Below are 56,152 nucleotides of genomic sequence, written 5' to 3'. Positions count from 1 at the left end.
GTGCAGCGGCCGTAGGCCAGATAAGTACACGGGCCGCGTCAGCGGCCTTTCCGCTACGGAACGCGGAGGACCTGTCTGAGCAGCGAGGGTGGACACCAAGGTCTCCCCGCGAGACGCCCAAGTGTGAGGAGCGACGGCGAAGCCGAGCCGCCCAGCAAGGCCGAAAGTCGAGCCGCGAACAAGGCTTGCGATACGCGCGTTACTCCGCTTGACTCGGCCTCCTGCCACCACGGGATCACCAGCATGCTGCGCGCCCTCGCCTTCCTCACCGCCATGACCGCCATGAGCACCGTCTCCGCCGCACCCGCCCACTTCGTCGAACGCAGCGTCGACCTCCACGGCAAGACCTACCGTTATCAGGTCTTCGTGCCTGCCGATGTGGAGGGCAAGCATCCGGCCGTCGTTCTGTTTCTCCACGGTAGCGGCGAGCGCGGCGATGACAACCAGGCCCAGCTGTCGCAGGGTCTGCCGCCCTGGCTGAAACAGCACACGGATTTCCCCGCCGTGGTGGTGATTCCGCAAGCGCCTGACGACACCGAGTGGACCGACAAGGCCGATGCCGACATGGCGCTGGCGGCACTCGAAAAGAGCGTGAAGGAGTTCCACGGCGACCGTAAGCGCCTATACCTCACCGGCTTGTCGATGGGTGGTTTCGGCTCATGGCAGATCGCCGCCGACCACCCCGGTCTGTTCGCGGCAGCAGCCATCATCTGCGGCGGCGTCGAAGCCTTGCCGGACGACGGGCGCAATCTCTACGTGCACGGTGTGCCCAAGGGCGAGGATGCCTACGCGTGGACGGCGAAGACGATCGGCACGCTACCGGTGTGGATTTTCCACGGGGGTGACGACCACGTGGTGCCGACCGAGCAATCCCGCCGGATGAACGCTGCGCTGCTTGAGCGCAAGGCCGAAGTGAAATACACCGAGTTCCCCGGTGTGAATCACGGCTCGTGGGAGAAGGCGTATGCGACGCCCGACCTGTGGAACTGGATGTTTGCCCACAAAAGCTGACCGATGACCTGTGGGAGCCGATTCATCGGCGATCCCGCGGCAGCGGGCAAGGTTGTAGCAAGCGCCCAATCGCCGCTGAAGCGGCTCCCACACAAAGCGGCGGCACTACTGCGTCAGGGTGAGCGCATGCCGGCGAGGAGGCGCTTCAGGCCGCCGGAGAACAACACCCAACCGATGCAGGCACCGATCAGCGCACCGACGATGTCGAAGAACACGCGCAGGCCGATGGCGTCGGGATCGTGCACGGCGGCCAGCTTCAGCTGCAACAGTGTCAGTGACTGCAGGGGCGCCATGGTGAAGTAGAGCAGGTCCCACAGATCCTGGCCGCCGCCGATCGCCACGCTGAGGATGAAGGCGATGGAGATTTCCTTGCCGTCGCTCCAGCCGTTGCTCTTGCCTGCGAGGAAATGCAGCAGCGCGTAGACGACGATGCCGACCAGCAGCGCGATGCCGCCCGATTCCAGGGCACCGATGATGCCAAAGCCCATCCAGCTACGGTCGTACGGCATGAAGAGCACTCGTGAGGGATCAGACGGCCATTATGCCCGTGCATTGGCCCGCTGATCGCGCGGCGGTGCATCGCGACCGAAACGCAGGTACAGCGACACCGACAGGATCGCCGCCGCCAGCGCCGCGAAACCCGCTGCCAGGAAGATGGCGGGATAGTCGTACAAGCCTGCGATCCAGCCGCCAACCGGACCCGTCAGGCCCAAGGCGACATCGAGGAAGACCGAATAGGCACCCAGCGCCGCGCCGCGATTGTGCGTGCTGACCCGGCCGACGGCTTCGACGCCCAGCGCGGGAAAGACCAGGGCAAAGCCCGATCCGGTCAGCGCGGCACCGGCAAGTGCGGCGTGGGGGGTCGTGCCGAGCCAGAGCAGGATCAGCCCGAGGCATTCGACCACGAACGAGACGATGGCGACGCGATAGCCGCCGAAGCGGTCGATCGCATTGCCGAAAATCAGGCGAATGCCGATGAAGCAGCCGCCGAACACCGAGAGGGAAAGCGCCGCATCCGACCAGTCGCGGCTGGCGTAATACAAGGCCACGAAGGTCGACAGGGAACCGAAGCCGATCGAGCCCAGCGCCAGGCCCGCGCCATAGGGCATGACGCGCGTCAGCACGCTCTTGAACGGCAGACGCTCGCCATGACTCGGCGCGATGCGTGCCTTCATCAGCGCAAAGGGCAGCGCCACGAGTCCAAGAGCGAAGGTGAGGATACCCAGCGAAATGAGGCCATGATCCCGCGCCAGGGTCACACCCAGCGGCGCACCGACGGCGATGCCGCCGTAAGTGGCGATGCCGTTCCAGGAGATCACCCGCGCCGTGTGCTCGCCGCCTATGCCGCCGATACCCCAGGTGATCGCCCCGGTGCTGACCCAGCTTTCGGCAAATCCAAGGCCGAGGCGGCTCAGCAGGATCAGGGTGAGCGACAGCCCCGGCATCTTCGGCACGATGGCGCCGAGAGCGAGGAACAGGCCGGAAATCGCCAGCACGACCAAGCCGGCGACGACGGTCCGTTTCGGCCCCATCGCATCCGCCATGCGGCCGGCATGCGGCCGACTGAGCAGGGTCGCAAGATACTGCGCACTCACGGCCAGGCCGGCGATGATCGTGGAATAGCCCAGGTCGAGGTGTGCAAAGCCCGGCAACACGGCAAGCGGAATGCCGATGCACAGGTAGCAGACGAAGGAGAAGACGACCGAGGAGAGGATGCGCGCGGTCACGGCGAAGCGCCGGCCGCGGGTAGGAACGAGGGGAGGGAGAGACATGGCCGGAGGATTATACCTTGGCGTTGTTGCGGTGCGTCATTGAAGGTTTATGAAGGGATTTTCATGAGGGTTTCATGAGGGGTTCGGCTAGCACCCTATCGCCGATGAATCGGCTCCCACAGGGAGCAGGAGCTGCTTCCTGTGGGAGCCGCTTTCTGTGGGAGCCGATTCATCGGCGATGCTCTTGCACCTGAGCCTCGCAGAGGCTCTTGCACCTCAGTCCAGCAAAACCGGCTGCCCGCTCTGCAACGACTCCCGCAAGGCCACGGCGATCCGCGTCGCCTCGACCGCGTCGTCCATCGTCAGCTCGAACGGGGTGTCATCGAGCACCGCATCGACGAAATGCTTCGCCTGGGTCACGAAGGCCGGGGCGAAGCGCTCGTAGAACGACGGCACCACCGTATTCCGCACACCATGCGCATCGGCGATCTCCACGCGATCCGCGCGCGGATTACGGCCGACGCTCACACGCCCCGCCGTGCCCGTGACATCGGTGTGCGTGTCGTGCCCATGAGCCTGCGTGCGCGAGGCATAGAACATCGCCATGCGGCCGCCTTCGAACTCGACGATCGCGATCCCGTTATCCACATCGCCCATGGCCTCCAACGGCGGATACATCGCCACCGTGCCGGTCGAATAGACCTTCTTCGCCTTCGGGCGGCCGAGCAACCAGCGCGCCAGGTCCACGTCGTGCACGCTGCAATCGAGGAAGATCCCGCCGCTGGTCGGCGCGAACTTCAGGAAGGCACCGCTGGGGTCGGCAAGGTCGGTCGTCTGCGAATAGACCAGGAACGGGCTGCCGATGCCGCCGGCCTCGATGTGCTGGAACGCATGCCGGTAGCTCTCGTCGAAGCGCCGGACGAAACCGACCATCGCCCGCTTGCCGGCCTTTTCCGCATGCGCAGCGGCACGGCGGCAGTCTTCCAGCTCCAGCGACAACGGCTTCTCGCAGAATACGTGCTTGCCCGCATCGAGCGCCTGCTCGATCTGCGATGCATGCAACGAGGTCGGCGTGACCAGGAAGACGGCGTCGAGCGAGGGATCGGCGAGCATCTCCGCGTAGTCGGTGTAGATGGTCGAAATGCCAAGCGTGTCGCGCGCCCAGGCGCGCTCGCTCTCGACGGGACTGCATACGGCGGCCAGCTCGGCCCGCGGCACGGCCCGGGCGAGGTTCTCGGCATAGCGCTGGCCGAGCCGACCGAGGCCGGCGAGGCCGATACGAAGGGAAGTCATGGAAGGCGCTCCGGGTCAGATGTTCACGGCCACGGCCTGGCCTTCACGCCAGGAACGTGCCGCGGCTTCGGCCAGCTCCAGCGCCTTGATGCCATCGGCGATCGTGGTGCGCACCGGCGTACCCGCCACCAGCGCATCGAAGAAGTGGGCGATTTCCGCAGCATAGGCCTCGCGATAACGCTCGAGGAAAAAGTGCTCCGGGAGATCATGGGCGATGTGCTTAGACGTGTGCGACACCACCTGGGTCGGCGACACATTGCCGGCCTGGAGCATGCCCTTGCTGCCGAGCACCTCGAAGCGCTGGTCGTAACCGTAGGCCGCGCGGCGCGAGGTATTGATCTGGCAGAGCCTGCCGCTTTTCGTGCGAATGGTGACGGCCGTGGTATCGATGTCGCCGGCCGCCTCGATCGCCGGATCGGTCAGGCAGCTGCCGGTGGCGTGCACGCTCACGGCTTCGTCGTCGAGGATCCAGCGGAAGATGTCGAAGTCGTGGATCAGCATGTCCTTGAAGATGCCGCCCGAGCTCTTGATGTAGCTCACCGGCGGCGCGCCCGGATCGCGACTGGTGACGATGAGCAGTTCCGGCGTACCGATCTCGCCGTCGACCAGGCGCTTCTTCAACGCCGAGAAGGTCGGATCGAAACGACGCTGGAACGCGATCATGCAAACCACGCCGGCTTTTTCCACGGCAGCCTGACAGGAGCGCGCGCGCTCCACGTCGAGGTCGACCGGCTTCTCGCAGAAAATCGCCTTGCCCGCGGCGGCGGCACGATGAATCAGGTCGGCATGCGTATCCGTGCTGGAACCGATGACGACGGCGCCGACGGCCGGATCATTCAGGGCCTCGTCGACCGTGGCGACCTTCGCAGCATGCTTGTCCGCAAGTTCCTGCGCCGAGGGCGCGTGCACGTCCACCACATAGCGCAGGCGCGCTTCCGGGTGGCGGGCGACATTGCCCGCGTGAATCTTGCCGATGCGACCGGCACCGAGAACGGCAACTTCAATCATCGTATTCTCCTCGGGGAAGTGTTTCTTCAACTGTGAGTTCGAGCCGGTAGGCCAGCGCGACGAACAACGCCTGGCACAGGCACATGGTGCTGGTGAGGCCTCGGAACGCGAAGGCGCTCCCCTCCTTCACCTTGAGCAAAACGTCCGAATGGCGGGCGAGCGGGCCGAGATCGCTCTCGGTGATAGCCAGCACACTAGCCTTGTGCTGTTGCGCCACCCGCATCGCGTAAAGCGTTTCCTTGCCAAACGGCGGAAAACTGATGGCGATGAGTGCATCGCCCTTGCCCATGCTGCGCAACTGCTCGCGGAACATGCCACCCAGGCCACTGACCAGGTGCACGCGCTTCTGCGTGTGCTGCAGCGCATAGGCGATATACGTAGCGATGGCGAACGAGCGCCGCACGCCCATCACGTAGATGTTCTCGGCGGTGGCAAGCATGTCCACGGCCTTCTGGAAACGCGTCTCGTCGAGTTGCTCGGCAAGCTCGTCCAGGCCGGCACGGCTGGCATCGATGAAGCGCGAGGCGATCTCCACGGCCGGCATCGCCGACGCGCGGTTCTTGATCACGCTGCGGATGCGCTGCTGGTAGCTGCGCGAGGGCGACGCCTGCGCGGTGAATGCGTCGCGGAACACCGACTGCATCTCGGTGAAGCCGGAATAGCCGAAGCGCTGGGCGAAACGGACCACCGCCGAGGCATGCACGCCGCAGCCTTCGGCAATCTCACCGACGCGCTGGACCATGATCGAACTGCGATGTTCCTCAAGGTACCGCGCCACCCCCTGCAACTGGCGCGGGAGGGCCTCGAACTCCTCGGCGATGCGCTGCATGAGGGCATCGGCTTCGCTTCGTTTGGCCATCGGGCGCTCCAGTGGGGACCGGCCGCATTGAAGCACGCGATGGAATGAATTTTCCATTTATTTTTTTGCTGCAATGCAAATTGCAACGCTGGAACGGCGGGTCCATGCTCGGTCCGCTTTCGGCAAAAAAGCGGCCCGTACGGCCGCGTCGCGTTCGACACCCGTCCGGCCGGTAGACCCGGTCTCCTGTGGAGGCACTATGCGATCCAAACTGATTCAAGCCACCCTGGCTGCAGCCCTTGCCCTCGGCCTCGGCCTCGCCGCCCCCGCCTCCCAGGCGGCCCCCGGCGACCGTTACGTCCTGGTTACCCACGCCGCGGATTCGGATTCCTGGTGGAACACCATCAAGAACTCGATCAAGCAGGCCGGCGAAGATTTCGGCGTCGATGTCGACTATCGCGGTTCCGGTAACGGCGACCTGAGCGAAATGGCTCGCCAGCTGGAATCGGCAGCGGCCCGCAACTACCAGGGCGTCGCCTTCGATATCGCCAGCTTCGCGGTACTCAAGGCCCCCGCCGCCAAGGTCTCGGCCAAGGGCATCCCCATCGTCACGATCAACTCGGGCACGCCGGACGAGAGCAAGAAGCTCGGTGCGATCCTGCACGTGGGCCAGGGTGAGTACGACGCCGGCAAGGCTGCCGGTGACCGGGCCAAGGCCGCGGGCGTCACCAGCTTCGTCTGCGTGAACCACTACGCGACCAACAACGCCTCGTTCGAACGCTGCCAGGGCTTTGCCGACGCTATTGGTGTGAAGGACTGGCGCAAGACGTCCATGATCGATACCGGCATGGACCCGACCGTGGTCGCCAGCAAGGTCAGCGCTTACCTGCGCAGCAACCCGAAGACCCAGGCCATCCTGGCCCTCGGCCCGAATGCCGCCGAACCGACCATCAAGGTCGTCAACGACATGCACCTGGCCGGCAAGATCAACTTCGGCACCTTCGACCTCTCGCCCGCGATCATCGCCGGCATCAAGTCCGGAACCATCCAGTACGCGATCGACCAGCAGCCCTACCTGCAGGGCTACATGGGTATCGCCGCCCTGGTGATCGCGCATGACCAGAAGACCAACGACCCGGCAAAGATCATCGCCGCGCTGAAGGCCAACCCGAAGTTCCAGGCCCGCCTGACGCAGTACGACCTGCATCCGGTCTATACCGCCACGGGCGTCAGCTCGGGTCCCGCGTTCGTCACCAAGGACAACGTGGCGACGGTCGAAAAATACGCCGGCACGTACCGCTGAGCGACAGGTAAGGACCAAGAGCCATGAGTGCCATCAACCAGAGCGTTACCAACATGACTGATACGAAACCCACGGACGAACGCGTACGCAAGCTGTCACCGTGGCGCATCCTGCTCGACCGGCCCGAGCTCGGGTCCATCGCGGGCACGGTGCTCGTCTTCGCCTTCTTCGGCGTTTTCGCCGGCGGCTCGGGCATGTTCGCGCTCGATGGCATCATCAACTGGGCCCAGGTGGCGGGCTACCTCGGCATCATCGCCGTGGGCGCCTGCCTCCTCATGATTGCCGGCGAATTCGATCTGTCGATGGGTTCGATGATCGGCTTCGCCGGCGTCATGGTCGCCATTCCACCCATGTACCTCGGCTGGCCGCTGTGGGCCGCGGTGATCTTCGCCTTCGTCGGTTCCATGGCGCTGGGCGCGCTCAACGGCTACCTGGTCGTCCGCACGAAACTGCCGTCGTTCATCGTGACGCTGGCTTTCATGTTCATCCTGCGTGGCCTCACGCTGGTGCTTTCCACCAGCTTCGCCAACAGCACCATCGTCAGCGGCATCGGCGACAAGTTCACCGACGATCCGGTGATCTCCGCCGTGTTCCAGGGCACGACCTTCCACTGGCTGTTCAACGGCCTGGCCAGCATGGACCTGATCACCAAGCTGCCCAGCGGCGAGCCGGTGGTCGGTGGCCTGCCCAAGGTGCTCGTCTGGTGGATCGTCATGGCGCTCGCCGCCGGCTTCGTGCTTGCACGCACCCGCTTCGGCAACTGGATCTACACCGTCGGCGGCGATTCCAACGCCGCGAAGAATGTCGGCGTGCCGGTGCGTCGCGTGAAGATCTCGCTGTTCGTCCTCACCGCGTTCTGCGCCTGCCTGTTCGGCGTGCTCCAGGTCGCCGATGTGGGTTCCGCCGCGGCCGATCGCGGCCTGCAGAAGGAATTCGAAGCGATCATCGCCGTGGTCATCGGCGGCACCCTGCTCACCGGTGGCTTCGGTTCGGTCATCGGTGCCTGCTTCGGCGCGCTGATCTTCGGCGTCGTACAGATCGGCATCTCGTACACCAATATCGATTCCGACTGGTACCGCGTCTTCCTCGGCGGCATGTTGCTGCTGGCGGTGCTGTTCAACCATTACATCCGCAGCCGCGCTGCGGCGACGAAGTAGGAGCGCCACCATGGCCGACGATTACATCCTCGAACTCGACGACGTCAGCAAGTTCTTCGGCACCGTCATTGCGCTGCAGGGCGTCACCCTGCGCCTCAAGCGCGGCGAAGTGCATTGCCTGCTCGGCGATAACGGCGCGGGCAAGTCCACGCTGATCAAGACCCTGGCCGGCGTTCACCAGCCGAGCTCGGGCTCCTACCGCGTCGACGGCGAGGCCGTGCACTTCAACTCGCCGCGCGAAGCCCTCGACCGCGGCATCGCCACGGTCTACCAGGATCTCGCACTCGTGCCGCTGATGAGCGTGGCACGCAACTTCTTCGCCGGTCGCGAACCGCGCAAGAAGCTGTTCGGCGTCATTCCCGTCATCGACATGAACTATGCCAACGAGACCGCCCGGGACAAGCTGAGCGAGATGGGCATCCGCGTGCGCGATGCCAGCCAGCCGGTGGGCACGATGTCCGGCGGTGAACGCCAGTGCCTCGCCATTGCGCGCGCCATCCACTTCGGCGCCAAGGTGCTGATCCTCGACGAGCCCACCGCCGCTCTCGGCGTCAAGCAATCGTGCAACGTGCTCAAGCTCATCCACCAGGCGCGCGAGCGCGGCATCTCGGTGATCTTCATCACCCATAACGTGCACCACGCTTACCCGATCGCCGACAGCTTCACGCTGCTCAACCGCGGCCAGTCCATGGGCACCTTCTCCAAGAAGGACATCACCAAGGAAGCGGTGCTCGACATGATGGCCGGCGGCACGGAGATCCAGAGCCTGGTCGACGAACTGGAAGGCCGCAACGCGGCCTGATCACGGAACCCTTATGCGAAGCCCCCTGCCCCGTTCCTCCTCCCGCCCCATCGACGTCGCCTGCCTCGGCCGGCTCGCCGTGGATCTCTACGCCCAGCAGATCGGCGCCCGTCTCGAAGACGTGACAAGCTTCGCCAAGTACCTTGGCGGCTCCTCGGCCAACGTCGCCTTCGGCACGGCCCGCCTGGGCATGCACTCCGCCATGCTCGCTCGCGTCGGTGACGACCACATGGGTCGCTTCCTCACCGAGACGCTCGCCGCCGAAGGCAGCGATATCAGCCAGATCCGGATCGATCACGAGCGCCTCACCGCGCTGGCGATCCTCGGCATCAAGGATCGCGAAACCTTCCCGCTGCTGTTCTATCGCGAAAACTGCGCCGATATGGCACTGACCGCGGACGACATCGACGAAGCGTTCATCGCGACCTGTCGCGCGCTCGCCATCACCGGCACGCACTTCTCCGAACCCGGCGTTCACGCCGCGAGCTCGCGGGCGATCGAGCTGGCACGCAAGCACGACGTGCGCACCGTGCTCGATATCGACTACCGCCCGGTGCTCTGGGGCCTGACCGGTCGTGGCGAAGGCGAACAGCGCTTCGTCGCCGCCGATCACGTCACGCGCCATTTGCAGGCGATCCTTCCCGGCTTCGACCTCATCGTCGGTACCGAGGAAGAGTTCCACATCGCCGGTGGCAGCGAAGACCTCATGGCCGCCCTGCGCGCCGTTCGCGGAATCACCGCGGCGACCCTGGTGGTCAAGCGCGGCGCCATCGGCTGCAGCGTCATCGACGGCGTCATTCCCGCCACGATCGAGGAGGCGCCCACGTATCGCGGCAGCCGGGTCGAAGTACTCAACGTGCTCGGCGCTGGCGATGCCTTCCTTTCCGGCTTTCTCACCGGCTGGCTGAGCGGCGAGTCGGTCGAACGGTCCTGCGCCTTCGCCAACGCCTGCGGCGCGATCGTCGTATCGCGCCACGGTTGCGCACCGGCGATGCCGAGTCCTGCCGAGCTGGATGCCTTCCTTGCCCGCGAGGGCGGTATTCCGCGTCCGGACCTGGACAAGGAGCTTTCCCACCTGCACCGCACCTCGGTGCCGCGCAAGGCATGGGATGACCTGTATGTGTTCGCCTTCGACCACCGCACGCCGTTCTTCGAACTCAGCCGCGAGGTCGGCGGCGACGAAGCAAAGATCCCGCGCCTGAAGGAGTTGCTCGTCGAGGCGGTCGCTGCCACCGAGCGTGCCGGCCAGTTACATGGCCACATCGGCCTGCTCGCCGACGATCGCTACGGCCAGGACGCACTCAATGCGGCCAGCGGCCGTGGCTGGTGGATCGGTCGTCCGGTGGAAGTCCCCGGCTCCAACCCGCTGGAGTTCGAACGCGGCCGCTCCATCGGCACCCAGCTGGTCAGCTGGCCGAAAGAGCACGTGATCAAGTGCCTGGTCGCCTTCGACCCGGACGCCGACCCCATGCATCGCGTGGAGCAGGAGACCCAGCTGCTCGCGCTTTATGACGCGGCGAAGGTCAGCGGCCACGAGTTGCTGCTCGAGGTCATCCCGCCGGGCTGCAAGGACGCCGCGCACCGCGACGACCAGGTCCTGCGGTCGATGAAGCGCATCTACAACCTCGGCATCCGTCCGGACTGGTGGAAGCTTTGCCCGCCCCGTCGTGACGCCTGGGCGGCGATCGACGCGCTCATCCATGAGCGGGATCCGTATTGCCGCGGTGTCCTCCTGCTCGGCCTCAATGCGCCCGTGGATACGTTGGCCGCCGGCTTCGCCGACGCCCAGGAGAGCGCCACCGTTCGCGGCTTCGCCGTCGGCCGTACGCTCTTCATCGAGCCGGCCTCCGCCTGGCTGGCAGGCAAGATCGACGATGCCACCCTGGTCGCGCAGGCCCGGGCCGCGTTCGAGCGGATGATCGCGCTATGGCGCGACGGACGGCGCACGCCGGACCAGCGGATAAAGGAAGGCGCTGCCGCATGAGCGCAACCATCCGTCTTACCGCCGCCCAGGCGTTGATCCGTTACCTGGCCGCCCTGCGCGGCCGCGACGCGGATTCCGACGAGTCCACGCCGTTGTTCGGCGGCGTCTTCGCCATTTTCGGCCACGGCAACGTGGCCGGTATCGGCGAGGCGTTGTACGAATCGCGCCACGTGCTGCCGACCTACCGCGCACATAACGAACAGGCGATGGCGCATGCCGCGATCGCGTACGCGAAGACCAACATGCGGCGTCGCATGATGGCCGTGACGACGTCGATCGGCCCCGGTGCGACCAACCTGGTGACCGCCGCCGCGCTCGCCCACGTCAACCGCCTGCCGGTGTTGTTGTTGCCGGGCGATATTTTCGTGTCACGCGCGCCGGATCCCGTGCTCCAGCAGCTCGAGGATTTCTCGGACGGCACGGTGTCGGTCAACGACACGCTGCGTCCGGTCTCGCGTTACTTCGACCGCATCGTGCGTCCCGAACAGCTCCTGGTCGCCCTGCCCCGGGCGATTCGTGCCTTGACCGATCCCGCGCTCTGCGGACCGGTTACGCTGGCTCTCCCTCAGGACGTGCAGGCCGAAGCCTGGGATTTTCCCCTCGCCTTCTTCGAGCCGCGTGAGATCGTCTTCCGCGCACCGCAGCCGACCGATGACGAGCTGATGTATGCGCTCGACGCCATCGAGGCCTCGGAACGTCCGGTGATCATCGCCGGCGGCGGCGTGCTCTACGCCAAGGCCTCGCACGCGCTGCTCGACTTCGCCGACAAGCATGGCGTGCCGGTGTGCGAGACCCAGGCCGGTAAGGGTGCCCTGCCCTGGAACCATCCCCTGCACCTCGGTCCGGCTGGCGTCTCCGGCTCCTCGTCGGCCAATGCCCTGCTTCGCGACGCCGACCTGATCATCGCCGTGGGTACGCGGCTGCAGGACTTCACCACGGGCTCGAACGCCTTGTTCTCGCACGTGCCGATCCTCTCGGTGAACGTGAACGCGTTCGACGCACTCAAGGGCGAAGGCCTCGAAGTGATCGGCGACGCCCGGCAGGTGCTCGACGACCTCAGCTTCGGTCTCGAGGACTGGGCCGCACCCGATGACTGGACCACACGGGCGCGCGATGCCGCCAGTGAATGGGTGCATGTGGTCTCGCGCATCACCGAACAGCGCAGCGCACCGCCGGGCCGCCTTCCCTACGACGGCGAAGTGATCGGCGCGGTGCAGCGCTCGTCGTCGCAGTCGACGATCAACGACATCGTGCTCTGCGCCGCCGGCACCCTGCCCGCCGAGCTGGAAAAGCTCTGGCGGACGGAAACGCCGGGCGGCTACCACATGGAGTACGGCTACTCGTGCATGGGTTACGAGATCGCCGGCGGCCTCGGCGCCAAGATGGCCTCGCCGGAACGCGAGGTCATCGTCATGGTCGGCGACGGCAGCTACCTGATGATGAACTCGGAAATCGCCACGTCGGTGATGCTCGACGCCAAGCTGATCATCGTGCTGCTCGACAACCGTGGCTACGGTTGCATCAACCGCCTGCAGCAGGCCACGGGCAGCGCACCGTTCAACAATATGTTCGACGACTGCGTGCAGGGCAGCCACGGCATGCCGATGATCGACTTCGCCGCGCACGCCCGCTCGCTGGGCGCCATCGCGGAGCACGTTGCCGATATCGCCGGCCTCGAAGCGGCCATGGAACGCGCACGCGACGCCGACCGTACCTATCTCATCAGCATCGATACCGACCACACGCGCACGACCGAAGAAGGCGGCGTATGGTGGGAAGTGGCGGTGCCGGAAGTTTCCACGCGGGAAGCCGTGCGCGACGCGCGCGCGGGCTATGAATCCGCCACCGTGGGCCGCAAGGCCAGGAACACGCCAGCATGAAGAACGACCCCATCCGCATCGGCATCAACCCGATCTCCTGGAGCAACGACGACCTCCCGTCGCTCGGTGGCGAGACACCGCTTTCCACCGCGCTCAGTGAAGGCAAGGCGATCGGTTACGAAGGCTTCGAACTCGGCAACAAATTCCCGAAGGATCCCGCCGCGCTGCGCGAGCTGATGGCCGGCTACGGCCTCGACGTGGTCTCCGGCTGGTACAGCGGTCGCGTCGCCGGCCGTTCGGCGAAAGAGGAGATCGTCGCGGTCGAGACGCACCTGCGCCTGCTAGCCGAGAACGGCTGCAAGGTGATGGTCTACGGCGAAGTCGCCGACGCGATTCAGGGCGAACCGCATCCGCTGTACAAGCGTCCGCGTTTCCGCAGCGCGGATGCGTGGAAGCGCTACGGCGAGAACCTCACGGAATTCGCGAAGTTCACGCTCTCCCGCGGCGTACGCCTCGCGTATCACCATCACATGGGTGCCTACGTGGAATCGCCCGACGATGTCGACCAGCTCATGGCCAACACCGGTGACGAGGTCGGCCTGCTCTTCGACAGCGGCCACACGTATTTCGGCGGTGGCGATCCGCTCACCGTGTTGAACAAGCACATCGACCGCATCTGCCACGTCCATTGCAAGGACGTGCGCCCGGGCGTGGTGCGCATGGCACGCAACCGCCACTGGACCTTCCTCGAATCCGTGCTCAATGGCGCCTTCACCGTGCCGGGCGACGGCTGCATCGACTTCGCCGGCATCATCGACCGGCTCAAGACGCACGGTTACAAGGGCTGGCTGGTGGTCGAGGCCGAGCAGGATCCGTCGGTCGCGCCCAGTTACGAATTTGCCGAAAAGGGCTACAACACGCTGCGCTCGCTGCTCGATGGCGTACCGGTGCGGGAGGTCGCATGAGTCTGCTGGTCAAGGCCGCCGCTCAAGGCGAGGCCATCGTTCGCGTAACCCCCGAGTCCGCCCACTGGAAACACGTGGGCTTCGAAGCACGCCGTCTCGCCAAGGGCGAGACCACCACGATCACCCTGCCCGCCGACCGTGAAGGCTGCCTGGTGATCCTCACCGGCACCGTGGATGTCCTCGTCGCCGGTCACGACTGGAAGGGCCTGGGTGGCCGCGAAAGCGTGTTCGAAGATCGCTCCACCCACGCCATCTACGCACCGCCGTCGTCCGTCTATGAGGTCACCGCGCAGACCGACGCGGAGCTCGCCATCGCCTCGGCACCGGCCAGCGGTCGCCTGGATGCCCGCCTGATCGAGCCCGGCTCGATGAAGCGCTCGGTACGCGGCACCGGCGCCAACACACGCTACGTATGCGACGTGCTGCCGGAAACCGAGCAGGCGGAATCGCTGCTCGTCGTCGAAGTGCTCACGCCTGCCGGACACTCGTCCAGCTATCCGCCGCACAAGCACGACACCGATGCGCTGCCGGAAGAGAGCGTGCTCGAAGAAACCTACTACCACCGCATCGACCCGCCGCAGGGCTTCGCCTTCCAGCGCGTGTACACCGACGATCGCGATATCGACGAGTCCATGGCCGTCGGTGACCACGATGTCGTGATGGTCCCTCGCGGCTACCACCCCGTCGTGATGCCTCATGGCTACCGCGGCTATTACCTCAATGTCATGGCCGGTCCCCGCCGCGAATGGCATTTCCGCAACGATCCCGCCCACGAATGGATGATCGCGCGCTGACGCGCCGCGATCGGAGTAACCACGTCATGTCCGCCCAGCCCTCCAGCAACACCCTCCCCCGCATCGGTCATTTCATCGCCGGCAAGCCGTACACCGGTACGCCGTCGGGCTCGTCGCCGGTTTACGATCCGGCTCGCGGTGTCGTCGCCTCGGAAGTCGATCTGGCCTCCGTCGCCGACGTCGATCACGCCGTACGCGCGGCGCATGCCGCCTTCCCCGCCTGGTCGCAGCTGCCGCCGCTGAAGCGCGCACGCGTCATGTTCAAGCTGAAGGAACTGATCGAGCGCGACATGGATCGCCTCTCGCGCATCATCGTTGCCGAGCACGGCAAGGTACTTTCCGATGCGAAGGGCGAAGTGGTGCGTGGCCTCGAAGTGGTCGAATACGCCTGCGGTATTCCCGAACTGCTCAAGGGCGAGTACACCGAGCAGATCGCCAACGGCATCGATGCGTGGACCATGCGCCAGGCCATCGGCGTCTGCGTCGGCATCACGCCGTTCAACTTCCCGGCGATGGTACCCATGTGGATGTTCCCCATGGCGATCGCCTGCGGCAACACCTTCGTGCTGAAGCCCTCCGAACGCGATCCCTCGCTCGCGCTCGAATTGGCCAAGCTGCTGAAAGAAGCCGGTCTTCCCGACGGCGTCTTCAACGTGGTCAACGGTGACAAGACCGCGGTCGATGCGCTACTCGATCACGAACTCGTGCGCGCCGTGAGCTTCGTCGGTTCCACGCCGATCGCCGAGTATATCTACGCGCGCGGCACGTCGCAGGGCAAGCGTGTGCAGGCGCTTGGCGGTGCAAAGAACCACATGGTGATCATGCCGGACGCGGATCTGGACAAGACCGCCGACGCGCTGATCGGCGCCGGATACGGTGCCGCTGGCGAACGCTGCATGGCGATCTCGGTCGCCGTGGCCGTTGGTGAAGCGACGGCAGATGCGTTGGTGGCCAAGCTCGCGCCACGCGTGAAGGCATTGCGCATCGGCAACGGCATGGATGACAGCGTGGAGATGGGCCCGGTCGTCACCGGCGTTCACAAGGACCGCATCACCGGCTACATCGATGATGGCGTCGCCTCCGGTGCGGAGCTCGTCGTCGATGGTCGTGGCTACCAGGTCGCAGGTTGCGAACAGGGCTTCTTCGTCGGCGGCACGCTGTTCGATCGCGTCACGCCGGCCATGCGTATCTATAAGGAAGAGATCTTCGGACCGGTGCTCTGCGTGGTTCGCGTACCCGATTTCGCCAGCGCGTTGAAACTCGTTGATGAACATGAATATGGCAACGGCACCGCGATCTTCACGCGGGACGGACAGGTTGCGCGAGAATTTGCGCATCGCGTTCAGGTAGGAATGATTGGCGTCAATGTTCCGATTCCCGTGCCGATGGCCTTCCATAGCTTCGGTGGATGGAAAAAGAGCCTCATGGGTGATCATCACGCTCACGGCCCTGAATCCGTGCGTTTCTACACAAAACAGAAAGCCGTTACACAGCGTTGGCTGAACCACGATGAAAGCGCTGGCGCAGAATTCGCGATGCCTACGCATTAGTAAGACAAAAACACTAGAATGCGGCGGTTGATCGCACGGGGAGTATTGTGCGTTGCAACTTTAATAATCAAAAGCCATAAACGAAAAAGCTTAAATTTTTTCAGGGAGAAGGGTAAATGCTCAATAAATTTTCTAAGCGCCCCCTCGCCGGTCTGATGCTCGCTTGCCTCGGTCTCGGCGCTACCGCCGCTCACGCTGACGACACGATGAAGTCCGACTTCAGCGACATGTCGACCAGCAAATATCTGTTCGGCGACTGGGGCGGCAATCGCTCGCGCCTCGCCGATGAAGGCGTCACCTTCGATCTGGGCTACGGCTCGGAGCTCGCGCACAACTATTCCGGTGGTGATCGCGAGATCACGCGTTACACCGACCAGTGGAAGCTCGGTGCCTCGTTCGATCTCCAGAAGCTCTGGGGTTGGCAGGGTGCGAAGTTCACCGTCGTCGTGACCGATCGTAACGGCCGCAACCTCGGTGCCGATGCGAACATCGGCAACAACCAGCTCATTCAGGAAGTCTACGGTCGCGGCCAGACCTGGCATCTGACGATCTTCGCCCTCGAGCAGAAGTTCCTGGACGATCGCCTGACCTTGAAACTGGGTCGTCTGCCGGTAGGCGAAGACGTCAACCAGTTCTCGTGCGACTTCCAGAACCTGACGTTCTGCGGTGCCCAGCCGGGTAACATCGTGGGCGACTACTGGATCAACTGGCCGACCAGCCAGTGGGCCGCTGTCGTGAAGTACGCGACGACGGAGAACACCTGGGTGCAGATCGCTGGCTACCAGGTGAACCCGAAGTACGCCGACGACTCGTACGCGTCGCACAACGGTCTCGTGCCTGGCTTCCCGAGCGGCACCACCGGCGCACTGATCCCGCTGGAGTTCGGCTGGAAGCCGACCGTCAACGGTCTGCCGGGTTCGTACCGCGCAGGCGTCTGGTACAACACCTCGAAGGGTAACGATCTCTACCTCGACGTGAACCACCAGCCGATCGCCCTCACCGGCAACACGGCCCTGCAGCACGACGGCCGCAAGGGTGCGTGGATCACGTTCTCGCAGCAGGTCACGGGTACGGCAGGCGGCGAAGGTGCGACGGTGTTCCTGAACATCACGTCCGCCGACCACGCTACCTCGGCCACGAACAACCAGTTCGCGCTCGGCATGGAGTACAAGGGCATCTTCGGTCGCCCGAACGACTTCATCGGCGCCGCCTTCGGTGGTTCGTACGCCAGTGGTTACGCCGCGAAGAACCAGCGCCTGATCAACGAACTCACGGGTTCGGACGTCATCGTCAACCGTGGTTACGAGCGTGTCTCTGAAGTGTTCTACAGCTGGTCGCCGATTCCCTCGATCGCGATCCGCCCGAACCTCCAGTACATCCAGGATCCGGGTGGCAGCAGCCAGCGCAACAACGCGTTCGTCCTTGGTCTGAAGACGAGCGTCGCGTTCTAATAAGAAAGTATCGACTTTTTTTGATCGAAGGCCTGGGGAAACCCAGGCCTTTTTTTATCCACAGAAAGCAGCCTTGCCCTGTGTGGGAGCCGCTTCAGCGGCGATGCTCTCACCCATCATTCTCCGCAGACGCCGTCAGATCGAACGAATCATCCCCTTCGTCGACGATCAGCCGCATCACGATCGGCCTGCAGCACACCTGGCAATCCTCGATATACGTCTGGCTGCCGCCCGAGGTATCGACAGCAACCTCGATAGTCTCGCCGCAGTAGGGGCAGGCAATGTCGGTGAATTCGTAGCCGGGCATGATGGGTTCTCGCTTGCTAGGGATCGCCGCTGAAGCGGCTCCCACATAAGCTAAGCCCTGCGCAGGTCTTCTGTGGGAGCCGATTCATCGGCGATAGGTGCTCGCGCTATCCTACCCCACCGCTTAAACACGGATCTTGTACCCATGATCGACCTGGTCGGCTTCGACGGTGACGACACGCTCTGGCACAGCCAGGAGTTCTACGACCGGGCACAGGACGTCTTCGAGGCCATCCTGGGGCGTTATATCGATCTGGAGCGGGACGGCCTGCGCGACGCCCTGCTCAACACCGAACGCGCCAACATCAAGCTCTTCGGCTACGGCGCCAAGGGCATGACGTTGTCGATGATCGAATCGGCCATCGAGCTGACCGAAGGCCGTGTCGAGGCCCAGGACATCCACCGCATCGTGCGCCTGGGTAAGGACGTCCTTGCCCACCCGGTGGAGTTGCTGCCGGGCATCCGCGAAGCGGTCGAGGCCGTCGCGCGCGAGCATCGCGTGGTGCTGATCACCAAGGGCGACCTCTTCCATCAGGAGTACAAGGTCGCCCGCTGCGGCCTCGCCGACGTATTCCACCGCATCGAGATCGTCTCCGAGAAGGATCCCGCCGCGTACGCCCGGTTGTTCCGCGAGTTCGACGTCACGCCCGACCGTTTCGCCATGGTCGGCAATTCGCTGCGCTCCGACATCGCGCCCGTGGTGGAACTCGGCGGTTGGGGCGTGTACATGCCGTACCACAGCACCTGGTCGTACGAGACGGACACCGATTTCGCCTTGAACGAGCGCGTGATCGAGGTGAAGGGTGCCGAGGGCATACCGGCTGCCATCGACCGCATGCACATGCTGGGCTCCCGCTCCTTGTAGGAGCCGATTCATCGGCGATAGGGTGCTTGCCGCCACCTTGCCCGCTGCCGCGGGATCGCCGCTGAAGCGGCTCCCACAATCGCCGATGAATCGGCTCCCACCTTGGGAAGCGTTGCTCCACGCCAGCTTCGCGCGCGGCCGGCGATCCTGCCTTTGCCAGAGAACCAGGGAGATCGACTCGTGCATTCAAGGCTCAAACTGGGCATCACCGTCGTCCGCACCACCGCCAAGGGCTTCAGCGATGACGAGCTGATGACCCGCGCCGCTGCCCTGGCCTTCTACTCGGCCTTGTCGTTCGCACCGCTGCTGGTCCTCCTGCTCTGGGTGGTCGCCTCGCTCCGCCCCGAATGGCAGGCGCAGCTGATCGACAGCCTCAACGGGCTCGTCGGCGAGCGGGCATCCGAAGCCGTGCGCCTGGTCATCGAGAATGCCAAGCAAAAGCCCAGCGTCGGCAGCATGGCCGGGGTGATCGGCCTGGGCGTGACCCTGATCGGCGCGTCGGCCGTGTTCGCCCAGCTCCAGGGCGCCCTGAATCGTGTCTGGAGCCTGCAGCCACGCCCGGGCAAGGCCACCCACGCGATCCTCGGCTGGCTGCGCGCCCGCCTCCATGCGCTCGGCCTCCTTCTCTCGCTGGCCTTCCTGCTGGTCATCTCGTTCTCGGCCAGCGCCATGATCGCCGTGTTCGTCCGGGGCGGCACCACCGGCTGGAACGTGCTCGAAATGGTGATCTCGTTCGGGGTGTTCGTGCTGATCTTCGGCGCCATCTACAAGGTGCTGCCGGACGCCGTGATCGAGTGGCGCGACGCCATGATCGGCGCCAGCCTCACCGCCCTGCTCTTCGCTATCGGCAAGTTCGCCATCGGCATCTATCTGGAACGCAGCAATGTCGGCGGCCCGTACGGCCCCGCCGGCGGCGTCGTGGTGCTGCTGGTCTGGGTCTACTACTCCGCCCTCATCCTGCTGCTCGGCGCCGAACTGACCGAGGCCGTTGCCGAGGCCCGCGGGACGCCAATTAAACCGCGGCCATACGCGATGTCGACCAAATACCCGGACAGGCCCCCTGTTGACCCACCCGTCACGGCGGCGGCGGTATCCCTGAAGGCCACCGAAAAGGAGGACCTGCCATGAAGACCCATCTGCTCGCCGCTGCGGCGTTCGTACTTGCCACCGGCGCTGCCGTGACGGCCCCGACGGCCCAGGCCCAGTCGCACCGTAGCCAGCACCAGGTGTGCCGCGACGTCGAAACCAAGCAGATCAACTCCAGCGACGACCATCGGGTGGCCGGCACGGCCATTGGCGCGGTCGCTGGCGGTCTGCTCGGTAACCAGGTCGGCCATGGCAAGGGCAAGACGGTCGCCACCGTAGGCGGCGCAGTCGCCGGCGGCGTGGTCGGCAACCAGGTCCAGAAGGCCCACCAGAACAACAACGCCACCTATGAGACCCACCGCGAGTGCCATTGGGTCGACGATTGATCGATGAACGACTGAGGCCGCTGTAAGGCTTCCCCCGGAACCCCGGTCTCTGATGGAAGGGCGCGATCTCGCGCCCTTCCCTGCTTACGGAGGCTCCATGCGCAGCACCGATCCCGACCGCCGCCGCTTCCTGGGTGTCTTCGCCGCGACTGCGGTCGCGTCGATCTCCCTGCCCTTCATCCTCCGCGGCATGCGGCCCGCCATGGCCGCCGATGCCCCGAAGCCGGTCAAGACCGGCAACGTCACCCTGGATGAGTTCGGCGCCAACAAGAAGCTGATCGACACCCGCTCCCTGCCTCGCGTCGTGATGACCGAGAAGCAGTGGAAGGAGAAGCTCAGCACGCAGTCCTATTACGTCACGCGCGAGGCGGGCACCGAGGCGCCGTACAGCGGCGGCGAGGTTTACAAGACCCACGCCAGCGGACTGTACCGCTGCATTTGCTGCGATACCGCGCTGTACGACTCGGCAACGAAATTCGAATCGGGCACAGGATGGCCGAGCTTCTACCAGGCGATTTCAAAGCGGAACGTCGCGGAGGTCGTGGATCGCAGCCTGATCGAAGAACGCACGGAAGTGCGTTGCGCGCGCTGCGATGCTCACCTGGGTCACGTCTTCGATGACGGTCCTGACCCGACCGGATTGCGGTACTGCATGAACGCTGTGGCGATGCGGTTCGTGCCCTACGCGGCGTAGTCGCTGGCACAGATCAGCTCTGTGTGGGAGCCGATTCATCGGCGATTGGCGTTGCAGCGTCTCCGCTTCGTTGGCTTTTCGCCGCTGAAGCGGCTCCCACATTACTTTGGCGAAAAAAAAGGCCTCGCTTCGCAGCGGGGCCTTTGTATTTCAACAATCCACAGGATCGATCAGCCGCCGGGCGGCGTCATCGGCGTGAGCTGGTATTCCTTCGGCGGGGTGCCGCCGGCGAGGTTGCGCACGAAGTAATCCCAGCGGCGACGCGTCATATACGTGGTCGCTGCACCATAGCCGTGGTGGGCGTTCGGGATCAAGACCAAGTCGAAGTCCTTGTTCGCCTTGATCAGCGCGTCGACGACGAGCAGGGACTCGTACGGCGGCACGTTATCGTCGAAGGTGCCGTGGGCGATCATCAGGTGGCCCTTGAGGCCGTCGGCCCACTTCTGGTTGGCCTGGTCGTCGTAGTTGGACTTGCCGTCCTTGTCCGTGACGAGCAGGCCCTGCCACTTCTCGGCCCAGTCGTCTTCGTAGTTGCGGTTGTCGTGGTTGCCCGACTCCGAGATGCCGACCTTGAACGTATCCGCATAGCGGAACATCGCGGTGGCCGTGGCGTTGCCGCCGCCGGAGTGACCCCAGATACCGACCTTGTCGGCGTCGAGCCAGCTGTACTTCTTCGTCAGTTCCTTCACGGCCGCGACCTGGTCGGGCAGCGTGTTGTCGCCGATGTTCTGGAAGTAGGCATCGTGGAACGCCTTGGAACGTAGCGGCGTGCCCATGCCATCGACCGCGATCACCACGAAGCCGAGTTCGGCCAGCGCCTGGTTGTCGCCGTGCGACGGAATGAAGCTACGCGTACGCACCGAGCCGACCTGCGGACCCGGATAGATGTAGACGATCAGCGGGTACTTCTTCGACGGATCGAACTTCGTCGGCTTGAACATCTGGCCGTAGAGGTCGGTCTTGCCGTCACGCGCCTTCACCGTGAACGCGGTGGGCGGGATCCAGCCCGTCGCCTTCAGCCGCGAGATGTCGGCGTGCGCGATTTCCTTCACCGTCGCCCCGGTATCGGCGCGACGAACGACGGAAACCGGTGGCGTATCGATGGTCGAGTACGCGTCGAAGAAATACGTACCGTCCTTCGACATCGAGACCGTATGGTCCATCTTCTCCGGGGTAAGCAGGGTCAGGCCCTTGCCGTCGAAGCCGACCTTGTAGAACGACTGGTAGTAGGGATCGACGCCCTTCTCGCGACCGACGCCGCGGAACCAGATCGTCTTCGTCTTCGCATCGATATGCAGCACCTGGGTGACGTTCCAATCGCCGCTGGTGATCTGGTGCTCGAGCTTGCCGGTCTTCAGGCTATACATGTAGAGATGGCCCCAGTTGCTCCGCTCGGAGAACCAGATCACCTCGTCGGTCTCGGGCACGTACTGCCAGTTGACCATCTCGTTGCCGCTTTCGAAGTACGTCTTCGCTTTCTCGCCGAAGACCTCACGCACGTCACCCGTTTCCGGGTTGGCCACGCGGAACCACTCCTGCTTGTGGTCGCGCGAGGTCGAGACAAAGGCGATGCTCTTGCCATCGGCGGACCAGCGCACGTCGTCCCACAGGCCCGGGCTGCACGACACGTCGTCGCAGATCGTCGAGCGATGCTGGTCGGCCGGCATCTTGAAACGCACGGTCTTCTTCGTCGGCACGTCGATGACGACGCGCTCGATCATGGTCACGTCCTTGTCGCCCGGCAGCGGGTACTTCCAGGTCTCGACCTTGGGGTGACCGACGTTGGTGCTGACCAGGGTCATTTCACCGGTCTTGCGCTGGTCCTGCTGGAACGTGGCGAACTTCGACGAATCCGGCGACCAGACGCCGATGGCCTCGTCGGTGTGCTTCCAGCCGGCGTTGTCGGTGGCGTAGCCATAATCCTTGACGCCGTTGGTGGTCAGCTGCGTTTCCGCACCCGTGGCCACGTCGCGCACCCAGAGGTTCCAGTCGCGGACGAAGGCTTCGGACTTGCCGTCCGGCGAGGCGAGGCCCGGCTCTTCGCCGTAGGCCTTGCCGTTGGCGTCTTTCTTCACGGCAGCCAGCTCGCATTTGCTCGCCGCGCTGTCGCAGAGGTAATGCTTGCCGTGCGATGTGATGTCCAGGCTGCCGTCCGGGCGGACGACGAAGGCGGTCACCGGCAGCTTGGCCGCATCGACCTTCTTGCCCGTCGCGGTCGCCAGCGCCGTGGCGACCTTGTCGCGATCGAAGGCGCGCGTGGCCTGGCCGGTCGAGGCGTCGACCGTGATGAACTGGTCGCCGTCCTTGTCGTGGTCGCGATACCAGAAGTGGGAATCGTCGATCCAGGTGACCTTGGCGACCGAATGGTCGACCAGGGGCGCCGTGTTGGTGGCCAGGAACGAGTCCGCGCGGCGGTAATCGTCGGTGGTGACGGTCTGGGCCGAGGCGTTAGCCCCGATCAGGCCGAGGAGAACAGCGCCGGAAAGCGCCGCAGTGCGTGAAATCGACATCGATGGTCCCCGTGACGGCAGGGCGGCGCGGAAAGCGCCGCAAACCGGACGAGGCTAGCCCCCGGCGCGTCCCGGGGCCTATGCCAGAGGTCACGGGTGGCCCGGACCCCAACTGTGTCTTGGTGGAGGCTGCTCTATGTGGGAGCCGCGTCAGCGGCGATGGGGTGCTGGCGGCAAACGGGCCCGCTGCCGCGGGATCGCCGATCAATCGGCTCCCACGATTAGCCGGCATGGGGGCCGGAGCGGTAGCGCTTGCCTTGGCGCTCGATCATTTTCAGGGCCAGGCCGTCCGGCAGGAGCTTGAACATGGCCTTGATCGCCTGGTTCACCCGGCCGTTCACATAAACCGCCTTGCCGGCGTCCACTGCGTCCATGCCCTGCCTCGCCACGGTGGGCGCGTCCATCCACATGAAACCGGGCATTTTCGAGACGAGATCGCGCGAGCCGGTGACATCATGGAACTCGGAATAGGTGAAGCCCGGGCACACGGCGGTGGTGTGCACGCCACTGGCCTTGCCCTCCAGCGCCAGCGACTGCGAGAACTTGATCAGGTAGGCCTTCGACGCCGCATACAGCGTGTGACCGGCCGAACCCGGCACGTGGCCGGCCAGCGAAGCGACGTTGACGATGCGACCGTAGCCACGCGCCTTCATGCCGGGAATCAGGCGGTAGGCCAGCTCGGTGGGCGCCGTCATCAAAACCTGGATGAAGGCGGCATGGGTGGCCCAGGGCTGCTCTTCGAGGTAACCGGTCACGCCGTAGCCAGCATTGTTGATCAGCACGTCGATCGCCAGACCCTGCGCTTCCAGTGCGCCGACCAGCGCCTCTGGGCCATCGGTGCGCGACAGATCGAGCGGCGCGACGATCGCCTCGATGCCGTGGCGATCGCGCAACTCCGTCGCGAGCGCTTCGAGACGCTCGGCGCGACGTGCGGTGAGAACGAGGTCATGGCCGCGACGAGCCAGTTCGCGGGCAAACGCTTCGCCGATGCCGGCAGAGGCGCCAGTGACGAGGGCGCGACGACGATTCGATGCCATGAACGGGATTCCGTATGTGTCGTGAACGCCGAGTATGCACCGCATGAGCATGAACGGTATCCACGTGTGTTGATGCGCGCGACGCTTATTTCACGAATCCGTGCACCCCTGCGCAGCGAAGCTTGGCATCCCCGAACGACTCAACGCGAGTCACCCAAGGAGCCACCACCATGACCAGCACCGACCACGACATCAAGGTTCTCAACGGCCTCATCGAGACCACGATCGACAGCGCCGAAGGCTATGGCGAAGCGGCGAAGGACGCTGACAACACCCGCTATGCTGCATCGTTCCAGAGCCGTGCTGCCGAGCGTCGCCAGGTCGCCCAGCGCCTGCAGCAGCAGGTCAGCTCGCTCGGCGGCACGCCGGAAGACGACGGCACCGTTCTCGCCAAGGCGCACCGCATGTTCGTCGAGCTGCGCGCCAAGATGAGCTCGAAGGACGATACCGCCATCGTGGATGAAGTCGAGCGTGGCGAAGATCACATCAAGGCGAAGTACGAAGACGCCCTGAAGGATACCGACGTCACCGCTGGCACGCGGTCGCTGATCAACGAGGCGTATGTCTCGGTGAAGAGCGGTCACGACCAGATGCGCGATCTCAAGCACGCGCTGCACGGTACGCACTAAAACTACCGGTTGCGGCTCTTGGGAGCCGCATGGGTATTCATGCAAATGGAAAAGGCGAGACTGGGAAGTCTCGCCTTTTCTTTTGCGCCTTTCGCCGGCGTAGCCGGCTCCCACAGGAAAGCCGGCTTCCGCAAAGATCCCGGTCAGTTGCCGGGAGCGTCCTCGTTCATGAGGGCGTTGATCTGCGACTTGTGCGATTCGTAGAAGGCCACGTTCTTCTGGTTGACCTTCGACTGGTCCACGTACGCTGCCATCTGCGGATTGTTCTTCGCTTCCGAGGCGATCGCCGCATTGGTCACCGCCAGGTTGGCGAGCAGGAACTCACGCGGGGTGAAGCCGTATTTCTTGATCAGCGGCTCGATGCGCGGATCGGCAGCGGTGATTTGCGCGGCGAGATCGTCGAGCGAGTGGATCTTCGAGAAATCGGTCTTGGCATCCTTCGGCTTGATGCCGTTCTTCGTCGCTTCCTGCGAGACCTTGACGATGCGATTGAACACGTCGTCGTTGAGGTTGTAGTTCTGGATGGCCTGCTTGTCCGCGGCAGGAATCTGCGAGGCCGGATTGGCGGCCGGCGCGGACTGGTCCGCCGGGGCGGCCTGCTGGGCGAACACGGCAGCCGGGGCGACGGCGGCGGTAGCGAGCAATGCGGCAAGGATGTAACGAGACTTCACGGGCATCTCCTGGGGTTCGCTGTCCGTGTTGGACGGTGAGGCAGCATAAAGCGCCAATTGTTACGTATGTGTCTGCGTGGTCACGCTTTCTTCAGGAATCTTCGGCACGTTCCAGCCCATGGCGTTATAGAAGTGGTATCGGACGATGCCCACGTACTCATGAATGGCGAAGTCGGCGTACGAAAGATTGTCCGAGCCCGGCAGCCAGTCGTAGCGCGCCGTGACGTAGTCGCCGCGCACCGGTTCGCCGTGGATGGCGAAGTGCGCGAAGTACAGGACGGCCCGCTTCAGGTGCACCGCGGACGACACCAGTACGACCTTGTCGGCGCCGTAGCTCATCAGCAAGGGCTTGGTGAACTGCGCATTCTGGAAGGTGTTCATGCTCTGCGCTTCGAGGATCATGTCCGCGCGCGGCACACCGAGCCGATCCAGCGAAATCGCGTACACATCCGCCTCGGCCTGCTTGAGCTTCATGGCATCGCCACCGCTCACTTCCACCTTGCAGTCGCCGCCCGTGGCCTTGCACGAACGATAGAGTTCGGCGGCGCGGAGGATGCGTCCGTTGGCGTACAGGCTGGGCTCGATCGCTCCCGCGCCGCTGCGCACGGTGCCCGCGCCCAGCAGGATGATGACGTTGCGCTGACCCCAGTGCGCGACATCCGGCGCGAAGCCGGACTGCAGGTGACTTAGCAGCGTGCCGGTGAGCGGACCGCAGCCGGCGAAGAACAACCAGGCCACGGCGATGACCAGCCAGGCCGATCCAGCCCGTGGGCGACGGGTCCAGAGCAGCGCGAGGGCGACGAGAACCAGCAGGAGAAACAGGATGAGTGTCATGCCGCGGAGCGTAACCGCGCGCCACCGCTTTGTGTAGGAGCCGATTCATCGGCGATCTCTTCCTCCGATGGGGGGCCGAGGCCAGCAACCTGGGAGGAGCGCTGCTGCGCAGCGCGGTTTATTTATGATTCGCCGATGAATCGGCTCCTACATTTATCTATTAGGAGCGGGACAGGGCTCGCTCCAGGCAGGTCACCAGGGTATCTCCCTGGAACGGCTTGCCGAGATAGCAGAAGGCGCCGGCGGCCATGACGCTCTCGCGTACGGCATCGTCGAGGAACCCGGAGACGAAAACGATGGGATAGGTGCGCCCACGCTCGATCAGGCGACGCTGAAGATCGGTGCCGTCGATACCTGGCATGTGGACGTCGGTGACGAGGCAATCGACCCCCTCGTCGCCACCGGGGCGGAGGAAGTCTTCAGCGGAAGCAAAGCCTCGCACCTCATGTCCCAGCGATCGCACGAGGCTGGCGGTCGCCTGCCGGACCGCTTCGTCGTCGTCAACGATCGCCACAATCCTGTTCGCGGCCAAGCTGTCGTCCTCATCCAGCACTATCGTGCGGGCCTACAGTGCGCCGCCTGCCCCGCGATGGGAATCATACGGAGGTGTGCGGTCGGTGACCCCTTGGGGTCACGAATGGGCGGCGAGGGCCTCGGCCTGGCGCACCAGCTCGGCCAGCGAGCGGGCGGCCATCTTGCGCATCACGTTGCCACGATGGATCTTCACGGTGATCTCGGACAGGCCCAGCAGGCCGCCGACCTGCTTGTTCATCAACCCGGCCGTGACGTGGTGCATGACCTCACGCTCCCGGGGGGTGAGCGAGGCATAGGCCAGGCGCAGCGCGCCGATGGCGTCGGCATCACGGCGACCGATCGCGTCGCGCTCGATCGCCATGCTCACCGCGTCGAGCATGTCCTGGTCGCGGAAAGGCTTCGACAGGAAGTCGAGCGCGCCCGCCTTCATGGCCCGCACCGACATGGGAATGTCCCCGTGTCCGGTCATGAAGACGATCGGCAGGTGGTTGTCCATCGCCGCCAGCTGGGCCTGGAAATCCAGCCCGTTGACCCCGGGCAGGCGCACGTCCAGCACGAGGCAGCCGGGCGCATCGGCATTGTCGCGAGCCAGGAAGTCGGCGGCGCTGCCAAAGGCGGCCACATTGAGGCCGACCGAGCGGAACAGGGAATCGAGGGCTTCGCGAACGGCGGCATCGTCGTCGACGATGCAGACGACGGGTGCCTGTGCCGGCGTCATCGGGGGAGGCATCCGGGTCACGCGTCAGCCTCCTCGGCTACCGTCACGGGCAGCGTGAAATGAAAGGTCGCCCCGCCTTCGGGTCGGTTCGTCGCCCAGAGGCGTCCGCCATGAGATTCCACGGTGGAACGACAAATGGCAAGACCCATGCCCATGCCGCCGCCCCGCGTTGTCACAAAGGCGTCGAAGAGATGGACGGCGATATCTTCGGGAATGCCGGTACCGCTGTCTTCGACCTCGACCAGGATGCTTTCCTCACCATCGGGAAGGGCCCGCAGGACGAGGGCGCGCGCGCCGGGCACGCAGGACATCGCACGGATCGCGTTAGCCATCAGGTTCAGCACCACCTGCTGTAATTGCACGCGATCGCCGCGGGGCAAGGGAGCTTCCGGGGCGATGTCGACACTCAGCATGACGTGATGCTGGGCCATCTCACCCTCCAGCAGCAACGCGCATTCGGCAACGAGGGTGGCCAGGTCGAAACGCACATGTTGCCTTGGCTCCTTGCTGGCCAGGCTACGCACGCGGTGGACCACCTCGCTCGCCCGGCGCGCATCGCGCACCACGCGTTCGATCGCATCGCAGGCCTCCTGCAGGTCCGGCGTCGGGCGGCGCAGCCAGCGCAGGCTGGCTTCGCCATGGGTCACGATGGCGGCCAGTGGCTGGTTCACTTCATGCGCGATCGAGGCGCTCATCTCGCCCAGTGCCGTGATGCGGGCGGCCTGGGCCAGTTCCGACTGGACGGCCATCAGGGCGCGTTCGGCGCGCTTGCGGTCGGTGATGTCGACCACGCTGACCAGCACGCGGTCGAAGCGTGTCGGCCCCAGCGGCATGTTCAGCGCGAACAGCACGGTGAGCCGCTCGCCCTTGAAGTTGATGAGATGGGTCTCACCCTCCGCCACGCCGCCGCCCAGTGCGATGGTCAGGATCACCCGGCCGAAGGTCGTGTCCGTGGCAGGCAGGAAACGATCCAGCGGGCCGACCAGGTCCTCGCGGGAGTGACCACCCAGCATGCGCACGGTGGCATCGTTGACGTCGGTGACCAGGGTCAACCCGCAGCATTCGCGGACGAAGGCCGGATGGGCCTGGAGGTAAGCAGCGAGGTCGGTGACGCCCTCCTCGCGCAACAGGGCGATACGGGCCATGACCCGGGTCCAGTCTTCTTCCCAGAAAGAAAAGCGGGCCTTTTCGAACATGCTGCGGTAACGGCGTTCGCTATCGCCGAGGGCCGCATCGGCGGCGCGGCGTGCCGTCACGTCGGTGCCGGCCTCGAGGATCACCCTCGCCTTGCCGCGATCGTCACGCAATAGCGCGCAACGGGCGGCAACGATCACGAGGCGGCCGTCGCGGTGACGTTGGGTCACCTCGCCCTCCCAGCGCCCGGTGCTGAACAGCGCAGCGTCCACGCAGGTGTGATGACCGGGCAGCGCGGTGCCGAGCAGGTCGGTGGCGCGGTGCCCCATGGCTTCGCTCGCGGTCCAGCCATAGAGCTGTTCGGCGCCGGTGTTCCACAGGACGATGACATCGTCCATGTCGCGCACGAAGATCGAGTCGTGCGTGAGTTCGATCAGGCGGGCCTGGCCGGCGATGGTCGCCATGCGGTCGCGCGCGCGCAGCGACAGCACCGCCGTGATCGCGATCGCGGAGAGGCTGACCAGGCAGCGCAGCATGGCCGCGTCCAGCCCCGGCCAACCATGCCCACGGACGAAGGAGACGAGAGTCAGGCCCATGCAACCGAAGGCGGCACCACCGATGGCGCGGCGACTGCCGCTGGCCGCCACCAACAGGACGACGACCAGGTACACCACGGCCACGGCGCCCTGTAGCTGGGTGAAGGTGTCGACCAGGAAAACGGCGAGCGCAAGCAGCCCTCCCGCGGTCATCAGCAGGCCAGCCACGGCCCGACGTGGCCCGATGAAGGAGCCGCCGGAAGTGGCTTGCAAGGGTCGGTAAGGTGGCATCGCTTTGACTCGGCCCGTTCGTCTTGTGCAGATTCGGCCTGAAGCGTGTCCGAATGACGTCAGACCGTCTTGCACGCCGGTGATGGTTTTTGACCGTTACGGCACGACCGCTACAAGAAATTCCCAAAGCAGCCGGTTTAACCCTTTGGTATGGGCTTTACAGTCCCTTTGTAGAATTCAGTACACCCCCGCATCGCGGCTAGGCTGCAACCGTGGGCAGACCGCCCACGCCCGCTGCCGTGGAGCTCACGCTGATGCGATACGAAACCCATACTTTCGCCGGGACCGGTGGTGCGCGCACCGCCGAGGCCATGCATGCCCTTGCTCCCTTCGCCATCGATGCCCCCGCCGCCGAGCAGGAACCGACCGTCGCCCGCCTGCTCGAGCAGGCGCTGACCGCCGTCGAGACCGACCTGGCTACCACCCGCGCGTGTGTCGCCCGGGTCGCCGCCCTGCTGGACCGCGAAGAAAGTCACACGGAAACCGCTGCGTCGGCACGTCGCCGCGTCGGTGCCGGCCTGGCTCCGTGGCAGGCACGCCGGGTCGCCAGCCATGTCGAGGAAAACCTCGGCTTCGCGATCACCATCGATCACCTGGCCACGATCGCCGGGCTTTCCAGCAGCTATTTCTGTCGCGCCTTCAAGGATACGTTCGGCGATCCGCCGCACGCGTACATCATGCGTCGCCGCGTCGAGCGGGCGCAGACCCTGATGTTGCAGACCCGCGAACCGCTTAGCCAGATCGCCCTCGCCTGCGGCCTCTCGGACCAGGCCCATCTGTGCAACCTGTTCCGCCGCCTGGTCGGGCAGAGCCCGAGCCATTGGCGGCGTTCGCAGTGGCAGGAAGCGTAATCGCTAACCGAACAGCTTCGTGGCGACCTCGGCAATGTGCTTGCCCTGGAAGCGTGCGCCAGCGAGTTCATTTTCGGTGACCTGACGGGAACCGTCGCTCGCCGCGATGGTCGTAGCTCCGTAAGGCGAACCACCCGTCACTTCGTCCAGCTTCATCTGGCCCTGGAAACTGTAGGGCAGCCCTACCGGGATCAGACCCAGATGGAACAGGTTGGTAATGATCGAGAACAGGGTCGTTTCCTGACCACCGTGCTGCGTCGCCGTCGACGCGAAGGCGCCGCCGACCTTGCCGTTGAGTGCACCACGCGCCCACAGCGGGCCGGTCTGGTCGAGAAAGCTGGCCATCTGCGAGGTCATGCGGCCGTAGCGGGTACCGGTGCCGATGACGATCGCGTCGTAGGTTTCCAGTTCGTCGACGCGCGCGATCGGAGCAGCTTGATCGAGTTTGTAATGTGAGCTTTTTGCAACATCGTCGGGAACGGTTTCGGGTACGCGCCTGATATCGACATGTGCACCGGCTTCGCGAGCACCTTCAGCCACGGCATGGGCCATTTTTTCGATATGTCCGTAGGCCGAGTAGTAGAGAACGAGGACTTTTGCCATCGGGATAACTCCTGTACGAAAGAATCGGGAAGGGATAGATAGGCACGCTGGTCGTCGAGGTCGCGTGTGAGCGATGGTTCGACGCCGCAACGAGGTTATGGGTATGTCGTACGCACAGATTGTCGATATCCGTTCCGCCGCCGATAGTCCGGCGCGGAAGTCCCACGCCTGGCAGGTGCTGCGCGAAGCCGCGCGCGTCGAGCCGGACGAAGCCCGCCGCATCGCCTGGTACCGCGACGATCCCATCGAGCATCTGGACCTGCAGACCGCCGAAGTCCTGGTCGAGTCCGGCCGCTACGAGGAAGTGCTGGCCTTCCTTCGCGGCGTGAAAGTGGACCTCGGCCTGGAGATCCCCGCCGGCTTCGTCGCCTTCTGAGCTCCCCTGTGGGAGCCGATTCATCGGCGATCCCGCGGCAGCGGGCCCGGTTCCGGCAAGCACCCGATCGCCGCTGAAGCGCCTCCCACAAGAAGCACTACCGGTTAGAGTGGTCGCCCATTCAGGGAAGTCCGGAACCCGCCGACGTGTCGATCGAAGAAGCGCTCAACGCCGAACGCAACGAACGCCTCACGGCCGAGCGTGCCTACGAGCTTCACTGGGCCGATCTGCTCGGCGCGACACCCCGGTTCACCTGCATCGGCCACGACTGCAGCGCGCCGCTCATCTGCGCCTGCCTCGACAAACCTGAGCAAAACCTTCGCATCCGGCCCTATTTTCGTTCCCGCCGCATCGAAGACCACGCGGCGACCTGCGAGATCGCCCACGGCAAGGGCGAGACGAAAGCGGAAAAGCGGCCGGACGTCTTCGAAGCCGAACGGCCCGCCGGTCACTTCCGGTCGGTGCCTGCGGGGTCGGAGCCCGAACCTGCCGCCCCCAATCCCTTGTGGGAGCCGCTTCAGCGGCGATCCCGCGGCAGCGGGCCGGGTTCCGGCGAGCACCCTATCGCCGATGAATCGGCTCCCACAGAGAGGGGGACCGGGAGCAGGCCAGGGGCCGGGGCCGGGCTGCGGGCACGGTCGAGGAACTACTACCGTCTCTCGTCGCTGGTGCAGAAATTTCTCGAGCATCGTCGTGACAAGGACCTTGCCGAGGCGCTCGTGGAGATCGGTGGGGAAACCAGTACGTACGAGGCGCTATTCCGAAATGTCTATCGGCAGAAAGCGGCCGACCAGCTCACCACGCGGGCCATCTGGTGGGGCACGGCGTCCCTGCGTGCGACAAAGGAAGGTGGCTATTACCTGCGCTTCTCGCGCCCCTTCCGTCATGACGACATCGAGCTGAAGCCGACCATCACGCTCACCGCGAAAGAGATCGACGCCTATCCCGTGCGCAAGCTGTTGCGCGCACGCCTCGACAAGATTATCGCGGAGGCGGATGGCTACTGTGTCGTCTTCGTCTGGGCCAAGCCCTGGATGCCGAAGGACGCCGAGAAGCCCTTCGTGCGTTTCTACGTCAACAATCTCGACCATATCGACGTCCGCGGGCCCGAAATCCTCGAGGAACTGAAGAACACATCCCGCGTGGGCGAGTGAGTCTTGACCGCGCCGACACATCCCGAGCACGAGCATTGTCGCCATGCCCCGTAGACGCCGCCTGCGCCTGCCCTTCGTCCGCCATCCTCGCGATGCATCGCACGATTACGACGATGCCAGCTACGATGGCGGCGCGACCGGTGGCCCTTACCTGCGCCACATCGTGCTGGGCGCCACGATCCTGATCGTCATCATCGCTATCCTTCGCTGGATGCTCTGATCAGGCCCGGTAGATCCGTGCCTCACCCGCGCGAAGCAGGGCCAGTGAGAGGCCGGGTATCGTCGATAGCACCAGCGTTCCCGGGCACGACACGGGCAACTTGCGCTCGGTATCGGTGAAGTTGAGCGCGACGACATAGCGATCGTCACCGTCGCTGCGCTCGTACACCATCACCGCGTCATCGACGGCCAGCAGCTGGAAGCGGCCGACGTTGAGGGCGCGACTGTCACGACGCAGGCGAAGCAGCGTCTTGTAGAGCGACAACAAGGAGGCGTGATCTTCCGCCTCGCTCGCGACATTGCAGGTGGCGAGATGATCGCCGATCGGCAACCACGGGATGCCACGTGTGAAGCCCGCGCCTTCGCGAGGAAACCAACGCATCGGCGTGCGCTGCGGATCGCGACCGAGGCCTTTGCCGGGCTCGTTGAGCTCGAAGGGATCACGCACCTGATCCGCCGCGATCAGACCGTCGCGCATGCCGATTTCATCGCCGTAATACATCGTCGGTGTGCCGCGTAAGGTCAGCAACAGCACGGCGGCGACCCGCGCCTGCAGATCGCCCACCCGTGAGGCGATGCGCGGCTTGTCATGATTACCGAGGACCCAGTTGGGCCAGCCACCGTGCGGCAACGCCGCCTCGTAGCGCTCGACCAGGCTGGCAATATAGCGCGCCTCCCACGGCGCACCGATCAGCAGGAAATTGAACGGCAGGTTCGCCCCGTCGAGGTTCTCACCGTAATAAGCGACGATCCGCTCGAGTGGCAGGTAAAGCTCGCCGATCAACACACGCTCGGGGAACTCGTCGATCACCTCGCGCATGGCGGTGACGATGCCAAGCACCTCCGGCAGGTCGGCCGTGTGGACGGGCAGGAAGCGATTCGCTTCGGAGTCGATGCCATCGCGGTAGGCGGGATTGATCGGGTTGTCGCGAAACTGCGCGTCCTTCATAACGTGGTAGAGCACGTCCACGCGGAAGCCATCCACGCCGCGACGGAGCCAGAAACGAATGGCGTCGTACATCGCTTCGCGGACGACGGGATTGCGCCAGTTCAGATCGGGCTGCCTGTCGAGGAAGAGATGCAGGTAGTACTGGCCCGTTACCGGATCGAACGCCCATGCGCTCCCGCCGAAATTGGATAGCCAGTTGTTCGGCGGACCACCGCCCGGTGCGGGATCGCGCCAGAGGTACCAGTCGCGGAAGGCGCTGTCGCGCGAGCGGCGGCTTTCGCGAAACCACGGGTGTTCATCCGAGGTGTGGTTCGGTACGAAGTCGAGGATGACCTTGAGACCGAGGGCATGGGCGTCAGCGATCAGACCGTCCATGCTCTCGATGTCACCGAACAGGGGGTCGATGCCCCGATAGTCGCTGACGTCGTAGCCGAAATCGGCCATCGGCGAGGGAAAGACGGGCGAGATCCACAACGCGCGGATACCCAGTTCGGCGAGGTAGCCGAGCTTGGCGCGGATGCCTTCGAGATCCCCGATGCCGTCGCCGTTGGCGTCAGCGAAGGAGCGGGGGTAAATCTGGTAGATGACGCCGTCTTGCCACCACAGCGGTTGTGTCATGCCCGTACCTTTCGAACCTGTGCGCGTCCCGTTACAGAAGCAGGGCGGATGTGTAGGGAACGCCTTCACGCGCTACCTCGTAGGCTCTTGCTCCACCCTTGCGCACCGGCTGCCGTCATGATCAACGACCTCTGGTACAAGAACGCGATCATCTACTGCCTGTCCGTCGGGAGTTTCCAGGACTCCAACGGCGACGGCATCGGCGATTTCCAGGGACTCGGCCGCCGGCTCGACTATCTGCAGGGCCTGGGTGTCACCGCGGTCTGGCTCATGCCGTTCCAAACCTCGCCCTGCAAGGATGGCGGCTACGACATCAGCGACTACTACAACGTGGACCCCCGCTACGGCACGCTCGGCGACTTCGTCGAGTTCACGCACGCGGCGCATCAACGTGGCATGCGCGTGCTCATCGACCTGGTGGTGAACCATACCTCGGACCAGCACCCCTGGTTCCGCGAAGCCTGCCGCGATCCCGCCTCGAAATACCGCGACTGGTACGTGTGGTCGAAGACGCGGCCAGCCAACGCAAACGAAGGCATGGTGTTTCCCGGCGTGCAGAAAAGCACCTGGAATTACCAGAAGAAAGCCAAGGCCTGGTACTTCCACCGCTTCTACGACTTCCAGCCCGATCTCGACACCTCCAATCCGTATGTGCAGGCCGAGATCCTGAAGATCATGGGTTTCTGGACCCAGCTTGGCGTCTCCGGCTTCCGCATGGATGCCGTGCCCTTCGTCATCTCGACCAAGGGTGCCGATGTCAGGAAGCCGAAGGAACAGTTCGACATGCTGCGCTCGTTCCGTGAGTTGCTGCAGTGGCGACAAGGCGACGCGATCATCCTGGGCGAAGCGAACGTGTTGCCGAAGGATGACCTGGAGTACTTCGGTGACGATGGTGACCGGCTGCAGATGATGTTCAACTTTCAGGTCAACCAGAACCTGTTCTATGCCCTGGCCGCTGCCGACGTACGCCCCCTGGCCGGTGCGCTCGAGAAGACCAAGCCGCGGCCGGCCACCGCGCAATGGGCGATGTTCCTGCGCAACCACGACGAGCTCGACCTGGGCCGGCTGACCCAGCGCCAGCGTGACCGCGTCTTTGCCGAATTTGGTCCCGACAAGGACATGCAGCTCTACGACCGCGGCATCCGTCGGCGACTGGCGCCGATGCTGCGCAACGATCGTCGCCGCCTCGAGCTTGCCTACAGCCTCATGCTGACCCTGCCGGGCACGCCGGTGATCCGCTATGGCGATGAGATCGGCATGGGTGACGACCTCTCCTTGCCCGAGCGCGAGTGCGCGCGCACGCCCATGCAGTGGTCCACCGAGCGCCACGCCGGATTCACCGATGCGCGGCGCCCGGTCAGCAAGGTCATCGCCGAGGGTCCTTTCGGCTTCGCCCATGTCAACGTGGCCGAGCAACGTCGCGATCCCGGCTCCCTGCTCAACTGGATGGAGCGGGTCATACGCATGCGCAAGGAAATCCTCGAGGTGTCCTGGGGCGACTTCGAGGTACTGCCGCTGGACGACAACGCCATCCTCATGCTGCGCTACACCTGGCGCGGGAACTCGGTGCTGTTCCTGCACAATCTTTCCGACGCGCCGTGCGAGGCGGTGTTCACCCTCGCCGACAACCTGGTCAACCTATTGTCGGACGATCACAGCGAAGCGGAGGGTAAGGGCAAGCACCGGATCCTGCTGGAACCGTACGGCTACCGCTGGTTCCGTGAGGGCGGCCTGGGCTACATCCTCAAGCGAAAAGAAGTCGACGGGGTGTGACATAAACGTGACATACCCCATTAGGGGGTAGGCGCCGATCCTTGCGTGCGCAATGCTTCGATCCACATCCGATTTCCCACGAGGATCGGCCCATGTATCGCGCCGAAGCAGCCTGTATCGCCACGTCACCGCATACAGCCACGGTCATCGTCGACCTGGCGCAGCGTTCCGCCGCCCTGGATCGCGGCAGCGGACCCAAAGGTCGGCATAGCCTGCTTCAGGAGCTGCGCCAACGCGACGAAGTCACCGAGATCCTGCTCGATGCGGTGGACGGGCTCGAGGACGAGCTACTCCTGGTCTACCGGGCTACTCGCGCCGCGGACGAAGGTTCGGGTGCGATCCTGTTCCGGCGCCAGTACGCCACCGGCAGCGTGGCCACGCACCCGCCGGCCGTGCATACCCTGGCCCAGGTGCTTTTCGACACGCTTCGTGCCGACGCACCGAATACCCCCTTGCTCGCCCATGTCGCGCTGGCTCTCCGGGCCATCCTTCCATGTACCGCCGGCCGCGACGATCCCGGCGCCCCGCGCGGTGGCCTGGCCGGCTGGCAGGAACGTCGTGCGATCGCTTATATGGAAGAGCGGCTCGACCAGTCGTTCCCGGTCTCGGACGTGGCCGACGCCTGCGGCCTCTCGGTCAACCATTTCTCGCGGGCGTTCCGCCGCAGCATCGGCAAGCCGCCGCACCGCTGGCTGCTCGACCGACGCATCCAGCGTGCCCAGGACATGCTTCGCATCAACCACCTCTCGCTGGCGGATATCGCGCTGGCCTGTGGTTTTGCCGAGCAAAGCCACTTCACCCGGGTGTTCACCCGCACGGTCGGCATGCCGCCCGGGGCATGGCGCCGTTCCGCCGACTGAATTGCACAAACGCGGGCCGGAAACGCCAAACGATTGTGCTTTCAGTCAATCCATCATTCCATCCGCTGCGTATCCTTGACCCGACATCACGCGGCAGGAAATCCCCGTATGACCGCGGCACCGGCAGGCTCATGAGCGGCGACGACGAAGACAACAGCGGTACCGCGCTCGACCTCGGCCGCGACCTCATGCTGGCCGGCTCGCGATTACGCGATGCTGTCGGCCGCCGCGCCCAGCGCGAGTTCGGCATCACGGCCTTGCAGAGCGACATGCTCCTGCTGCTCGCCACGCGCGGCAGCATGATTTCCACCGAACTGGCCTCCGCCTGCGGCGTCAACGCCAGCACGGTGACGCATGCCGTGGACGCGGGCATCGAGCGCGGACTGATGCGCCGGGTGCGCAACGAGGCGGATCGCCGCCTGGTCGACATCGGCCTGACCGTGGCCGGCAAGCGCATGGCCGAGCGCGTTCGCGCCCTGGTCGCCGACCTCGCACGCAGCGCGCTCGAGGGCCTCGGCACACCGGACCTGGCCGTCCTTGCGGAAAGCCTCGCCCAGGTGACCCGGAACCTCGAGAAAGACTAGGCCGCGCGGCGGCCGAAGATCAGGTAAAGGCCGAACAACGAGAAGATCGCCCCTGCCCCACCGTCGATCCAGCGGCTCGCCCGGACATAGCCGCGGCGCATGGCCGGCAAGGCGAAGATGCCTGCCACCACGGCGAACCACAGCATCGTCTCCACGGTGATCATGGCCCACAGGCCCCAGCGCGCGCCCGCGGTCATCTCGTCGCCGACGAAGGCCGAGAAGATCGACGCGAAGTAGATCGCCGCCTTCGGATTGGCCAGGTTGGTCGCCAGTCCGCGGACCAGGGCCTTCCAGGGGCTGGAACCACGGACATCGACCGAGGGCGCCTCGGCGTCCGGCTTGGCCCGCCAGGCCGCGCGGAGCATCTGGAAACCCATCCAGCACAGGTAGGCGCCGCCGAGGATGGCGATGCCTCGCTCCAGCCAGGCCAGGCGTTGCAGGAGCACATGCAGGCCGAGCAGGGCCAGGGCGGCCCAGGCGGCCACGCCCAGCCCGATGCCGACGACACCGGCCAGGGCCTCGCGCCGCGAACGGCTGGCGGCCAGCTGGGAAACGAAGAAGAAATCAGGCCCCGGGGTGATCAGGGCGACGATATGGACGAGGGCGATGGTCAGGAAGAGGCTCATGGGCCAAGCGTAGCCCAGGGCCGCCCCGGCGCCAATTTCGCGGGCTACCTTGCCCGATAAGTCCACCTCCCGTAACCTCCCGTCTTTGCTGAAATTCTCAATAGCGGTCACGGGGCTACCCCCGGCCTTCATAGGGGTACGTCACGATGCTCGGTCTGTTGGGCCACGTAGGTTTTGGCCTGTTCGGTTTGGCGATGCTTCTCGCCATCGCCTTCTGTTTCTCGAACAACAAGCGTGTGGTCGACTGGAAACTCGTCGCCACCGGTATCGCCCTGCAGATCGGCTTCGCGGCGGTGGTGCTCAAGGTGCCCCTGGGCCGTGACGTCTTCGACGCCATCGCCACCGGTTTCGTGCACCTGCTCGACTATGTCGACGTCGGTTCGCGCTTCATCTTCGGCAGCCTGCTCGACAGCTCCAAGTTCGGCGTGATCTTCGCCGTGAAGGTCCTGCCGACCATCGTCTTCTTCGCCTCGCTCACCGGCGTGCTGTATCACATCGGCGTCATGCAGCAGATCGTCAAGGGCATGGCCTGGGTCATCACCAAGGTGATGCGCGTCTCCGGCGCGGAGACCACCAGCGTCTGCGCCAGCGTGTTCATCGGCCAGACCGAAGCGCCGCTGACCATCAAGCCTTACATCGAGCGCATGACCCAGGCCGAGCTCATGACCGTCATGATCGGCGGCATGGCGCACATCGCCGGCTCGGTGATGGCCGCCTATGTGGCGATGCTCGGCGGCGACGATCCGGCGATGCGCATGTTCTATGCGAAGCACCTGCTCACCGCGTCGGTCATGGCCGCGCCGGCCACGATGGTGCTGGCCAAGATCCTCGTGCCTGAAACGCAGGAGCCGCTCACCCGCGGCACCGTGAAGATCGAAGTCGAGAAGACCACCGCCAACGTCATCGACGCCGCTGCCACGGGTGCGGGCGACGGCCTCAAGCTGGCCATGAACGTCGGCGCCATGCTGCTCGCCTTCATCGCGCTCATCGCGCTGGTGAACGGACCGGTGCAGTGGCTCGGCACGCTCGGCGGCGACCACAGCCTCAATACCTGGCTCACCAACCTCAACGGCCACGAAGTGAAGCTCAGCCTCGAGACGATCTTCGGCTGGGTGCTTTCGCCCATCGCCTGGCTGATCGGCGTGCCCTGGCAGGATGCGACCCTGGTCGGCAGCTTCATCGGCGAGAAGGTCGTCATCAACGAGTTCGTCGCCTATGCGGACCTCGCCAAACACCTCGACCAGCTGCTGCCGCACAGCCGCCTCATCGCGACATATGCCCTTTGTGGCTTCGCCAACTTCTCGTCCATCGCGATCCAGATCGGCGGCATCGGCGGTCTCGCCCCGAACCGTCGCGGCGACCTCGCCCGTCTCGGCCTGCGCGCCGTGCTCGGCGGCTCCATCGCCACGTTCATGACGGCGACCATTGCCGGCGTGCTCGAGCAGTTCTGAGGCATGACCGCCGTACGTCTTATCGTCATCGGCGGTTACAGCGAAGAAGAACGCTGGCAGACACCGCAACTGCCGCGTAACGGCGAGCCTGCCTATGCCGACGCTTTCGAGCGTCGGCCCGGTGGGAAGGCCTTTCATCAGGCGGTCGCGGCCTCGCATGCGGGCGTCGCGGTCGGCTTGATTGCCGCCATCGGCGATGACGTCATCGACCCATCCGGCTTGCCACCGCTGGTCGACGCGCGCTGGCAGGTGACGACCGGTGTACGTACCGGACGCACCGCACTGATCGTCGATGCGAAGGGGCAGACGATTTCCGCGCTGTCCTCCGGCGCCAACGCCTTTCTCGAAGCGGACTTCGTCGCCACGCAGTCGGATCTTTTCGACAGCGCGAAGGTGTTGCTGATTTCCGCCGAAGCGAACATCGACACCGTCGCCGCCACCCTGGAGCTGGCGGGTGAGAAGCGCTTGCTGCGCATTCTCGATCCGGGTCCGTTGCCACCGGATCTGTCCGTGCGCGAGTTCGCCAGCACGGATGTCTTGTTGCTCAGCCTGCACGAGTTCGCACGCTGCTGCGGACGCTTCCTCTCCATCGACATCACCGCCAGCACGGTGACCGGCATGGACGACACCACGATCAACGCCCTCGCCCGCCGGCTCTGCGCCGGCACCGTCGTCGTGTCACTCGACAAGACCTGCCTGGTCTCCCACGGCACCGATCGCCACGGCGACTCGGCCGACGTCTACCGCGCCGGCACCTGCGGCCTGGGCGACGCCTTCAAAGGCACGCTAGCCGCCAAGCTAGTCGACGCCGCTTGCTTCCGCGATGCCCTCATGGACGCCTGCGAAGCCTGACGGCCCCCTGTGGGAGCCGATTCATCGGCGATGCTCTCCCCACACCAACACCCCCTACTTCCCAACCTTAACCTCATAAACAGACCGCCACCGCTTCCCCGTAACAAACAACCGATCCCGCCCCGCGTCATAAGCAATCCCGTTGAGAACATCATTCTCCGGATCGCCCACTGTCTGCGCCTGCACCAGCTTCGTCATGTCGATCCACCCCACGACATGCCCCGTCGCCGGATCGATCTCCGCAATCCGCGCCGTCTGCCAGACATTCGCGTAGATCTTCCCCTTCACCCACTCCAGCTCGTTGATCTGCTGCAACGGCTCGCCATTCGCCGTGACCGCGATCGACCCGGTTTGTGCAAAGGTTTGCGGATCGAGAATGCGGATGACCGGCGTGCCATCGCTCATATAGATGTGATTGGCATCGCGTGTCATAGCCCAGCCCTCGCCGGGATAGCGGATCTGGTCGATCAGCTTGAAGCTGGCCTTGTCGTAGATGAAGCCGACGCCCTGCTGCCATGAGAGCTGCAGGATGCGCTGGCCTGACGCGATGATGCCTTCGCCGAAGTAGCCAGCCGGCGTGTCGCGTCGCTGCACGATCTCGCCCGTTTCCAGCTTCACCTTGCGCACGCCGGCACCGACGAATTCACCGGTGCTCTCGTAGAGGTAGCCGTCCTCGTAGAAGAGGCCCTCGGTGAAAGCGGTGGGATCGTGGGGATAGGTATGGACGATGCGGTAGGGGTGGACGGGGATGGTGTCGCCTTGGGCGCAGGCGGTGGGGGCAAGCGCGGCGGTGAGGCAGGCCCACAGGATATTGCGGGCAACGCGATGATTCATTGCGGAGGGTCCGGCGTTCGGTGGTGGGCAGTTTAGACGGATCGGGTGGCGACCGATGAATCGGCTCCTGCGGCGAGTGGGGCACCCATAAAAAAGCCGCCGACCCGAAGGCCGGCGGCTAAACACTCATGACGACTTATCAGCCGTTCTTTTTCAACCAGGCATCGACGGCCGGCAGGCGTTGCGTGCGCACCATGTTGCGGTAGCGGATGGTGGCCACGGCGGTTTCGGCATCGCGGCGCGAGGTCGGCGCGATGTTCTTTTCGGCGAAGGCCTGCAGCTTGTCGATCGTCGACAGCTCCAGCGAACCCATCGCAAGGCGCGGGTAGTAACGCGAGGACGAGGTCGAGTCGACGAAGCCGTCGACCTTGTCCTTGTGTGCCACGGCGAAGTCGAAGGCCAGTTCCGGATGACGGCGGGACACGCCCGAGATCAGCGCGGCGCTGTTGGTTTCGCCGGCCTCACCCGTCAGGGAAAGGTCGAGTGCACGCTTGGCCAGTGCCTCGTCTTCGGTCTGCGCAAGCAGCGCGTACAGGCGGTCCTTCACCAGCGGGGACTTCTCGGCCTTGGCGGCTTCGTGCATCTTGTCCCACGTCGCCGCATCGGCGTGCGCGGCGACGGCGGCAAGGATCACCTTGCGCAGCTCGGCCGGCATCTGGTTGCTCTCGTAGCGATGACGCGCTTCGGCGATGACCTTGGCATCACCCAGGTTGCTCAGGGACGAGATGAGCGACGAGCGCAGGATCGCGACCGGCGCCTCTTCACCCGGCTTCGCGTCCCAACCCACCTGCGCGAACTTCGGTGCCAGGCGTGCGATGGCGTACTTGCGCAGCACCGCCTGGCGCTTCGCATCTCCCTGGTAATACGCGTCGAGCGCGGTGAAGTCGCTGGCGATGCTGTCCCACAGCTGCGGCGGGGCATCCAGCGGCGCGACCTTGATCAGGTCGAGCACATCGGAGGCCGGCTCGAGGCCGCCCATGCCGAGCGCCCAGACGTCGGCGAACACACCGAGCTGGTCGATCGGCTCGAGCTTGGCGAACGTGCCGGTCAGCGCCTTGACCTGCGCCGGCTGGTACAGCGTGCGGAAGTAACCGGTCTGGCCGGCATTGACGACCACCGGTGCGCAACCGGCCACCGTGAGCGTACCCGAGCCATTCTCGAGCAGCGTCGTGGACGCGGCGCCACCGACGGTCTTCGCGATCACCGGCACGTGCCAGGCAAGCGCCTTCTTGTCCGGGCGGTCGCGGGTGAACTCACCCTGCGAGAGCTTCAGCGTGGTCGACCCATTGGTGCAGGTCACCGAGTCCACGCGCACCAGCGGAATGCCGGGCTGCAGCGTGAAGTCGTGGGCGATCGTGCTGACCGGCTTGCCGGCGGCCGCATCGATCTCCTTCCAGAGATCGTTCGACACCGTGTTCGAATACGCGTGTGCCTTGATGTACGCCTGCACGCCCTTCTGCCACGCATCGGGGCCGACATAGGCTTCGAGCATGCGGATAACGGATTCGCCCTTCGAGTAGGTGATTTCGTCGAAGGCCTGGCTGGCCTGCTCCACCGTATCGATCTTCTGCACCACCGGATGGGTGGTGGCCACGGCGTCGCGCGTCATCGCCTGTTCGCGAATCGACACGGCCTCGAGATTGGTATGCCATTCCGGGTGCAGGCGCTCGGTGGTGCGCGATGCCAGCCACGAGGCGAAGCCTTCGTTGAGCCAGAGATCGTCCCACCAGCGCATGGTGACAAGGTCGCCGAACCACTGGTGCGCCATTTCGTGCGCGGCGGTGTTGAACACTTCCTGCTTGTCGGCCTGCGTCGAGATGGACGGATCGAGCAGCAGCGCGTATTCGAAGGTGTAGATCGCACCCCAGTTTTCCATCGCCGCGAAGAACTGGCTCTGGCCCGGCGAAGCGATGTTGTCGAGCTTCGGCAGCGGGTACGGCACGCCGAAATACGCGTTGTATTCCTTCAGCACGTCCCTGCCCGAGTCGAGCGTGAACTTCGCCTGCGAGGTGAGGCCCTTCTGCGTGATCACACCGATCTCGACGCCATCGGACATCGTCGTCGCGCGGTCGAATTCACCCACGCCGAAGAACAGCAGGTAGGTCGACATCTTCGGCGTCTGCGCGAAGGTTACCTTCTTCAGCCCGTTGCCGAGATCCTTGCTCGAGGCGACCGGCATGTTGTTCACCGCCATGTCGGCGGCCGGTACGGTGGCGTCGACAGTGAAGGTGGCCTTGTACGCCGGCTCGTCCCACGACGGGATGAAGCGGCGGGCGTCGGAGTTCTCGAACTGGGTGTAGAGCGCGCGCTTCTTGCCGTCGCTCTTGGTGTCGTAGTCGATCGCGAACAGGCCGTTGGCCTGCGTGCCGATCTTGCCCGTGTAATCCATGGCCAGGCGATAGCTGCCTGCCGGAATCGCATGATCGAAGATGAAGGTCACCGTCTGCGCTTCGGCGTCGATGGCCACCTTCGGCGCGGCGAACTTCGCCTTGCCCGTGGTCGGCATCAGGGTCACGTTGGCGAAGGTCATGTCCTCCGCATTCAAGGTGATCGACGGCGTCGAGTCGAGCACGTCCACGGCGATCGTGACCTTGCCATCGAAGACCAGCTTGTCGGCGTGCGGCACGACCGAGACGTCGTAATGCGTCGGGCGGACGCCGCGCGGAAGCTGGGTGGTGGCGAGCTGTTCGCTGGCGTCGGCGGCCGGGGCGGCAAACGCCGCGGTGGTCAGGCCGGCGAGCGCGAAGGCAATCGCGGTGACGAGAGGTGTACGCATGGCGGGGATCCCTGGGAGTACGTCGCCCGGCCGGCAGCTCCGGCGGAGTCGATTACCCTGATGCTGGGACACCCGGCGGGGCCGGAGAAGCGCCGGAAGTCATGGGCGCAGGTTCTTGCGAATCGCTTTTATTGTGGGAGCCGATTCATCGGCGATCCCGCGGCAGCGGGCCGGGTCATCGCGAGCACCCAATCGCCGATGAATCGGCTCCCACAAAGGCAGGGGATCGCCGCTGAAGCGGCTCCCACAGGGTTACCAGAAGCGCCACCAAGTGCGCTTTTCGAGGCGGCGCATGGCTTTCAGGTGGCCGCGTTTGGCCGCCTTGCGGTACCAGGCGCGGGCGATGGCGGCGTTGCGGGGGACTCCCTCGCCGCGCTCGTGCAGCAGGCCAAGCTCGAACTGGGCGTCCGCGTGGTCGGCACCGGCGGCGGCGCGGTACAGACGCACCACCTCGCCGAGGTTGCGGGGCACGCCGCGGCCGTTATCGATCATCTGGGCCAGGGCGTACTGGGCCGGGACGTGACCGCGGTCCGCGGCCAGGGCCAGCCAGCGCACGGCCTCGGGTTCGTTACGCGCCACACCGTCGCCCGAGGCGAGGCGCTGACCGAGAAGAAACTGGGCCGGCGCATCCTGCGGGCCGATCTGACTGAGGCGCTCGGTGCCGTCGGGCACGGCATCCGCCTCGGCGTCCAGCTCGACCATGCGCTGCTTCGCTTCACTGTCGCCCTGCTCGGCCGCGCGGCCCAGCCATAGCCTGGCCTGCTCGCGGTCGCCGGGCAGATCGCTGGCGTCGAGGTACATCTTACCCAGGGTGAACTGGGCGATGCTGTTGCCCAGCTCGGCGGCGCGACGGAAGTGATGCGCTCCCATGGCGGTATCGCGCGCCACGCCGATGCCGTCCACATACATGCGGCCGAGGCTGCAGAGCGCATCGCTGAAACCACGCGATTCAGGCTGTCCGCGCTCCACGGCCTTGCTGTAGAAGGCGAAGGCGAGCTCCGCATCGCGCGGGACGCCGCGACCGAAATAGTGCGACACGCCCAGGTTTACACAGGCCTGCACGTGGCCCTGGTCGGCGGCCAGACCCCACCAGTGCAGGGCCTGCACACGGTCCGCGTTGACCCCATGGCCACGGGCGTAAAGGGTGCCCAGGGCACATTGCGCCTCGGCGAAGCCGGTCTCCGCGGCACGGCGAAACCACCCGGCCGCCTCGAACGGGTCGCGCGGCACACCCGTGCCCTCGGCGTAGTGCGTGGCGAGCCGATACTGGCTTTCCAGGTGGCCCTGCTCGGCCGCGCGACGAAACCAATGGACGGAGCGTGAGCGGTCCTGGGTGATGTGCTCACCCTCGTAATACATGGTGGCCACGCGGAACTGCGCCTGCGCGTCGCCGAGCTGGGCGTCCCTTTCCAGCGATCCGAATCGCTGCAAGGCATCCATTTCCGCGGCGAACCGACGGTCGCCCAACAGCGTACCTGCCTTCGCTTCCGACATCCCGTTCCCCTGAAAACGCCTGCCGATCGTGGCCGCATCATAGGGGGATAAGCGACGGAAAGATATCGGCTTTTTGGGCAGGTCCCTAGTCGAACATCGCGTGGACACTGGCCAGCAGGCCGTCGATCTCGAAGGGCTTGGTGATCATGTCCATGCCGGTGCCGAGAAAGCGCGAGCGCTGCATGGCGTTCTCGGTGTAGCCGGTCATGAACAGGACCGGCAAGGTCGGCCGCCAGGCCCGCGCCACCTCGGCCAGGTCACGACCGTTCATGCCAGGCATGCCGACGTCCGTGAGCAGGAGATCCAGACCCTCGTCGCCGCGCAACACACGCAGCGCATGCTCGATGTCGCCCGTGGCGATGCATTCGTAGCCGGCACGGATCAGGATTTCCTCGGTCATCATGCGCAGGGAATCGGTGTCCTCGACGACGAGGATCCGCTCACCGCGACCGCCGCCGATCGGCAAGGCGCGCTGCATCAGCGGCACCACCTCGCCCTGGCCCACGGGCAGCAGCAGCGAGACATCGGTGCCCTTGCCCACGGTGCTGACGATGCGTGCCTGGCCGCCCGACTGGCGGGCGAAGCCGTAGATCATCGACAACCCCAGGCCCGTGCCCTGCCCCAGCGGCTTGGTGGTGAAGAACGGTTCGAAGACCTTGTCGAGGATCTCCGGCGGGATACCGCCGCCGTTGTCGGAGACGGTCAGCATGATGTAATCGCCATCGGCCACCTCCGCATCGCGTTCGATCCGCACCTGGTCCGTGGTCACCCGGATCACGCCCTGGCCGTCCATCGCATCGCGTGCGTTGATGACCAGGTTGATCACCGCATTTTCCAGCTGGTTGGCATCCACGTTGGCGATCGCCGCCGACGCATCAAGGTCGAGCGCCAGCGAGATGTGCTCGCCGATCGTCCGGCGCAACATGTCTTCCAGCGAACGCACGCGATCGTTCACGTCGGTCGCCTGGGCGTCCAGCGGCTGCTGGCGCGCAAAGGCGAGCAGGCGATGGGTGAGTGCCGATGCGCGTCGCGCGGAACCCAGCGCGGCATCGGCAAAGCGCTGCACACCCTGGGTCTTGCCGGCCTCGACCGAACGGTTGATCAGGTCGATACCGGTGATGATGCTGGTGAGCAGGTTGTTGAAGTCGTGGGCGATGCCGCCGGTGAGCTTGCCGAGGGCGTCCATCTTCTGCGCCTGCAGAAGTTGAGATTCGCTGCGTTCGCGCTCGGCGATCTCGATCGCCAACTGGGTCGTCGCCGTGTCGATCTGCTCCAGCTGCGTGCGCTCGCGCAAGCGCTGTTCGGTCACATCGTCGATGAAGACGAGGCCGGCGTCGTCACGATACGGCGTGACGCGCCACTCCGTCTCGCGTGTGCCCAGCGCACTATGCATGGACAAGTCACCGCGCCAGCGTTGCCGCGTGGCAAGGGTCTGGCGCATTTCCTCGAGCAAGGCCTCCTGGCCAGGCACGAAGCACGCCTCCAACGCACCGTCGCACCCCGCGTCGCCAGCCAGGCGACGAAAGGCATCGTTGGCCTCGATCACATTGAGCCGGGCATCGACCACGCCGATGGGCGCGCCGATGTTGATGAAGATCTCGCGGAAGCGCGCCTCGGATTCACGCAGCGCATCTTCCGTTTCGCGCACGCGCAACAGCGTACGGATGGTCGCCAGCAAGACATCCGGATCCACGGGATGGATCAGGTAGGCGTCTGCACCGTTATCCAGGCCGGTGATCATGTCGCCGGTCTCGATCGAGGCGGCGGAGACATGGATCACCGGCAGAAGCAGGGTCTCGGGCGCCTCGCGCAACTGGCGCACGATATCGAAGCCGCTCATGTCGGGCAGGTTGACGTCGAGGATCAGGCCGGCGAAGTCGTTCGCCGCGATCATCGCCAGGCCTTCGGACCCGGTACCCGCTTCGAGCACGGTGTAGCCGTGGCGCTCGACGGTGCGCCGCATCGCATAGCGCGTCGCGGCGTTGTCGTCGACGATAAGCAGTCGGTTATTCGGCGGCATCGGCCGTATCCTCCGCCAGCTTCAGCGGCAAGACCACATGAAACACCGAACCCACGCCGGCCGCGCTCTCCAGGCCCACCTCGCCACCGAGCAGGTGGGCGAACTGGCGGCACAGCGACAGGCCCAGGCCCGTGCCACGCAGGCGTTTCTGCAGCGGCGAATCGATCTGGGCGAAGTCCTCGAACAACACGTTCTGCAACTCTTCCGGAATGCCGATCCCGGTATCGCTCACCGCAAAGCGCACGCGATCGGCGCCTTCCATCTGCGCCGTGACGCGCACTTCGCCGCGCGGCGTGAACTTCAGCGCGTTGGAAATGAAGTTGCGCAGGATCTGCGCGAGCTTCTTGTCATCGGTATAGAGCCTGGGCATGCCTTCCGGCGCCTCGAAGATCAGGTCCGCCTCGGTCGTGTCCACGATTGGACGGAACATGCCGCGCAGGGCCGAGAAAAGGTCCATCAGCTCGAACCAGGCCGGCGAGATCGTGATCCGCCCGGCCTCGATCTTGGCCAGATCGAGCAGGTCGTCGACCATGTCGCTGAGGTCGCGCGCCGCCGTGCTGACGAAGGCCAGCTGCTTGTGTTGTTCCGTGGTCAGCGGGCCGTCGAGTTCGTCGTCGAGCAGGCGCGTCATGCTCAGGATGGAACCCAACGGCGTGCGGAACTCGTGGCTCATGTACGACAGGAACCGGCTCTTCAGCTCGGAGGCCTGGCGCAGCTGCTCGGCCTGGTTGTCCAGTTCGGCATACAGCGCCAGCACGCCCTGGTTCGTCTCGTCCAGTTCGGCACGCAGCGCGTCGTTCTCGGCGCGAAGTTTATCGCTGTCGTCGGCGCCATTCATGCGGAAGTCTCCAATCGAATCGCAAGCACGGTCGCATCGTCGCGGCCACGAGAGAAGTCCCGGTGCAGCAGCGCGGTCACCACCGCCGGGTGGCGTGTCACCAGTCCGGGGTAATCGAGCAGGTTCCAGCGCGACTGCAGGCCGTCACTGTGCAGGATAAGCAAACGGCCGTGCACCGGCGAGAACTCGAAAGGACGGCTGCGCCGGGCCTGCACGCCCACGATACCGGGGTGCGAGGCCAGGCCGCGCGATCCGTCGACGGTCTGCAGGCTGCCGGCGATGTTACCGATGCCGGCATAGCGCAGCGTATCGGAAGTGCGATCGTAACGGGCGATGGCGACCGCTCCGCCCCGCGTGCCGCGCATCGAGGCATCCATGTTGCCGATGCCGTCGAGCGGGTCGGCCAGCGCATCGGCCAGCCAGGCGTCGGTGCCCGCCTTCGCGGCGTCATGCGCCTGCGGACCGTGGCCGAGCCCATCCACCATCATCGCAGCGACGACCTCGTCGCCCAGGCTCATCGCCCAGCCGTCGCCACTCACCGCCTCGCTGTGCAAGGCATGATGGCTGGCGCCGAAATGCAGATCGGCGCCGGAGAAACCCTTCGGATACATGCGCGCCATCACCACGGATCCGCGATGGTCGGCATACATGTCGAGCACATCGGCCACGCGCTTCACCGCGCCCAGCCCTTCGCCGCGCGTGCCGCCGGTGGAATAGCCGTCCGGCAGGCAGTCGCTGAGATTGAAGCCGGGACCCCGGTCGACGGCAATGACTTCGACGCCGCCTGTCGCGACCCCGGGAACGAGGGCGATGTGGATCTCGCCGGTACGCGCATGCTTGAGTACGTTGGTCGCCAGCTCCGTGGCGATCAACGCCACGCGGGCCGCATCCGTCTCGTCGAAGCCGGCGCGCGCGGCTTCCTTCAGCGCCACGCGGCGCGCGTGTCCGATCTGGCTGGTGTCTTCCAGCGGCAGCACCAGGGTCGGCGCCCCGGCAAAGGTCAGGTCCATTTGCAGATCATTACCCGGGTGCCTTCCCCGGGTGCACTCTGCACCGAAAAGTCGTCGACGAGACGCTTTGCGCCGGTAAGGCCGAGGCCGAGGCCACTGCCCGAGGTCCAACCGTCGGTCATCGCCAGCTTCATATCGGCGATGCCCGGGCCCTGGTCGCGGAAGGTGAGGCGCAGGCCCTTGCGGCGCTCGTCCTCGAGGATTTCCCAATCCATGTCGCCACCGCGGCCGTAGACCACGGTGTTGCGCGCCAGCTCGCTGGCCGCCGTCACCAGCTTGGTCTGGTCGACCAGGCGCAGGCCGGCTTCCACCGCGAGCTTGCGCGCGGTCTGTCGCGCCATCACCACGTCCTGTTCGATGCGAACCGCCTGGCTGCCGCTCTTGAGGACGTTCATTCGGCTTGCACGCGCTCACGCAACAGCTTCATGCCACGCTCCACGTTCAGTGCGGTGATCACGCCGGGGAGGGTCAGACCCAACTCCACCAGGGTGATCGCCACCGCCGGTTGCATGCCGACCAGCACGGTTTCGGCATCCATGATCTTGGACAGGCCGGAAATCGTGCCGATCATGCGGCCGATGAAGGAGTCCACCATGTCCAGCGCGGAGATGTCGATGAGGACGCCGCGTGCGGAGGTCTTGCTGATCCGCTCGGAGAGGTCGTCCTGCAGCGTGATGGCGAGTTCGTCGTGCATGTCCACCTGGATGGTGACCAGCAGGAAGTCGCCCATGCGCAAGATGGGGATGCGTTCCACGTCAGCTCGCCTTGGTGACGGTAAGACCCGAACGCTTCAGTGCCAATGCCAGGGCGTCGGCGAGGTTGGCCTTGGTCACGATGCCCTGCAGGTCCAGGCCCAGGTGCACGATGGTCTGCGCGATCTGGGGGCGGACACCGCTGATGATGGCATCGGCGCCCATGAGGCGGATGGCCGTGACCGTCTTCAGCAGGTGCTGCGCGACAAGCGTGTCCACGGTGGGTACGCCGGTGATATCGATGATGGCGATTTCCGAACCGGTTTCCACGATGCGCTGGAGCAGGGATTCCATCACCACCTGGGTACGCTGCGAATCCAGCGTGCCGATCATCGGCAGCGCGAGCACGCCGTCCCACAGCTTCACCACCGGTGTCGACAGCTCGAGCAGTTCTTCCTGCTGGCGGGCGATCACTTCTTCGCGCGACTTCTGGAACGCGCGCACGGTGTACATGCCGAGCGTGTCGAGCAGCTCGGTCACCGCCCAGAGCTGCGCGGCAAGTTCGCTCGCATCGCTCGCATACTGCGCCTGCAGAAGTTCGAACAGTGGGCGCTTCAGCGAGAAGATGAAACTCGCCGTGGTTTGCGAATCGAAGCCCTGCAGCGCACGACTGCGTGACAGGCCATCGAGGAAGCCACGGACGTCGGCCCATTCGCTACCGGTGATGTTGGCGGTGTCGCTACCGTTCGCGCTGGCAAGGAACAGGCGGAGGAACTCGCGGGTCTGTCCCTCGAACTCGGCCTGCTTGATCCGGGAATCGCGTGACGCACCGCTCGCATCCAAGTTGGCCTGCCAGCTGGCCAGGAGGTGGCCTTCGTTCTTGCGGGTCGCATCGATGGTCTGCTGGCTCAGTACGCTCATGGTCATCCCCCTAAAAGCTCTATGATGCGGCCCAGCCGGGGCCAAGGGAATAGCGCCCGGCCCCTCAGGTGCGTTGACGCGAGGTTCACACCGAACCCGCTATCTGCGTCGCCGATATCCTCGTCGCCTAGCCCATGAAGTGCCCTCCATGACCACTGATCATCCCCTGTTCGTCCTGCTCGTCGAGGACGACCCGTCCATCCGCGAGATCTCCGCGATGATCCTGGAGGATGCCGGCATGACGGTGCATACCGTCTCCAGCGGCGACGAAGCAGAGGAGTGGCTCAAAACCGGCAGGGCCGATGTACTGTTCACCGACGTGCGCATGCCGGGCAAGATTTCCGGCCAGGACCTCGCCACCCGCCACACCGACATGCGCGTACTGGTGACCTCGGGTGAAGCGAAGGAGCAGCACGATTGGCTGCAGGCATCGATGGCCTACCTGGCCAAGCCGTACGACCGGAAGTCGCTGCTGGCGGCGGTCAAGGGTATTGCGGCCTGAACGGTATCGCTGACTGATCGAAGAGCATCGCCGATGAATCGGCTCCCACAGGTAGGAGCCGATGCATCGGCGATGCCCTCAGCCCCCTGTGAGAGCCGATGCATCGGCGATGCCCTCAGCCCCCCTGTGGGAGCCGATTCATCGGCGATGGGTGCTGGCGAACACCTCGCCTACTTGCCCTTCGAAGCCCGAACACTCTCCACCCCGGCCTTCGCCTTGGCATCGTTCGGCGCGATCTTCAGGCAGTTCTGGTAGGCCTTGTCCGCCTCGTCATACCGCTTCAACTGCAGCAGATCGAACCCCTGCCCGCCATACGCCCGGCACAGGAAGTCGTTCTTCTCCGGGTCCTTCCAGGTATCCATCAGGTCGATGTTCCTGATCGCCGCGCGATACAGCTTGAACGAGTCGTCATAGCGGTTTTCCCGCTGGGCGACGAAGGCAAGCTCACCGAGAAACTGCGAATCTTTCGGCGATAGCTGCAGCGCCTTGTTCAATTCGACTTCGGCCTCCGCGTAACGACCCAGGTCGCTATACCCGTAGCCGCGCGCCCAATAGGCCATCGCCCAGGCCGGGCCAATGTTGACGATGCGCTTGCCGTGGCCCGGGTGCTTCTTGTCGCCCACTTCCAACGCGGCGTAATCGGCCCGCAGTGCCGGCCCTCGCGGCGAATAGACCTGGTCGGGGCTGTTCGCGTACTGCTTCTCGAGGCGCGTGACGACGTCCGTCAACGGACCATCGATCGCCTCCTGTATCTTCCCGGCGTGGATCATGCTGATGGCGTCGGCAACTTCCTTGTCGTCACTACTCTGCTTGACGACTTTCTCCGACTGCGGCGTTTCCCTCGGCGGCAGCGCTGCTGCACACGCTGCCAGCGACATCACCACGCACACGGTCGCGGCGTTTCTCCATACCCTGACCATCGCAGGCACCCTCATTTTCGATGAGGCGAAGCTTGGGAAACCCACCTGTCGAGAAGCTTTCAGCAAGAAATCGCGGCTCATCCGCGGTCGATGATGCGGTTGATCTTGCCGTTGTGGAAGCCGAATTCCGAGGTGCCTTGCATCTCGATGATGCTGCCCGCACCCGGGCCGTCGGGAATGTCCTCGGCGATCTCGCCGTGGAAGTCGATCGTCGCAATCACCACCGTGCCCTCCTCGTGCATCTTCAACAGCTTCTGGTGGCGCGAGGCGAACAACGCCGCGCCCACGCGCGCCAGCTTCTCCAGCTCGGCCTTGCCGTTCGTCGCCACGCTCAGCTCGTCGCCGGTGTGGTGCTCGAAGCGCACGTCGTCCGTGACCAGGGCCAGCATGCGCTCGATGTCGAAGTGGTTGTATGCGTCGATGTAGGCATCGATGAGGGCGTGGCGTGCGGCGTCGATCATGATCGCGGGTCCCTGGGTAGTGATGGGGCGAGGCGTTCGCGGAAAAAGTCGATGAACACGCGCAGCTTGCGCGGCACGTGTACACGACTGGGATAGTACAGATGGAAGGCGCCAAAGGTGGGCCAGAAATCTTCCAGCACGGGCTGCAGGCGTCCGCTGTCGAGATCCGCCCGCACCAGCGCCTCGAAGTGGCAGCCGATACCGATACCCTGCCGCGCACCTTCGATCAGCAAGTCGGCATCGTTGCTGATCATCGACGGGTTAGCCTCCACCTCGATCAGGCGGCCGTCCTGCGCGAAGTCCCAGAGCATCAGGCTGCGCTCCTCGTCCAGGCGGACGCAGGCACAACGGTGGGCAAGCAGGTCGGCGGGCGTGCGCGGTTCACCGTGACGCTGCAGATACGCGGGAGCGGCGAACGTCGCGAGCCGGTGCGGGCCGCCGATAGGTACCGCGACGACATCGTTGGCCAGGCTTTCGCCCAGCCGGAAGCCCACGTCGAAACCACCCGCCACGAGGTCCTTGAAGCGGTTGTCGCAATGCAGTTCGACAACCACGTCCGGGTACATCGCCATGAAGTCGCCGAGATGGGGCATCACTACCAGGTCCGCCACGACGCGCGAAAGATTGATGCGCAGCACGCCGGCCGGCGCCTCGCGGGACTCGTCCACGGCATCGACCGCCCGGGCGATGGCGGCGAGCCCCGTCTGCGCCTCGGCCAGGAAACGACGACCGATCTCGGTCACGCCCACCCGGCGCGTCGTGCGATCGAGCAGCCGCACGCCCAGGCGACTCTCCAGCGAGCGAACGGCCTGGGACAGCGCCGAGGGCGAGATACCCATTTCGCGCGCCGCCCGGGTAAAGCTCTCGTGGTGCGCGACACGGGCGAAGGCGGAGATCGCGGGTAACAGCTCGGGTGGCATCGCAGCCTTCCATTATGAAGCAATGCTTCAAAGCCTATCCCCTGATCACTGGTTTATCCAGAGGCAATCACGGGACTATCGTCAGCGGCATCCCTCCACGGAGACATGCCATGAGCAAGCGCCTCAACGACTACGTCACCCTCGGCCGCTCCGGCCTGCGCGTCAGCCCTGTGTCATTGGGCACGATGACGTTCGGCGAGGAATGGGGCTGGGGTGCCGGGGAATCCGAATCCCGGAGCATGCTCGACAGCTACATGGAGCGCGGCGGCAACTTCATCGACACCGCCAACTTCTACACCGGCGGCACCTCGGAGACCCTGCTCGGTCGGTTCCTCGCCGGCCGTCGCGACCACGCCGTGATCGCGACCAAGTACTCACTGACGACGGACCCCACCAACGCCAATGCATCTGGCAATCACCGGCGCAACATGGTCCGCGCGGTGGAAGACAGCCTCCGTCGCCTCGATACCGACTACATCGATCTCTATTACCTGCATGTCTGGGATGGCCTGGTGCCGGTCGAAGAGATCATGCGCGCCTTCGACGATCTCGTCCGCAGCGGCAAGATCGTCTACGCCGGCATCTCCGACACGCCCGCCTGGCAGATCGCCCGCATGCAGACGCTGGCCGACCTTCGCGGCTGGGCGCCCCTCGTCGCGCTGCAGATCGAGCACAGCCTGATCGAGCGCACGGTGGAACACGACCTCCTGCCGATGGCACAGGAACTCGGCCTCGGCGTGCTTGCATGGTCGCCGCTGGGCAGTGGCGTGCTCTCGGGCAAGTACAGCCGGGCCGATGTCGAAAAGCACAAGGGCGGCGACATGTTCGCCGGCGGTCGCGCCGCCGTGGCATCCGGCATGGGATCGCTGAGCGAACACAACCTCGATATCGTCGATGCGCTCAAGGCGGTCGCCGGCGATGTCGGCCACACGCCCGCACAAACGGCCATCGCGTGGTTACTGGCCAAACAGGCGCCGTCGATCATCCCGATCCTCGGCGCACGGACCGCCGCCCAGTTCGAAGAGAACCTTGCGGCACTCGATGTCGCCTTGACCGACGAGCAGATCCGCACGCTCGATGACGCCAGCGCGATCGGCCCGATCTTCCCGCACTCCTTCCTTCCCCGCGTCCACGACACCGTCCGCGGCGGCGCCAGCGTCAAAAAGCTCTGGTAGGAGCCGATTCATCGGCGATGCGCACCGCAGGCGTCCGCGTGTCCGCGTCGACCGTCCGCGGACACGCCCTGAGGGCAGCCATCCCCGTTTCTCCGGTGCATGCCCTTTGGCCCGCCGTTTGCAGAGACGCTTCCGATCACAAGGAGCGGCGATGGCAGGCATATCGAGAAGGGTCAGGTTTTTCATCGTGGCGGCGAGCGTTCTCACGGCGAGCGGCATCACGCCACTCGTCCATGCGACCGAACCACCACCGATCCACTACGACATCGGACTGGACCTGAAGCAGGGGGACCTCGACGCCATCACCGTGCGAGCCACGCTGCGCAGTGGCGACGACGGCATCGTCGATTTCACCCCGCCCGATCAGCCTCCTGTCGACGTCCACGTCGAAAGCGGCACCCTCGACACGTCCATGCCGGACCGCTGGCGTGTGACCACCTCGCCGCATGCCGAGGTGGTCGTCGCGTGGCGCACTGCCAGGCCACAACCACTCGACTGGGGCAAGTGGGACGTCTTTCATCCCCAGGTGCTCGGAGGACCCGGCGCAATGTTCGCCTTCGGTGGCGCCTTGCTAGCACGCCCGAAAGGCCCCACGACACGACCAGCCTCGTCGACGGTAACGCTGCCCGAGGGCTGGCACACCGTCGGCGCCTCAGGTAGCCCCATTCAGACGGTCGACGACATCTGGCTCACGTCGTACCTGGTCGCCCGCCATCTCACCCTGACAACCCGCCGCATCGGCAAGGCGACCACGCTGCACGTGGGTGCGCTGGGTGGCCGGCCCTGGGATGTC

The 56,152-nt window shown here is 65.1% G+C and carries 55 protein-coding genes (1 of these 55 only partly in view); 27 read left to right on the top strand and 28 right to left on the bottom strand.

Features of this window, described 5'->3' with window-relative positions; genetic code table 11:
* Positions 1-243: 243 nt before the first annotated feature.
* Complete coding sequence (locus tag BJI69_RS10950; protein ID WP_125903031.1) at positions 244-1,011, top strand: carboxylesterase family protein; 768 nt, start codon at positions 244-246, stop codon at positions 1,009-1,011.
* Positions 1,012-1,124: 113 nt separating this feature from the next.
* On the opposite strand, the gene BJI69_RS10945 is transcribed toward BJI69_RS10950, so the two are convergent.
* The 5 genes from BJI69_RS10945 to BJI69_RS10925 all read right to left on the bottom strand — a co-directional run bounded on the left by BJI69_RS10945 (position 1,125) and on the right by BJI69_RS10925 (position 5,883).
* Positions 1,125-1,520 carry a hypothetical protein gene (locus tag BJI69_RS10945; protein WP_071924933.1) on the bottom strand — a complete coding sequence of 132 codons (396 nt, stop codon included), beginning with the start codon at positions 1,518-1,520 and terminating at the stop codon, positions 1,125-1,127.
* A gap of 30 nt (positions 1,521-1,550) precedes the next feature.
* Positions 1,551-2,783, bottom strand: a complete 1,233-nt coding sequence (locus BJI69_RS10940) for an MFS transporter (RefSeq protein ID WP_071924932.1) — start codon at positions 2,781-2,783, stop codon at positions 1,551-1,553.
* A 216-nt stretch (positions 2,784-2,999) separates the two neighbouring features.
* Entirely contained in the window at positions 3,000-4,016 is a 1,017-nt protein-coding gene (locus BJI69_RS10935; protein ID WP_046968648.1) for a Gfo/Idh/MocA family oxidoreductase, read from the bottom strand.
* 15 nt (positions 4,017-4,031) lie between these two features.
* Complete coding sequence (iolG, locus tag BJI69_RS10930; protein WP_046968647.1) at positions 4,032-5,024, bottom strand: inositol 2-dehydrogenase; 993 nt, start codon at positions 5,022-5,024, stop codon at positions 4,032-4,034.
* Entirely contained in the window at positions 5,017-5,883 is an 867-nt protein-coding gene (locus BJI69_RS10925) for a MurR/RpiR family transcriptional regulator (RefSeq protein WP_046968646.1), read from the bottom strand. Before BJI69_RS10925 ends, iolG begins: the two co-directional genes overlap by 8 nt.
* 199 nt (positions 5,884-6,082) lie before the next feature.
* Here BJI69_RS10925 and BJI69_RS10920 point away from each other — a divergent pair, with 199 nt between their 5' ends.
* The 9 genes from BJI69_RS10920 to BJI69_RS10880 all read left to right on the top strand — a co-directional run bounded on the left by BJI69_RS10920 (position 6,083) and on the right by BJI69_RS10880 (position 17,649).
* On the top strand, positions 6,083-7,126 hold the full coding sequence (locus BJI69_RS10920) for a sugar ABC transporter substrate-binding protein (RefSeq protein WP_046968645.1): 1,044 nt from the start codon (positions 6,083-6,085) through the stop codon (positions 7,124-7,126).
* Between the two features lie 23 nt (positions 7,127-7,149).
* On the top strand, positions 7,150-8,283 hold the full coding sequence (locus BJI69_RS10915; RefSeq protein WP_046968644.1) for an ABC transporter permease: 1,134 nt from the start codon (positions 7,150-7,152) through the stop codon (positions 8,281-8,283).
* 10 nt (positions 8,284-8,293) lie between these two features.
* Entirely contained in the window at positions 8,294-9,085 is a 792-nt protein-coding gene (locus tag BJI69_RS10910; RefSeq protein ID WP_046968643.1) for an ATP-binding cassette domain-containing protein, read from the top strand.
* Between the two features lie 13 nt (positions 9,086-9,098).
* On the top strand, positions 9,099-11,069 hold the full coding sequence (locus BJI69_RS10905) for a bifunctional 5-dehydro-2-deoxygluconokinase/5-dehydro-2-deoxyphosphogluconate aldolase (protein ID WP_071924931.1): 1,971 nt from the start codon (positions 9,099-9,101) through the stop codon (positions 11,067-11,069).
* Positions 11,066-12,949: a 3D-(3,5/4)-trihydroxycyclohexane-1,2-dione acylhydrolase (decyclizing) gene (gene iolD, locus BJI69_RS10900; RefSeq protein ID WP_071924930.1), complete on the top strand. Its 1,884-nt coding sequence runs from the start codon at positions 11,066-11,068 to the stop codon at positions 12,947-12,949. Before BJI69_RS10905 ends, iolD begins: the two co-directional genes overlap by 4 nt.
* Entirely contained in the window at positions 12,946-13,854 is a 909-nt protein-coding gene (iolE, locus tag BJI69_RS10895) for a myo-inosose-2 dehydratase (RefSeq protein ID WP_071924929.1), read from the top strand. Before iolD ends, iolE begins: the two co-directional genes overlap by 4 nt.
* On the top strand, positions 13,851-14,648 hold the full coding sequence (gene iolB, locus BJI69_RS10890) for a 5-deoxy-glucuronate isomerase (RefSeq protein ID WP_071924928.1): 798 nt from the start codon (positions 13,851-13,853) through the stop codon (positions 14,646-14,648). Before iolE ends, iolB begins: the two co-directional genes overlap by 4 nt.
* A gap of 26 nt (positions 14,649-14,674) precedes the next feature.
* Positions 14,675-16,198, top strand: coding sequence for a CoA-acylating methylmalonate-semialdehyde dehydrogenase (locus BJI69_RS10885; RefSeq protein ID WP_071925086.1), 1,524 nt, complete (start codon positions 14,675-14,677; stop codon positions 16,196-16,198).
* 116 nt (positions 16,199-16,314) lie between these two features.
* Positions 16,315-17,649 (top strand): carbohydrate porin, encoded by a 1,335-nt coding sequence (locus BJI69_RS10880; RefSeq protein ID WP_046980652.1) that lies wholly within the window; start codon positions 16,315-16,317, stop codon positions 17,647-17,649.
* 109 nt (positions 17,650-17,758) lie between these two features.
* On the opposite strand, the gene BJI69_RS10875 is transcribed toward BJI69_RS10880, so the two are convergent.
* Positions 17,759-17,956 (bottom strand): CPXCG motif-containing cysteine-rich protein, encoded by a 198-nt coding sequence (locus BJI69_RS10875; protein WP_046980651.1) that lies wholly within the window; start codon positions 17,954-17,956, stop codon positions 17,759-17,761.
* Between the two features lie 144 nt (positions 17,957-18,100).
* Between BJI69_RS10875 and BJI69_RS10870 the strand changes: the two genes are divergently transcribed.
* From BJI69_RS10870 to msrB, 4 genes are all read left to right on the top strand, one after another.
* A complete protein-coding gene (locus BJI69_RS10870; protein WP_046980650.1) occupies positions 18,101-18,820 on the top strand; it encodes an HAD family hydrolase in 720 nt (239 codons plus the stop codon).
* A 180-nt stretch (positions 18,821-19,000) separates the two neighbouring features.
* On the top strand, positions 19,001-19,948 hold the full coding sequence (locus BJI69_RS10865) for a YihY/virulence factor BrkB family protein (protein ID WP_244465351.1): 948 nt from the start codon (positions 19,001-19,003) through the stop codon (positions 19,946-19,948).
* Positions 19,945-20,292 carry a glycine zipper 2TM domain-containing protein gene (locus BJI69_RS23035; protein ID WP_046969718.1) on the top strand — a complete coding sequence of 116 codons (348 nt, stop codon included), beginning with the start codon at positions 19,945-19,947 and terminating at the stop codon, positions 20,290-20,292. The genes BJI69_RS10865 and BJI69_RS23035 overlap by 4 nt, the downstream gene beginning before the upstream one ends.
* A gap of 97 nt (positions 20,293-20,389) precedes the next feature.
* Complete coding sequence (gene msrB / locus BJI69_RS10855) at positions 20,390-20,986, top strand: peptide-methionine (R)-S-oxide reductase MsrB (RefSeq protein ID WP_046980649.1); 597 nt, start codon at positions 20,390-20,392, stop codon at positions 20,984-20,986.
* 170 nt (positions 20,987-21,156) lie between these two features.
* On the opposite strand, the gene BJI69_RS10850 is transcribed toward msrB, so the two are convergent.
* Positions 21,157-23,496: a S9 family peptidase gene (locus tag BJI69_RS10850; RefSeq protein WP_071924927.1), complete on the bottom strand. Its 2,340-nt coding sequence runs from the start codon at positions 23,494-23,496 to the stop codon at positions 21,157-21,159.
* A gap of 221 nt (positions 23,497-23,717) precedes the next feature.
* A complete protein-coding gene (locus BJI69_RS10845) occupies positions 23,718-24,533 on the bottom strand; it encodes an SDR family NAD(P)-dependent oxidoreductase (protein ID WP_046980385.1) in 816 nt (271 codons plus the stop codon).
* Positions 24,534-24,703: 170 nt separating this feature from the next.
* On the opposite strand from BJI69_RS10845, the gene BJI69_RS10840 reads away from it, so the two are divergent.
* A complete protein-coding gene (locus tag BJI69_RS10840) occupies positions 24,704-25,162 on the top strand; it encodes a PA2169 family four-helix-bundle protein (RefSeq protein WP_046980384.1) in 459 nt (152 codons plus the stop codon).
* A 143-nt stretch (positions 25,163-25,305) separates the two neighbouring features.
* On the opposite strand, the gene BJI69_RS10835 is transcribed toward BJI69_RS10840, so the two are convergent.
* The 5 genes from BJI69_RS10835 to BJI69_RS10815 all read right to left on the bottom strand — a co-directional run bounded on the left by BJI69_RS10835 (position 25,306) and on the right by BJI69_RS10815 (position 29,880).
* The gene (locus tag BJI69_RS10835) at positions 25,306-25,833 is read right to left on the bottom strand and encodes a hypothetical protein (RefSeq protein WP_125903030.1); all 528 of its coding nucleotides are present in this window, start codon (positions 25,831-25,833) and stop codon (positions 25,306-25,308) included.
* A gap of 60 nt (positions 25,834-25,893) precedes the next feature.
* Positions 25,894-26,667, bottom strand: coding sequence for a YdcF family protein (locus BJI69_RS10830; RefSeq protein WP_046980382.1), 774 nt, complete (start codon positions 26,665-26,667; stop codon positions 25,894-25,896).
* A gap of 160 nt (positions 26,668-26,827) precedes the next feature.
* Positions 26,828-27,199, bottom strand: a complete 372-nt coding sequence (locus tag BJI69_RS10825; RefSeq protein ID WP_046980389.1) for a response regulator transcription factor — start codon at positions 27,197-27,199, stop codon at positions 26,828-26,830.
* Positions 27,200-27,298: 99 nt separating this feature from the next.
* Positions 27,299-27,931 (bottom strand): response regulator transcription factor, encoded by a 633-nt coding sequence (locus BJI69_RS10820; protein ID WP_046969220.1) that lies wholly within the window; start codon positions 27,929-27,931, stop codon positions 27,299-27,301.
* 5 nt (positions 27,932-27,936) lie between these two features.
* Positions 27,937-29,880 carry a PAS domain-containing sensor histidine kinase gene (locus BJI69_RS10815; RefSeq protein WP_078023146.1) on the bottom strand — a complete coding sequence of 648 codons (1,944 nt, stop codon included), beginning with the start codon at positions 29,878-29,880 and terminating at the stop codon, positions 27,937-27,939.
* Between the two features lie 254 nt (positions 29,881-30,134).
* Between BJI69_RS10815 and BJI69_RS10810 the strand changes: the two genes are divergently transcribed.
* Entirely contained in the window at positions 30,135-30,731 is a 597-nt protein-coding gene (locus BJI69_RS10810; protein WP_053057311.1) for a helix-turn-helix transcriptional regulator, read from the top strand.
* A gap of 3 nt (positions 30,732-30,734) precedes the next feature.
* Here BJI69_RS10810 and wrbA read toward each other — a convergent pair whose 3' ends face one another.
* Positions 30,735-31,334 (bottom strand): NAD(P)H:quinone oxidoreductase, encoded by a 600-nt coding sequence (gene wrbA, locus BJI69_RS10805; RefSeq protein WP_046980380.1) that lies wholly within the window; start codon positions 31,332-31,334, stop codon positions 30,735-30,737.
* A 103-nt stretch (positions 31,335-31,437) separates the two neighbouring features.
* Between wrbA and BJI69_RS10800 the strand changes: the two genes are divergently transcribed.
* The 3 genes from BJI69_RS10800 (at position 31,438) to BJI69_RS22520 (ending at position 33,084) form a co-directional block, all read left to right on the top strand.
* Positions 31,438-31,710 carry a hypothetical protein gene (locus tag BJI69_RS10800; RefSeq protein ID WP_071924925.1) on the top strand — a complete coding sequence of 91 codons (273 nt, stop codon included), beginning with the start codon at positions 31,438-31,440 and terminating at the stop codon, positions 31,708-31,710.
* Between the two features lie 146 nt (positions 31,711-31,856).
* On the top strand, positions 31,857-32,864 hold the full coding sequence (locus tag BJI69_RS10795) for a hypothetical protein (RefSeq protein ID WP_046980378.1): 1,008 nt from the start codon (positions 31,857-31,859) through the stop codon (positions 32,862-32,864).
* A gap of 43 nt (positions 32,865-32,907) precedes the next feature.
* Positions 32,908-33,084 (top strand): hypothetical protein, encoded by a 177-nt coding sequence (locus tag BJI69_RS22520; RefSeq protein ID WP_154670744.1) that lies wholly within the window; start codon positions 32,908-32,910, stop codon positions 33,082-33,084.
* Here BJI69_RS22520 and BJI69_RS10790 read toward each other — a convergent pair whose 3' ends face one another.
* Positions 33,085-34,650 (bottom strand): alpha-amylase family glycosyl hydrolase, encoded by a 1,566-nt coding sequence (locus BJI69_RS10790; RefSeq protein ID WP_046980377.1) that lies wholly within the window; start codon positions 34,648-34,650, stop codon positions 33,085-33,087.
* Positions 34,651-34,767: 117 nt separating this feature from the next.
* Between BJI69_RS10790 and BJI69_RS10785 the strand changes: the two genes are divergently transcribed.
* The 3 genes from BJI69_RS10785 (at position 34,768) to BJI69_RS10775 (ending at position 37,867) form a co-directional block, all read left to right on the top strand.
* Positions 34,768-36,423 carry an alpha-amylase family protein gene (locus tag BJI69_RS10785; protein ID WP_046980376.1) on the top strand — a complete coding sequence of 552 codons (1,656 nt, stop codon included), beginning with the start codon at positions 34,768-34,770 and terminating at the stop codon, positions 36,421-36,423.
* 92 nt (positions 36,424-36,515) lie between these two features.
* Complete coding sequence (locus BJI69_RS10780; protein ID WP_052767392.1) at positions 36,516-37,283, top strand: helix-turn-helix transcriptional regulator; 768 nt, start codon at positions 36,516-36,518, stop codon at positions 37,281-37,283.
* 131 nt (positions 37,284-37,414) lie between these two features.
* The gene (locus BJI69_RS10775) at positions 37,415-37,867 is read left to right on the top strand and encodes a MarR family winged helix-turn-helix transcriptional regulator (protein ID WP_053057310.1); all 453 of its coding nucleotides are present in this window, start codon (positions 37,415-37,417) and stop codon (positions 37,865-37,867) included.
* Here the strand turns inward: BJI69_RS10775 and rhtC are convergent.
* Positions 37,864-38,493: a threonine export protein RhtC gene (gene rhtC, locus BJI69_RS10770; RefSeq protein ID WP_046980375.1), complete on the bottom strand. Its 630-nt coding sequence runs from the start codon at positions 38,491-38,493 to the stop codon at positions 37,864-37,866. The genes BJI69_RS10775 and rhtC overlap by 4 nt on opposite strands.
* 146 nt (positions 38,494-38,639) lie before the next feature.
* On the opposite strand from rhtC, the gene BJI69_RS10765 reads away from it, so the two are divergent.
* Complete coding sequence (locus BJI69_RS10765) at positions 38,640-39,944, top strand: NupC/NupG family nucleoside CNT transporter (protein WP_046980374.1); 1,305 nt, start codon at positions 38,640-38,642, stop codon at positions 39,942-39,944.
* Between the two features lie 3 nt (positions 39,945-39,947).
* A complete protein-coding gene (locus BJI69_RS10760) occupies positions 39,948-40,796 on the top strand; it encodes a PfkB family carbohydrate kinase (protein ID WP_046969745.1) in 849 nt (282 codons plus the stop codon).
* 54 nt (positions 40,797-40,850) lie between these two features.
* On the opposite strand, the gene BJI69_RS10755 is transcribed toward BJI69_RS10760, so the two are convergent.
* From BJI69_RS10755 to BJI69_RS10715, 9 genes are all read right to left on the bottom strand, one after another.
* Positions 40,851-41,630, bottom strand: coding sequence for a glutaminyl-peptide cyclotransferase (locus BJI69_RS10755; RefSeq protein ID WP_071924924.1), 780 nt, complete (start codon positions 41,628-41,630; stop codon positions 40,851-40,853).
* A gap of 139 nt (positions 41,631-41,769) precedes the next feature.
* Positions 41,770-44,406 carry a M1 family metallopeptidase gene (locus BJI69_RS10750; protein WP_046966841.1) on the bottom strand — a complete coding sequence of 879 codons (2,637 nt, stop codon included), beginning with the start codon at positions 44,404-44,406 and terminating at the stop codon, positions 41,770-41,772.
* Between the two features lie 252 nt (positions 44,407-44,658).
* Complete coding sequence (locus BJI69_RS10745) at positions 44,659-45,900, bottom strand: tetratricopeptide repeat protein (RefSeq protein ID WP_052767276.1); 1,242 nt, start codon at positions 45,898-45,900, stop codon at positions 44,659-44,661.
* A gap of 85 nt (positions 45,901-45,985) precedes the next feature.
* Positions 45,986-47,920 (bottom strand): response regulator, encoded by a 1,935-nt coding sequence (locus BJI69_RS10740; RefSeq protein ID WP_046968579.1) that lies wholly within the window; start codon positions 47,918-47,920, stop codon positions 45,986-45,988.
* The gene (locus BJI69_RS10735; protein ID WP_046968580.1) at positions 47,907-48,758 is read right to left on the bottom strand and encodes a sensor histidine kinase; all 852 of its coding nucleotides are present in this window, start codon (positions 48,756-48,758) and stop codon (positions 47,907-47,909) included. Before BJI69_RS10735 ends, BJI69_RS10740 begins: the two co-directional genes overlap by 14 nt.
* Positions 48,755-49,768, bottom strand: coding sequence for an ATP-binding protein (locus tag BJI69_RS10730; RefSeq protein WP_046968581.1), 1,014 nt, complete (start codon positions 49,766-49,768; stop codon positions 48,755-48,757). The genes BJI69_RS10735 and BJI69_RS10730 overlap by 4 nt, the downstream gene beginning before the upstream one ends.
* Positions 49,759-50,163: an anti-sigma regulatory factor gene (locus tag BJI69_RS10725; RefSeq protein ID WP_046968582.1), complete on the bottom strand. Its 405-nt coding sequence runs from the start codon at positions 50,161-50,163 to the stop codon at positions 49,759-49,761. The genes BJI69_RS10730 and BJI69_RS10725 overlap by 10 nt, the downstream gene beginning before the upstream one ends.
* Positions 50,160-50,522 (bottom strand): STAS domain-containing protein, encoded by a 363-nt coding sequence (locus BJI69_RS10720; RefSeq protein WP_046968583.1) that lies wholly within the window; start codon positions 50,520-50,522, stop codon positions 50,160-50,162. Before BJI69_RS10720 ends, BJI69_RS10725 begins: the two co-directional genes overlap by 4 nt.
* 1 nt (position 50,523) lies before the next feature.
* A complete protein-coding gene (locus BJI69_RS10715) occupies positions 50,524-51,381 on the bottom strand; it encodes an STAS domain-containing protein (protein WP_046968584.1) in 858 nt (285 codons plus the stop codon).
* Positions 51,382-51,529: 148 nt separating this feature from the next.
* Here BJI69_RS10715 and BJI69_RS10710 point away from each other — a divergent pair, with 148 nt between their 5' ends.
* Entirely contained in the window at positions 51,530-51,883 is a 354-nt protein-coding gene (locus BJI69_RS10710) for a response regulator (protein ID WP_046968585.1), read from the top strand.
* Between the two features lie 170 nt (positions 51,884-52,053).
* Here BJI69_RS10710 and BJI69_RS10705 read toward each other — a convergent pair whose 3' ends face one another.
* The 3 genes from BJI69_RS10705 to BJI69_RS10695 form a co-directional block, all read right to left on the bottom strand.
* Positions 52,054-52,803, bottom strand: a complete 750-nt coding sequence (locus tag BJI69_RS10705) for a tetratricopeptide repeat protein (RefSeq protein ID WP_162200995.1) — start codon at positions 52,801-52,803, stop codon at positions 52,054-52,056.
* A gap of 77 nt (positions 52,804-52,880) precedes the next feature.
* A complete protein-coding gene (locus BJI69_RS10700; RefSeq protein WP_046968587.1) occupies positions 52,881-53,264 on the bottom strand; it encodes a nuclear transport factor 2 family protein in 384 nt (127 codons plus the stop codon).
* A complete protein-coding gene (locus BJI69_RS10695; RefSeq protein WP_046968588.1) occupies positions 53,261-54,184 on the bottom strand; it encodes a LysR family transcriptional regulator in 924 nt (307 codons plus the stop codon). Before BJI69_RS10695 ends, BJI69_RS10700 begins: the two co-directional genes overlap by 4 nt.
* 110 nt (positions 54,185-54,294) lie before the next feature.
* Here BJI69_RS10695 and BJI69_RS10690 point away from each other — a divergent pair, with 110 nt between their 5' ends.
* The gene (locus tag BJI69_RS10690; RefSeq protein WP_046968589.1) at positions 54,295-55,359 is read left to right on the top strand and encodes an aldo/keto reductase; all 1,065 of its coding nucleotides are present in this window, start codon (positions 54,295-54,297) and stop codon (positions 55,357-55,359) included.
* A gap of 187 nt (positions 55,360-55,546) precedes the next feature.
* Positions 55,547-56,152, top strand: partial view of a hypothetical protein gene (locus BJI69_RS10685; RefSeq protein ID WP_046978088.1) — the beginning only. 810 nt of this gene lie beyond the right edge of the window; the window shows 606 of its 1,416 coding nt (coding positions 1-606); it begins with the start codon at positions 55,547-55,549; its stop codon lies beyond the right edge, outside the window.

The organism is Luteibacter rhizovicinus DSM 16549, from assembly GCF_001887595.1.
Lineage (GTDB): Bacteria > Pseudomonadota > Gammaproteobacteria > Xanthomonadales > Rhodanobacteraceae > Luteibacter > Luteibacter rhizovicinus.
The sequence above is the reverse complement of the archived record's forward strand: the minus strand, read 5'-3'. Positions and strand labels throughout refer to the sequence as shown.

Bases quoted from the DNA above. Each gene is read 5' to 3' on its own strand.
- BJI69_RS10950 (WP_125903031.1), top strand. From the start codon at position 244: ATGCTGCGCGCCCTCGCCTTCCTCACCGCCATGACCGCCATGAGCACC.
- BJI69_RS10945 (WP_071924933.1), bottom strand. From the start codon at position 1,520: ATGCCGTACGACCGTAGCTGGATGGGCTTTGGCATCATCGGTGCCCTG.
- BJI69_RS10940 (WP_071924932.1), bottom strand. From the start codon at position 2,783: ATGTCTCTCCCTCCCCTCGTTCCTACCCGCGGCCGGCGCTTCGCCGTG.
- BJI69_RS10935 (WP_046968648.1), bottom strand. From the start codon at position 4,016: ATGACTTCCCTTCGTATCGGCCTCGCCGGCCTCGGTCGGCTCGGCCAG.
- iolG (WP_046968647.1), bottom strand. From the start codon at position 5,024: ATGATTGAAGTTGCCGTTCTCGGTGCCGGTCGCATCGGCAAGATTCAC.
- BJI69_RS10925 (WP_046968646.1), bottom strand. From the start codon at position 5,883: ATGGCCAAACGAAGCGAAGCCGATGCCCTCATGCAGCGCATCGCCGAG.
- BJI69_RS10920 (WP_046968645.1), top strand. From the start codon at position 6,083: ATGCGATCCAAACTGATTCAAGCCACCCTGGCTGCAGCCCTTGCCCTC.
- BJI69_RS10915 (WP_046968644.1), top strand. From the start codon at position 7,150: ATGAGTGCCATCAACCAGAGCGTTACCAACATGACTGATACGAAACCC.
- BJI69_RS10910 (WP_046968643.1), top strand. From the start codon at position 8,294: ATGGCCGACGATTACATCCTCGAACTCGACGACGTCAGCAAGTTCTTC.
- BJI69_RS10905 (WP_071924931.1), top strand. From the start codon at position 9,099: ATGCGAAGCCCCCTGCCCCGTTCCTCCTCCCGCCCCATCGACGTCGCC.
- iolD (WP_071924930.1), top strand. From the start codon at position 11,066: ATGAGCGCAACCATCCGTCTTACCGCCGCCCAGGCGTTGATCCGTTAC.
- iolE (WP_071924929.1), top strand. From the start codon at position 12,946: ATGAAGAACGACCCCATCCGCATCGGCATCAACCCGATCTCCTGGAGC.
- iolB (WP_071924928.1), top strand. From the start codon at position 13,851: ATGAGTCTGCTGGTCAAGGCCGCCGCTCAAGGCGAGGCCATCGTTCGC.
- BJI69_RS10885 (WP_071925086.1), top strand. From the start codon at position 14,675: ATGTCCGCCCAGCCCTCCAGCAACACCCTCCCCCGCATCGGTCATTTC.
- BJI69_RS10880 (WP_046980652.1), top strand. From the start codon at position 16,315: ATGCTCAATAAATTTTCTAAGCGCCCCCTCGCCGGTCTGATGCTCGCT.
- BJI69_RS10875 (WP_046980651.1), bottom strand. From the start codon at position 17,956: ATGCCCGGCTACGAATTCACCGACATTGCCTGCCCCTACTGCGGCGAG.
- BJI69_RS10870 (WP_046980650.1), top strand. From the start codon at position 18,101: ATGATCGACCTGGTCGGCTTCGACGGTGACGACACGCTCTGGCACAGC.
- BJI69_RS23035 (WP_046969718.1), top strand. From the start codon at position 19,945: ATGAAGACCCATCTGCTCGCCGCTGCGGCGTTCGTACTTGCCACCGGC.
- msrB (WP_046980649.1), top strand. From the start codon at position 20,390: ATGCGCAGCACCGATCCCGACCGCCGCCGCTTCCTGGGTGTCTTCGCC.
- BJI69_RS10850 (WP_071924927.1), bottom strand. From the start codon at position 23,496: ATGTCGATTTCACGCACTGCGGCGCTTTCCGGCGCTGTTCTCCTCGGC.
- BJI69_RS10845 (WP_046980385.1), bottom strand. From the start codon at position 24,533: ATGGCATCGAATCGTCGTCGCGCCCTCGTCACTGGCGCCTCTGCCGGC.
- BJI69_RS10840 (WP_046980384.1), top strand. From the start codon at position 24,704: ATGACCAGCACCGACCACGACATCAAGGTTCTCAACGGCCTCATCGAG.
- BJI69_RS10830 (WP_046980382.1), bottom strand. From the start codon at position 26,667: ATGACACTCATCCTGTTTCTCCTGCTGGTTCTCGTCGCCCTCGCGCTG.
- BJI69_RS10820 (WP_046969220.1), bottom strand. From the start codon at position 27,931: ATGCCTCCCCCGATGACGCCGGCACAGGCACCCGTCGTCTGCATCGTC.
- BJI69_RS10815 (WP_078023146.1), bottom strand. From the start codon at position 29,880: ATGCCACCTTACCGACCCTTGCAAGCCACTTCCGGCGGCTCCTTCATC.
- BJI69_RS10810 (WP_053057311.1), top strand. From the start codon at position 30,135: ATGCGATACGAAACCCATACTTTCGCCGGGACCGGTGGTGCGCGCACC.
- wrbA (WP_046980380.1), bottom strand. From the start codon at position 31,334: ATGGCAAAAGTCCTCGTTCTCTACTACTCGGCCTACGGACATATCGAA.
- BJI69_RS10800 (WP_071924925.1), top strand. From the start codon at position 31,438: ATGTCGTACGCACAGATTGTCGATATCCGTTCCGCCGCCGATAGTCCG.
- BJI69_RS22520 (WP_154670744.1), top strand. From the start codon at position 32,908: ATGCCCCGTAGACGCCGCCTGCGCCTGCCCTTCGTCCGCCATCCTCGC.
- BJI69_RS10790 (WP_046980377.1), bottom strand. From the start codon at position 34,650: ATGACACAACCGCTGTGGTGGCAAGACGGCGTCATCTACCAGATTTAC.
- BJI69_RS10785 (WP_046980376.1), top strand. From the start codon at position 34,768: ATGATCAACGACCTCTGGTACAAGAACGCGATCATCTACTGCCTGTCC.
- BJI69_RS10780 (WP_052767392.1), top strand. From the start codon at position 36,516: ATGTATCGCGCCGAAGCAGCCTGTATCGCCACGTCACCGCATACAGCC.
- BJI69_RS10775 (WP_053057310.1), top strand. From the start codon at position 37,415: ATGAGCGGCGACGACGAAGACAACAGCGGTACCGCGCTCGACCTCGGC.
- rhtC (WP_046980375.1), bottom strand. From the start codon at position 38,493: ATGAGCCTCTTCCTGACCATCGCCCTCGTCCATATCGTCGCCCTGATC.
- BJI69_RS10765 (WP_046980374.1), top strand. From the start codon at position 38,640: ATGCTCGGTCTGTTGGGCCACGTAGGTTTTGGCCTGTTCGGTTTGGCG.
- BJI69_RS10760 (WP_046969745.1), top strand. From the start codon at position 39,948: ATGACCGCCGTACGTCTTATCGTCATCGGCGGTTACAGCGAAGAAGAA.
- BJI69_RS10755 (WP_071924924.1), bottom strand. From the start codon at position 41,630: ATGAATCATCGCGTTGCCCGCAATATCCTGTGGGCCTGCCTCACCGCC.
- BJI69_RS10750 (WP_046966841.1), bottom strand. From the start codon at position 44,406: ATGCGTACACCTCTCGTCACCGCGATTGCCTTCGCGCTCGCCGGCCTG.
- BJI69_RS10745 (WP_052767276.1), bottom strand. From the start codon at position 45,900: ATGTCGGAAGCGAAGGCAGGTACGCTGTTGGGCGACCGTCGGTTCGCC.
- BJI69_RS10740 (WP_046968579.1), bottom strand. From the start codon at position 47,920: ATGCCGCCGAATAACCGACTGCTTATCGTCGACGACAACGCCGCGACG.
- BJI69_RS10735 (WP_046968580.1), bottom strand. From the start codon at position 48,758: ATGAATGGCGCCGACGACAGCGATAAACTTCGCGCCGAGAACGACGCG.
- BJI69_RS10730 (WP_046968581.1), bottom strand. From the start codon at position 49,768: ATGGACCTGACCTTTGCCGGGGCGCCGACCCTGGTGCTGCCGCTGGAA.
- BJI69_RS10725 (WP_046968582.1), bottom strand. From the start codon at position 50,163: ATGAACGTCCTCAAGAGCGGCAGCCAGGCGGTTCGCATCGAACAGGAC.
- BJI69_RS10715 (WP_046968584.1), bottom strand. From the start codon at position 51,381: ATGAGCGTACTGAGCCAGCAGACCATCGATGCGACCCGCAAGAACGAA.
- BJI69_RS10710 (WP_046968585.1), top strand. From the start codon at position 51,530: ATGACCACTGATCATCCCCTGTTCGTCCTGCTCGTCGAGGACGACCCG.
- BJI69_RS10705 (WP_162200995.1), bottom strand. From the start codon at position 52,803: ATGGTCAGGGTATGGAGAAACGCCGCGACCGTGTGCGTGGTGATGTCG.
- BJI69_RS10700 (WP_046968587.1), bottom strand. From the start codon at position 53,264: ATGATCGACGCCGCACGCCACGCCCTCATCGATGCCTACATCGACGCA.
- BJI69_RS10695 (WP_046968588.1), bottom strand. From the start codon at position 54,184: ATGCCACCCGAGCTGTTACCCGCGATCTCCGCCTTCGCCCGTGTCGCG.
- BJI69_RS10690 (WP_046968589.1), top strand. From the start codon at position 54,295: ATGAGCAAGCGCCTCAACGACTACGTCACCCTCGGCCGCTCCGGCCTG.